Here is a 57,285-nt window from a genome sequence, read left to right as displayed (position 1 = left end):
AGTGGGTAATCTAATGGGAAATTTAATGGGTGGCTCCATGTTTATAGAGGGCCGTATCGCTCGTTTCGTTTATGTTTCTCTGTACAGACTTCATCTCATTGCAATTCATGGCTGGTTGAAAGCGACGGTGATTATGGCTGCACAAAAAATTGGCAAGGTCGTTAAGCCAAAACTGAAGTTGCACTGATCTTTTCTTTTAAAGTGCCCCATACAAAACCGAGTTCATAATGAACTCGGTTTTTTTTGCGCTAAATTTTTACCAAGGAATTAATATCAGCTTGACCTATGTGCTACACATAGGTTTTACACTAGCGTTATGATGAAAACTTAAAAGAAGCTAAAGGGGGTCCCTATGCGAGTGAGTGAGCTAGCTAAAATAGGCAAGGTTACGACTGAGACAGTTCGTCACTACACTAGGCTTGGGTTAATCCATGCTGAGCGTGATCCGAATAATGGATATCAGCTCTACGACAAAGTGGCATTGCAGCGATTGAATTTCATCCGTCAAGCCAGTGAATTAGGTTTTAGCTTAAAACAGATCGAAGAGATTTTTCAGCAATCCGATAGTGGCGATTCACCTTGCCCAATGGTTCGTGACCTTCTGGAAAAGAAGGTGCCTGAAACCAAATTAAAAATAGCTCAATTGCAAGCGCATTTAATCAAAATGGAAGAGGCTCTAGCTGCGTGGGAGCACATGCCAAACGGTGCGCCTGATGGCCATTCGATTTGTTGTTTGATTGAAGAATGGGAAAATACAAAGTGAAGCGCGTCATGACGAGATTAGAAGGAAAGAGCATATGACAGATTCAGCATCAAAATCATCTGATCAAAAAGTCGAGCTAACGCTAAGAGTGACCGGTATGTCATGCCAAGGCTGTGTCTCAAAAGTTCGCAAATTCATTCAGGTGAAAAGTCCAGAAGCGCAAGTTGAGGGCATTCCTAAACAAGAACAGTTGTTGGTGACGTCTGATTTACCACTAGCTGAAATTGAGGAGAGTGTTACAAAGGCAGGTTTTGAGTTTCAAGGTTTGTTTAATGATGAGCATGCTCAAAAAAGTGAAGCAGAAGAAAAACAGGCCCTGGAAACTGGCAGCGAAAAAGAGCAGGCCACTTCAGATAAAACCACAGACACTCAAAGTTACCAGCTATCAATTGCTGGAATGACCTGTGCGGGCTGTGTTAATACGGTTCAAAAAGCGCTGAATAATGCAGAAGATGTAGTGTCTGCTGAAGTGAATTTTGCCAGTCACACCGCTCAAGTAATCAGCAAGGGGAAGGTAGAAGAACTCATTAAGGCTGTCGAAAAATCAGGTTACCAAGCAAGCCTTATTGTTGATGCAGAAAAAAGTCAGGAAGAGCGTCAAGCAAGAGAACAGCAGGAATACCAGCATAAGAAAAAATCGTCGATTCTTGGCTTGGGGTTGGGTGTTCCTTTAATGCTTTATGGCGTTTTAGGTGGGGATATGATGGTGAGCACGTTCACCGAAAAAGTCGTGTGGGGAATCATCGGCTTAATCACCTTGCTAATCATGATCAGTGCAGGACGGCATTATTTTCGCGGAGCGTGGAAGGCGTTTCGTAATCATCAAGCGAATATGGATCTACTTATCGCATTAGGTACGGGAAGCGCTTGGTTATATTCCATGCTAGTGATTTTAGCACCAAGCCAGTGGTTTCCAGATAATACACAGCATCTGTATTTTGAAGCGGCCGTTATGATTATCGGCCTAATTAACTTGGGGCAAGCGTTAGAGTTAAGTGCGCGTCGTAAAACCAGCAAGGCTTTGCATCGTTTATTAGATTTACGTCCCAAGATGGCAACCAAGGTTGAGGGGGATTCTGAGACTCGCGTGCCTGTAGCCGACATCAAAGTAAATGACATCTTGCGAGTTCGTGCAGGGGATAAGGTTCCGGTTGATGGTGAAGTAGTCGAAGGCTCCTCCACCGTAAATGAATCTATGCTAACGGGCGAGGCTGAGCCCATCGAAAAACACCAAGGCAGTGTATTGTCGGCTGGCACTGTAAATGGTCAGGGAAGTTTATTATTTAAAGCAACTCGAGTAGGGGCGGATACGCTTCTGGCTCAAATTATTACTATGGTTGGCAAGGCTCAGAATTCTAAGCCACCAATCAGCGTCTTGGCGGATAAAGTCTCCGCTGTATTTGTTCCTAGTGTGATCATTATCGCTATTGTTACCGCGCTAGCTTGGTTTAACTTTGGAAATGATGCGGCGCTGTCATATATGCTAGTGACGACGATTTCGGTTCTCATCATTGCTTGCCCTTGCGCTTTGGGGTTGGCAACACCCATTTCTACCATGATTGGTATTGGTAAAGCCGCAGAGTATGGTGGTCTGATTCGCAATGGTGAAGCTTTACAGCGAGCCAGTGAATTGTCTGTGATCGTTTTGGATAAAACTGGAACCATAACCGAAGGAAAGCCGAAAGTGGTTCATCAGCAGATAGCTGAGCGCGCTCAGGAAGAGTTTGTTGGTCAAATTGTCACGGCAATAGAATCACAAGCAAATCATCCTTTGGCTGACGCGCTATTGGCTCATTTTGATTCACACAAAAAGCATAGTATTAAATTGGAGCGTTTTGAGTCGCTCAGTGGTTTGGGCGCTAAAGTGGTATACGATGGTAAAACCTATTTATTAGGCAACCAACGTTTAATGAAAGAGCATGCTATTGACCTAAATATGGCACAAAGCGACGAGGGCGTTAAAAGCACGACTCGTGTCTATTTATCTGATACTACGCATGTATTGGCGATCTTCTTTATAGAGGATCCAATTAAGGCGGGAGTTAAATCTGTCATTGAACATTTTAAAGATCAAGGTTTAAAAGTTGTGATGCTCACCGGCGATAATCCAGAGACAGCAAAGGCTGTGGCTGATCATGTAGGCATCGATGACTACCACGCGCAGTTTATGCCGGATGATAAGTTAAATTGGATCCAAGCGCTGCAGTCTAAAGGCGAAGTGGTTGGCATGATTGGCGATGGAATTAACGATGCACCGGCATTGGCTCAAGCGGATGTGGGATTTGCTATGGGCGCGGGTACAGACGTCGCTATGGAGAGTGCTGACATCACTCTGATCCATAATGATTTACGCGGTGTGGCGGATGTTATTGATATTAGCTCGGCAACCTTGCGTAATATCAAGCAAAACCTATGGGGGGCATTCACCTATAACAGTTTGGGTATACCGGTAGCAGCTGGTGTGTTGTTTCCTTTTACGGGTTGGCTTTTGAGTCCTGTTATCGCTGGTGCGGCTATGTCTTTATCGTCTGTTACTGTTGTCATGAATGCTAACCGACTACGATTATTGAAAGTCTCCCAGTTAAAAGAAAAACGCCAGGAGGTGTCTAAATGAACGCGCTCATTAATATAATAGGGTTGTTGCTTATATTGTTCGTGATCTATTGGTTCTGGTGGCCAAGCCACACTAAACCGCATAAGCAGAAACTCCGAAAATAGAGGGCATTGATTTTGCCAAGCATTTGATAAATGTTTGGTGTAAAATACGGCTCCATTTAATAAGCCAATAGCTTCTGTTATTGGCTTATTTTTTTGATTTGGTTTGGTTATTTTTCATTTACAGTGGAGCGTCTATGCAGGCTTATCAATGGGGTATATTTGCCCTTGCCCTCGGTACATTTGGATTAGGGACAACAGAATTTATGCCGATGGGGTTACTGCCCGTAATCGCTGACGGTGTAAATGCCTCTATACCTGCGGCAGGCTTATTGATCAGTGCTTATGCGATCGGTGTGATGTTGGGTGCGCCCTTAATAACTTTGTATTTAACTCGCTACAGCCACAAAACCTCACTACTTGCTTTAATGGTCATTTTCATTGTTGGCAATATTTTATCTGCCGTCTCGGTAAATTATTCTACTTTCATGATTTCTCGTATTATCACGAGTTTTTCCCATGGGGCGTTTTTTGGTATTGGGGCATTGGTTGCGATGAATATGGCACCTGCTCATAAAAAAGGCTCAGCGGTCGCGGCTATCTTTTTGGGTTTAACCATTGCCAATATCGTTGGTGTCCCAATTGCGACATGGATTGGGCAGACAATAGATTGGCGACTGGCTTTTGCTCTGACGGCATTATTAGGCGTGATTGCGTTTGCGGGTATTTATCGTAACTTGCCTCGCATGCCAAAAGCTGACAAGCCGAATGTCAAAGCTGAATTGAAGGCAATTACTCAGCCTGCGGCACTAAGAGCATTCTCTACCACTGTGTTATGTGCAGGATCTATGTTTACCTTGTATACCTACATCACGCCAATCATGCAGACATTAGCTGACGCTTCAGATAATGCGATTGCTTTAATGTTGATGTTAGTCGGCATTGGCTTCACTTTAGGTAACTTCATCAGTGGCAAGTTAACAGATAAGTCTCCCGATATGGCGTTATTTGTCTTTCTTGGCTTACAGATTACTATTTTGCTTTTGTTCCGTTTTACATCGACCAGTCTTATAGGCGCATCGTTAACAACCTTGTTATGGGGCGTGGTGATTTTTGGTAGCGGTCCACCATTACAAATGCAAGTGATGAAAATTGCTGCACAGGCGCCAGGCTTAGCTTCTTCGATTAATATAGGGGCTTTTAATCTTGGGAATGCTCTTGGTGCTGCATTAGGTGGACTGGTTATTAGTATTGGTTTTGGCTTTGAATGGATTCCTGCAGCCGCCGCCATATTATCGTTTTCTGGTTTGTTGATGGTTTGTTTCAATCGATACAAAAAGTCTACTGCTAACAATTTTGATTAAAACAAAGAGGGGGGCTGAATGCGCCTCTTTTTTTGGTATAAAATGACCTGCAATGCAAAAATTTACTCTACGTAATGGATATACGATTTTGACCTTCTTAAATAGCAAGCTCCTCAAGTTAAACCGACTGATTTTATTCCTCGCTCTTACAGCCACCATCCTTACTTTTGTTAGCAGCTTTTATTCAAACTATGAAGTGCAAAAAGAACAGCTTATATCCCAAGCTATTGAGGTAAATAGGGCGTATGCAAATAAACTTTCAGATACGACTGAGGTGTTTTTAACATCCACTCTGCAACAGCTCGCTTACTCCGCAAATTCTATTAACGATAAAATGAGCGATCAGGCTACATTAACTGAAGAAGCAAATCGGTTGAAATATCAAACTGACAGTTTTAATTCGGTTGTAATTAGCGATGCTTCTGGCTTAGCAAAAGCCGCTTCACCTGAAACCCTGGATATAGTGGGAAAAAAGCTCACATCGTTAGGGGTTAGGGAAGCTCAAGAAGAGAAAGCAAATTTAATCAGTAGCCCTTATGTTTCAACGCTCAAAAACCTGATTGTTTTTATCTCTTCACCGATATTTAGTTCAGATGGTACTTATCGAGGGTTTTTAGGGGGCTCCATTTATTTGAAGAGTCCAAATATTTTGAGCGATATTCTGGGTGAACATCACTATAAGAATGGCTCGTATATTTATGTCATCGACGCAAATAAACAGATTTTATACCATCCTGATCAAGCGAGAATTGGTACTTTTTTTGATAATGATGAAGGTATTGACGATGTTCTAGCATCTAAAGAAGGTGGAATGATGCTTGAGAGCGTGAAGGGTGTTCCTATGCTCGCAGGCTATTCTGTTATTCCCAGTACTGGTTGGATTGTCATTACACAAAGTCCACTGGAATCGACTTTGCTCCCACTAACCGGAATTATGGAAAAAGTGGTCTTACGTACATTGCCATTGGCTTTTGGAGTATTCCTGTTTATTTGGTTGTTCGCACGGGCGATTTCTAGGCCATTGCAACAGTTGGCTGAGAAGGCTCGTTCACTTGATAGTCCAACTGTGAACGAGGATATTGAGAACATAAGATCGTGGTATGTTGAAAGTCTAGGGTTGAAACGTGCCATGCTAAGTGGTGTTAAGGTTATTCAGAGCCAAATTGGTGAATTAAAGAGAGACGCTGAAACAGACCCATTAACCGGCGTTAGTAACCGTCGTGCATTTCAAATTAAACTCAAACAACTTGAGTTGTTAGACATGCCATTCGCTATTTTGGCGCTAGACATTGATTACTTTAAACGCATTAACGATACCTTTGGGCATAGTGTTGGCGATGAAGTGTTGAAGCATCAGGCGAACATACTAAAGCATTTCACTCGAGATGGTGACATGGTGGCTCGTACAGGCGGTGAAGAATTTATATTGGTTCTTAAAGAAATCACGTTAGATGAAGCCTACAGTATTGCTGAACGATTACGCGTTGCCATTTCTGATGAAAAATTCGATGTTGTTGGTAATATAACGGTTTCGATTGGTGTAGCTGAATGGTTTGCAGACTGTGGAGCAAATGTATCAGAAACATTATCAGCTGCTGATCAAGCGTTGTATGAAGCCAAAGGGCAAGGTCGTAACCGCAGCATCGTTGCGGAAACATGCGCATGCATTTAAATTTAAGAAGTATGGATAAGATTTAGCGGCTTTGAGGTCGCTATTTCCAAATATACACTATTTCCGATAATAACATTTATCGGAAATAGTGAGTGTTATTCCAGTCCTCTTAAGTGCCTTATTTCTAAACTGTGCAAAAAAATTGCTCGTTAAATCATTTCGTCATTTTTCTGTAACGCAATTCTTTCATTATGAGTTTTTAACTTTTAAACAATCTACTTTTGTATAGGTGCTCTTAATGAACAAAAACAAACTGATTATCGCTGCTTTGCTTGCTGGATCTCTTAGCGCTTGCTCTTCAATGTCTTCTGACACATCTGCTTCAAAATACGATGTCGATGGATTCACTACAAAAGTTGAAGATGGACGCCTTTGGGTTTTTGAGGAAGGTTCTAAAGAATTAGAGTTCTTTAAAGAACATGGTGAGCCTGCAAAACAGTATACAAATATCGGTGCTGGTCCAGACGGTATGACGGTTAAATCTGCAAGCCAAGAAACTTTAGATAAGTATTTGTCTGCTACTAAAAAATAAGTAATAAAGACGACTCAGCTAATATGCTTACAGTTAACCCCATATAAACTCAGCAAGGTTTATATGGGGTTTCTTCATTCTGGGCTATCTATTTAGAGCTAGATGCCCTATTTAGAATTTAACCAACTCTGTAACTCAACCAGTGAACGAATTTGGTGAGTTGGTGTTATTTCCTTTGGATGCTCTTTGTTGTGATGGTTAAGCCAGCATGTATCAATGCCAAAGTTGTTTCCTCCTAAAATATCTGACTCCAAGGTATCGCCAACCATAAGTACGTGTTCTTTGTTTGGTGAGCCCATTTGCTCAAAAGCATGTTCGAATATTTTAGGGTGTGGTTTAGCAACACCAACGGACTCTGAAGTAACCACGGGTGCGAAATATGGTAAAAAACCTGTTCGCTCTAGTCGTACTGCTTGTAACTGGACAAAGCCATTGGTGATTATGCCCATCTTGATACTGTTTGCATGCAAATACGACACTAGTTCTACCGCGCCTGGTAATGTCTTACAGATTTCCGCCATAGCGTCTAGAAACTGTTTGTTAAGTTCTTTTGGGCTAATGGCCAGTCTATCGCTCCATAATTTAAAACGACGTGTTTGTAGTTGTTCTGCATTAATCTGATTATTTTGATAATCGACCCAAAGCTGTTTGTTTACAACCTGGTATTCATCGTATTCGGCTTTTTCAAAAGCCACGCCATGTTGTGCAAACATGTGTTTTAAGCCAGCGAAATTATCGAAATGAAATAGTGTTTCGTCAGCATCAAATAAGATCCATTTATACTTCATTGTATGTACTTAATCTAACAGTTTAAAAATAATGTTCAGAGTGCAACGCTGGGGCCAATGCAAGCACCAGAGCTTCTGTGTAGACGCTTTCTCTTGTCGCTGCGTGATTGGTAAACAAGCCTATGGCGCCGCCTTTTTGTCGAATGTTATCCGTATTAAACAGGTCGTCCATAACCAGTCCCAATTCTTCATTGGCTTGCAAGCGCTGATAAACTTTGTCTGGCAGAGGCAAATTTGCAGAACGGCCTGTCATTAGAAGACCTTCACTGTTTACAATGGCGACGTAAGCAAAGGTGGCTGCACCCTCCTCGAATTTATCAACACCGCCCTCCATTGCAACAAAGAAATTCATCACCTTGTCTTTACTATTTTCAAAGCAATAACGCGCGCGATTTTGTGCGCCAAGCCGAGTTTCCGCTTCTGACATGGGTTGCTCTGCAACACCAGAAGGTGCATGCATTTCTTCACAATGAATGATGTGGTTTGGGAAAGCTTGGGTAAAAGCCTGTCTGGCCGCGTTTACTTTGACCGGATTCGTGGAGCCAACGCGAATTCGAATGACAGTCGTTCCTAGTGTATTAGCCATTAATCGCCTCGTATTGAAATCATAAAAATAAAAAAGCCGCTATCTGCTAATAGCGGCTTGTTGTTTGGAATATCTGTAAGACTATGCTTGCCCTTTAATAATGGGCGTTGGGCAGACAACATCTGCATTTTGCGCTCTGTGTCTTAGCAAGTGATCCATAATAGTTAATGCGAGCATTGCTTCGGCAATTGGGGTTGCACGAATACCAACACAAGGGTCATGTCGACCTTTAGTAATGACGTCTATTGAATTTCCAGCACGGTCAATACTCTTGCCTGGAATCGTAATGCTTGACGTAGGTTTTAAGGCCATGTGCACAACAATGTCTTGGCCAGATGAAATGCCGCCCAAAACACCGCCGGCATGATTACTTAAAAAGCCTTCAGGTGTCATTTCATCACGGTGTTCGCTGCCTTTTTGTTCGACGACATCAAATCCGTCACCAATTTCTACGCCTTTTACTGCGTTGATGCTCATGATGGCTTTGGCAATGTCTGCATCTAAGCGATCAAATACTGGCTCGCCAAGGCCTGGCATTAGGTTTTTGGCAATAACGGTAATCTTTGCGCCAACAGAATCTCCTTCACGGCGTAATGCCGTCATGTATTCCTCAAGCTGAGGAATCGCATCAGGATCAGGGCTAAAAAAACTGTTGTCATAGACTTGGCTTAAGTCTTTCACTTCCAATTTGATTGGGCCCAGTTGAGACAAGAAACCTTGGATTTCAATACCGAATTGTTGTTTCAAGTATTTTTTCGCAATGGCCCCAGCCGCAACACGCATCGCTGTTTCTCGTGCTGATGAACGACCGCCACCACGATAATCGCGAAAGCCGTATTTTTGATCATACGTGTAATCGGCATGAGCTGGGCGGAAAGTATCTGCGATATTGCCGTAATCTTTTGAGCGCTGATCGGTATTTTCGATCATTAATCCGATTGGCGTGCCTGTCGTTTTACCCTCGAAAACGCCTGATAAAATCTTTACTTCATCGGCTTCACGACGTTGTGTTGTGTGTTTAGAGGTGCCTGGTTTGCGTAGATCTAAGTCACGTTGCAAATCAGCTTCACATATCTCGATTCCTGGTGGGCAGCCGTCAACAATGGCTCCCAGTGCAAGACCATGACTCTCACCAAAGGTGGTGACCTTAAAAAGTGTTCCAAATGTATTACCAGACATAGGTTAATTCTGCTCTTGTAATAGTTCGCTAAGTTGTTCTTTAGTTAGGATAAATACGCCATTACCACCCTGCTCTAGTTCAACCCACATAAAGGGAATGTCAGGGTATGCAGCTTGTAACGCTACTTCGGTGTTTCCTACTTCGTATACTAATATACCGTCATCTTGCAAATAATGCGCGACTTGGGCTAAAAAATCATGGGTAAAACTCAGTCCGTCATCGCCAGATGTTAAAGCTAATTCCGGCTCATTGTGAAATTCTGCTGGCGCATTTGCAAAGTCATCAGCATCTACATAAGGCGGATTGCAGATAATAAGATCGTAGCGTTTGCCGGCTAAGCCTTGAAACATATCAGAATGAATTGCTTGCACTCTGTCTTCTACTTGGTGGCGAAGAATATTTTCATTAGCGACTAATAAGGCGGCTTCACTAATATCCGAAATGTCGACTTCAGCATCTTCGAATACTAAGGCGGCAGCAATACCAAGACAGCCTGAGCCAGTGCACATGTCCAATATATTTAATGGGTAGTTTTTTAGCCAAGGTGAAAATTCACTTTCTAGTAGTGAGATGATCGGTGAGCGTGGGATTAACGTATCTTTAGTGACTTTGAATGGCAGCCCCATAAACCAAGCTTCGCCTAATAAATATGGCAAAGGCTCGCGTTTGCTGATGCGTGTCTGCACAAGTTTAAGAAGGTGCTTTTTTTCATTATAAGTTAGTGCACAATCTAACATATCGCGATCAAAATCTAGTGGAAGCTTTAGTGCGCCCATAACTAGATGAACCGCTTCGTCCCATGGGTTATCTGTGCCGTGACCGTAAAATAAATCAGCCTTTTGAAAGCGGCTGAATGTCCAACGAATGAAGTCTTTAATGGTGGATAAATCTCGAACGGCTGTTTGTTTTTTGCTCATCTTCTCTTCTTAATAATGAATGCGCGAATACGGCGTTTGCCGCATTATAACGGTTATTGTTTCGAGCCTCTATCTTTGCGTTGCATGGTTTTCATAGAGTTGGTGAGTTCGTCGAGTTTTTTCGCCATCATTTGCCACTGTTGGGCCTCGTCTTTTGCTTTGGCGTTTTTAGACTCCTGCTGCGCTTCTATTAGTTTCTGATTCTCTTGTGATAACTGAGAAAGTCGATTGTCTTGTTTGGCTAAATCCACTTCTTTCTGTGCCAGGTTTATTCTCAACTCGGTATTGTCTTTCTGTGCCTGTTTGATCTGACTGTTTAATACCGCATTTTGAGCCATCACCTCTTGGTATCTTTGCTCATTAAGTGCAGATTTTTGCTTTAGTGTTTCGGCTTCGCTGCTTAATTTTTGGTGTTCTGATGTTAATGCGTCGTATGCATCTTGTAATTCGACTAATGCTGATGACAAAGACAGATAACCACTTTGCGTTGCTTCTTGCTTACGTATTTGATGCTGCTCAATTTCGGACGATTTTTCATCGAGAAGTTGCCCAATATTTTGAGTTACTTCTCTTGAGAAGCGTTTGAAAACAGGAAGCAATACGTCATTAAGTTCACTTAATTCATTTTGCTGATGCTCTTTGTAGGTTTCTTCCCATTCGGTGATAGCGTTCAAAAAAGTGGTGTTTGAGCATCGTCGCCCGTCCTTTTGTAGAAAGTAATCGGCCAGACGCGGGATATTCGGGAAGCTGTTTTTTTCAAGTAGGTCCCAACAGGCTTGGTGGATTTCTTCTCTTGCTATGTTTGCTTTGCGAGCCATTGTTGCCATCCTGATAAAATAAGTTATATAAATATTTTATCTTATTTATCAAAAGAATAAAATGAATCACTCCAATTCCATTGGTTATCAACATAAAGAAGAAAGTCACTTAATGTTAGACAATAAAAAAGCTCCCGAAGGAGCTTTGTTGTTTAGGATAATGATTTACTGGATGTTGGTAGTGCTTATGACTCTGGTTGCCAATTCAACACCAAATTCTTTGGCCAGTTCTTTCCATGTATCCTGTTTTGGTTCAAAAATAACGGGCTCAGCGTCAGGAAAACGCGTGTTCAATACATCGGTTACACTTGCTAAGCCGTCGATTAAACCAATCTTGATGGCTTGTGAGCCCGTGAATACCATACCGGAGAAGACATCGTCTGTTATAACCAATCTATCACCACGACCGTCTTTTACTGCGTTGATAAATTGTTGATGCGTTTCATCTAATACCGCCTGCCACTTGGTTTTGGCTTCTTCCGTCATGGGCGAAAATGGGTCAAGAAAGGCTTTGTTGCGACCCGCTGTAAAAGTACGTCGCTCAACGCCAATTTTCTCCAGTAAATTGCTCGCATCAAAGCCAGATGAAATAACGCCAATTGAGCCAACTAAACTGGCTTTGTCTGCATAAATCTCATTCGCCGCAGAAGCAATGTAGTAGCCTCCAGAAGCAGCCATATCCTCTACAACCACTAGAATTGGAATGTTTGGATAGTTTTTTTCCTTTAAACGAATGGCATCGTAGATAATGCCAGAATGAACAGGGCTACCACCAGGGCTGTTCATTTCAATGATGACGCCTTTTAATCTAGAGTTGCTGTATGCAGCATCAAGCAAGGAAACAAACTCTGAAGACTCTATTTCGTTGTCAGTTCCAATGACACCGCGCATAGGTATCATGGCGACAATGTCCTCTTCTAATGTGACGTCTTGCAGGTTCGATTTAACAACCCAGCTCGCCATCACGGCTATAAAAATAGCGAGTGTGGTAAAACGAAAGAAGATTTTCCAGCGTCTAGCGCGACGCTTTTCAATCAGATTGTCATTGAGTGTTTTTTCGAGTAATGACCATATTTCTTTATTTGGGTCTGTGTCTGAACTTTCTGTTTTCTCTTTATTTTGCTCCGGCGATCCATCGGCTTTTTTAAGTGACTGCTCGCGATCTTCGTCTTCTGTCCAACTCATTTTTATAGCCCTAAAATATTTGATAGTTGATTGAAATTATTAATTATAGCGTGCGGTTGGCAAGCTTTTAGTCGTTCTTCTTCATGTGCGCCGTAAGTCACCCCAACACTTTTCATACCGGCGTTGGTAGCCATGGTTAAATCATATTCTGTGTCGCCAATCATAATGGCGTGCTCTGGGAAAATGTCCAGCTCGGTTAATATTTGGTTGAGCATAAGTGGATCGGGTTTTGATATTGCTTCATCGGCACAACGGGAAGTAATGAAGTAGTTGTTCGTGTTCGTTAGAGACATGGCTCGATTAAGTCCGCGGCGGCTTTTACCGGTTGCCACTGCCATTTTGATACCGGCAGTATGGAGTTTATCAAGCATATTCATGACACCAGGGTAAGCTAAAGGCGGAACCTGATCTGATGCGACATAAAGTGTTTTGTAGTGTTCAATAATGTCATTTTGCATTTTTTGTGAACACTCAGGCCAGACTGTGCTGACTGCTTTATCGAGTGATAACCCTATAATGTTTTTGATAGTGTCTTTTGTTTTGACTGGTGCTCCTATATGGAGCCCAGCTTCCAGCATGCTGTGACAAATTTTATCGATAGAGTCGAATAAGGTACCGTCCCAATCAAAAATAACCAACTTAACCATAGATACCTCTTAAGAATAAATCGCTGAAAGTGTACCATAACCAAAATTGACAAAATAAGGATTGGTAATGACTACTGGTTATACATTAGAGCAACTTTCTATCGATCAAAGCATTGAATACCGCAAGCTGGTTACAGAGGCAGATGTCCATGCATTTGCAGAAGTGACGGGCGATACAAACCCTGTTCATTTAGATGCGGATTATGCTGCAACAACATCTTTTGGCAAGCCTATTGCTCACGGCATGTTAACGGCGGGATTCATCTCTGCTGCTATTGGCACGCAATTGCCAGGGCCTGGCTGCATTTACTTAGAGCAAACTTTGAAATTTCGCGCACCTGTTTTCATTGGCCAAGAAGTCGTGACAAAAATTACAGTGACTGACATTAACGAGCGCCGTCGACGTGCAACGTTAAAAACGGTATGTGAGTGTGATGGAAAAGTTGTTGTGACCGGTGAAGCAACGATTATGCTGCCAGCGTAAATGCAATCGTGTCATCAAAAAGAGTCTTTACCTATACTTTAGGCTTTTGCATTACGAAAAAAACAAACCCCAGTAAAACTGGGGTTTGTGATTATCCTTCTTTCGACAGTTTCTTGCTTGCTAACAAAGCTGCAGGGTGAAGGCGTTCCCCCCCATCATTAACCACATAATCGTTTAAAATGACTTTCATCCGACGTGGCCAAAATTTCTTAACATGCCCAGCAATCATATCAGCAACGACGGAGTCATCACCGAGGCTGATATTGTTAATCGCAATCTGATTGATCATATCAATTAAGTGTTCTTGCTCTGTTTGGTGCATATCTTACTCTCGCTACCGCTGTCCTATTACAATGACTAATAGCGGCTGACCTTTTAGTAGGCTCAGCCGCATCAGTTTATTTATCACTCTTCACTAGTTGCTGCCACGGAGGCTTCAGCTAAAAACTTATGCTGACGCTGGTGATTCGCCACAAAGTCTTTTTGCCACTCTGAAGGTTGAGAGACTTTCTCAACTTGCACTGCAGTCACTTTATACTCAGGACAGTTCGTTGCCCAATCTGAGTTGTTAGTGGTGATTACGTTTGCACCGCTTCCTGGGTGATGGAAGGTTGTATACACCACTCCTGGCTGCATGCGCACACTGATTCGCGCTCGTAAGACCGTGTGCCCTGCTCGGCTCGTGATGCCAAGCCAGTCGCCATCACTGATGCCTCGTTCTTCCGCGTCATGAGGGTGAAGTTCCAATATATCTTCATCATGCCATGCTTGGTTGTCTGTACGTCGTGTTTGTGCCCCCACGTTGTATTGACTCAGAATTCGTCCAGTGGTTAACAACAACGGGAACTTGCGGTTTGCCCGTTCTGTCGTTGGTACGAATTCAGTGATAGCAAAATGTCCTTTGCCTTCTGGCATCGGGAAACTTTCCATATGCATTATTGGCGAGCCATCCGGGAACTGATCATTACAAGGCCATTGTAAACTGCCGTGTTTATCGAGTTTCTCGTAACTTACACCGGCAAAGCTCGGAGCCAAGGAGGCAATCTCATCCATAATTTCGGACGGGTGGTTATAGCTCATTGGATAACCCAAAGCATTTGCAAGATCGACGGTCACTTCCCAATCTTCTTTTCCTGCAACGGCGGGCATTACTTTGCGTACACGGTTAATTCGACGTTCTGCGTTTGTAAAGGTGCCGTTTTTCTCAAGGAAAGAAGAACCAGGCAACAATACATGGGCAAATTTCGCTGTTTCATTCAAAAAGATATCTTGAACAATGAGGCAATCCAATGCTTTTAAAGCGGCCTCAACGTGTTGGGTATTCGGATCGGATTGTGCAATGTCCTCACCCTGAACGTATAAGGCGCGAAATTGTCCCGCGATGGCGGCATCAAACATATTAGGAATTCGCAATCCTGGTTCATCATCTAAACTCACGCCCCAAGCCGCCTCAAAGCGTCCTCGTGCGATCGGGTCAGAAACGTGTTGATAGCCTGGTAGTTCATGCGGGAATGAGCCCATATCGCAAGAGCCTTGAACATTATTTTGGCCTCGTAGTGGATTAACCCCTACGCCATCACGACCAATGTTACCTGTTGCTAATGCAAGATTGGCGATCCCCATTACCATGGTTGAACCTTGGCTGTGCTCGGTGACGCCTAAGCCATAATAAATTGCCGCATTTGGCGCTTTAGCGAAGTTGCGAGCGGCTTCACGTACGGCTTTAGCAGACACACCAGTGATTTCTTCAACTTCCTCCGGCGAATTACGTTTTTCAGATATAAAAGCACGCCATTTATTATAAGCGTCGGTTTCACAGCGCTTGGCGATGAAATCGGTATCTTCTAACCCTTCGGTGATAACAACATGTGCCAGCGCGTTAACCATAGCAACGTTAGAGCCTGGACGAAGAGGCAAATGCAGTGCATTACCAAGGTGTGGCGTTTTCAACAAATCAATTTCACGTGGGTCGGCAACGATCAAGCTTGCGCCTTCACGCAAACGGCGACGCATCATAGAACCGAACACCGGGTGAGCATCCGTTGGGTTTGCGCCAATAACCAAAACACAGTCCGACTTCATAATCGAATCAAATGTTTGTGTGCCAGCGGATTCGCCTAACGTCTGTTTTAAGCCATAACCTGTTGGGCTATGACAAACACGGGCACAGGTATCCGTATTATTGTTGCCAAAGGCTGCACGAATCAGTTTCTGTACAAGGTATGTTTCTTCGTTGGTACAACGCGAAGATGTAATACCGCCTATGCTTTCACGGCCATGCTCTGATTGAATGCTTTTTAAGCGATTTGCTGCAAAAGAAATCGCTTCTTCCCAACCGACCTCTTTCCAAGGTTGGTCGATAGAATCACGAATCATTGGCGTTTTAATGCGATCGTTATGAGTTGCATAGCCAAAGGCAAAGCGCCCCTTAACGCAAGAGTGACCGTGGTTTGCATCACCACCTTTATCAGGCACCATGCGTACAAGTTGATCACCTTTCATTTCTGCACGGAAAGAACAACCCACACCACAATAAGCACAAGTCGTTACCACACTGTGTTCAGGCTGCCCTAATTCGATAATTGAATTTTCAGATAATGTTGCGGTTGGGCATGCTTGCACGCAGGCGCCACAAGAGACACATTCAGAATCCAAGAAAGATTCATCCTGTCCTGCAGCGACTTTTGAGTCGAAACCCCGACCATCAATCGTCAATGCAAAGGTCCCCTGAACTTCTTCACAGGCACGCACACAGCGAGAACAAACAATGCATTTACTGGCATCAAAGGTAAAATAAGGGTTTGACGTATCTTTAGGCGCGTCTAGGTGGTTTTCACCATCAAAACCGTAGCGTACTTCTCTTAGGCCGACAGCGCCTGCCATATCCTGAAGTTCACAATCCCCATTTGCAGGGCATGTTAAGCAATCTAGTGGGTGATCAGAAATATACAGTTCCATGATATTACGGCGAAGCTTGGCTAATTTTTCATTTTGCGTCCAAACCTTCATACCTTGCTCTGCTGGCGTAGTGCAAGAGGCTGGAGTGCCGCGGCGCCCTTCAATTTGGACAGCACAAAGTCGGCATGAGCCATAGGCTTCTAAGTTATCAGTCGCACAAAGCTTAGGAATATTAATATCCATTAAAGCGGCAGCACGCATAACAGACGTACCTTCTGGAACGCAGGTTTCAACACCGTCAATTTCCAGCGTTACCAGCTTTTCACTAAGCGAGGCAGGTGTTCCGTAATCTTTACGTGGATCAAAATATTGCAACATGTCTAGACCTCCTCTGTATTCGTGGTTGAAGCTGCGTTTTTCACAAAATCTTCTTTAAAATGTGTCATCGCACTTTGCACTGGGAATGGTGTCATGCCGCCCATTGCACAGAGCGAGCCGTCAACCATGGTTTCACACAGATCCGTTAATAGCGCAATGTTGCTGTCCACATTCTCACCTGAACGAATACGATCAATAACCTCAACACCGCGAGTAGAACCTATACGGCAAGGTGTACATTTACCGCAAGACTCAGCCACACAGAATTCCATTGAAAATCGTGCTTGTTCACTCATATCGACGGTGTCATCAAACATCACTACACCGCCATGACCAAGTACGGCGCCTTCTTTTGCAAAGGCTTCGTAATCAAGCTGTGTATCCCATTGAGACTCTGGTAGATAGGCGCCTAACGGGCCGCCTACTTGAACCGCCTTTAAGGGGCGACCATTCCGTGTGCCACCGCCAAAATCAAACATTAGTTCGCTGAGCTTTGGTCCAAAGGCTAATTCAACTAATCCGCCTCGTTTAACATTACCTGCTAACTGGAATGGCAAGGTGCCACGAGAGCGCCCCATGCCGCAATCAGCATAGGCTTTCGCCCCCTGATCTAAGATAAAAGGCACGGCTGCAAGTGACAGCACGTTATTGACGACGGTTGGTTGTCCAAACAAACCGACAATCGCGGGTAATGGAGGCTTGGCACGAACTAAGCCGCGCTTACCTTCAAGACTTTCAAGCAATGAGGTTTCCTCACCACAAATGTAAGCCCCTGCACCTAAACGAACTTCTAAATCAAAATGTTTGTCGCTGCCTTGGATGTCGCTACCAAGCAAGTTGTTGGCATAAGCCAGAGCAATAGCTTGATTGAGTGTCTTGTAGGCCAGAGGGTATTCTGAGCGGAGATAAATATAGCCCTGGGTGGCGCCAACTGCTAAACCAGCAATAATCATCCCTTCTATCAACATAAAGGGATCACATTCCATTACCAATCGATCGGCGAAGGTGCCGGAGTCGCCTTCATCTGCGTTACAGACAATGTATTTTTGCTCAGCAGGTGCATTTAATACGGTTTGCCATTTGATGCCAGTTGGAAATGCTGCACCACCTCGACCACGCAAGCCTGATTCTTTCACTTGATCGACCAGTGCTTGCGAATCCATTTTGAGGGCTTTTTTTAGACCTTTGAAGCCATCTAAGTTTTGATAATCGCTCAAAGACAAAGGGTCTATCTCTCCGATACGAGCAAAGGTTAGGCGCTGTTGTTTTTTGAGGTACTCGATATCATCTACCAAACCGAGTGCTAAAGGATGCTCAACGTCGCCTTGCCAAAATTTGGCTGCAAAAAGAGATTCTAAGTCGGCTTCTTTGACAGGGCCAAAACCAAAGCGACCCTGTGCAGTATCAACTTCTATTAAGGGTTCTAACCAATATAATGCGCGAGTACCATTGCGTTTGATATCCAGTTCAACGCCCTGTTCGCTTGCCATGATATTGATCAGTTTAGCAAGACGGTCTGCACCGAGTGCTTTCGCTGTCGTATCTGAAGGTATGTAAATACGTTGAACCATTATTGAACCTCCAAACGTTCAGTTTTTAAGCTGCTAATTAATTCATCGAAGCGTTGATTATCCATGTCGGCATAAACTTCATCGCCTACTCGAACAGAGGGGCCACAGCTGCAATTCCCTAAGCAGTAAACAGGCTCTAGGGTTATGTTGTAGTCGCTGGTCGTTTGATGGTATTCCACTCCCAAGGCGCTCTTAGCGTGAGCTTCTAAACGACGAGATCCTAAAGCCTGACAAGCCTCTGCGCGACAGACTTCAACGACATGACGGCCAGGTTGTTTGGTTCGGAAGTGATGATAAAAACTGATGACGCCATGAACTTCGGCACGACTTAACTTTAAAGACGACGCAATGAGTGCTATGGCCTCTTCTGGGATGTAAGAAAAGCGGTCTTGTATAGCATGTAAAAGTGGCAGTAAGGCGCCTGGCTTGGCCTTAAACTCATCAATGATGGATTGACCGACGGTAGGTTCCCAAGTCACGAATCTCGGTGTAGTCATTATTATAAATCCTCCTACAACCGCCTTAGTCGCTAAAAACTCATACAGGCGGGAGTGTTATTTTTATTGTAGTACCTATTGATGCAAAGCACACATTCGCCCTGAACCAAAAAATAATACCTCATGATATTTAGGTGATATTGTCGCTTACTCACCATCATAAAATGTCGAGATTCAGACATTTCATCCCTGGTCGCATACGGCGTTCAATGTCGCAGGATCGCACATCCCCTCATATTCAACTTATCTCATTACGACATTTTATATCTTGAGATACGCACTCCCTGCTTCATTAAGGTAAGCGGGATTGAATCAATTATTCAATTGAAAAAATAAGACAATGCATTGGCATCTGATCTGAACTCGATAAAACGTCGTTATGACAACAGCTGTTGACGCTGGCATGCAATAGCGTAACAAGCAGCTGGTTTTTAATTGTGCTCACTTCGTACTCGTTTACTCAGTAGGAAACAAGGGCAGTATCTTCCAGACATATTGGATGAATATTCAGGCTAACGTTAATAAATATAAAATGGCATTAATATGAAAATTGGAATCCCAAAAGAAATAGAAGATGGCGAACTAAGAGTTGCCATGACCCCTTCTATTGCTTCCAAAGTGAAGCAGTTAGGGTTTGATATCGTAATGGAAAGCGGAGCTGGTACTGCAGCTTCCTACTCAGACGAAGCTTACAAAGCTGTTGGTGTTGAAATAACACACGACACTAAGAAGCTATGGCACGAAGCCAATTTACTAATAAAAGTTCGCCCTCCTGTTGAGCACCCAGAACTTGGATTTTATGGTGTCGAGTTGTTAGGGCAGAATCAAACCCTGATCAGTCTGATTCATCCTGCGCAAAATATGAATAAGCTTCAGCAGCTTTCTGAGCGAGGAACGAATGTTGTAGCGCTTGATGCCGTGCCACGTATTTCGAGAGCGCAGAAAATGGATGTCCTAAGCTCGATGGCTAACATTGCAGGTTATCGTGCAGTTGTGGAAGCGGCCCAACATTTTGGTCGATTTTTTACAGGGCAAATTACGGCTGCGGGTAAAGTTCCACCTGCAAAAGTGCTAGTAATCGGTGCTGGTGTTGCGGGTTTGGCCGCAATTGGTGCAGCCAAAAGTATGGGCGCTATTGTGCGTGCCTTTGATACTCGTCCAGAGGTAAAAGAGCAAGTCGAAAGTATGAACGCCGAATTTCTACTTTTAGATTTTAAGGACGAAGATGGCAGTGGCGAAGGTGGTTACGCTAAAACGATGAGTGCGGAATTTATCGCTGCTGAAATGGCGCTATTTGCAGAACAAGCAAAAGACGTAGACATCATTATTACGACAGCATTAATTCCAGGCAAAACCGCCCCAGAGCTTATAACCGAAGACATGGTTCGCTCAATGAAGCCCGGCAGCGTTATTGTTGACTTGGCGGCAGAGACAGGTGGTAACTGTCGTTTAACACAAGCCAATGAAGTGATTGATGTACATGGTGTGTCTATTATCGGCTATACCAACCTGCCAAGCCGTATGGCGGCTCAGTCCAGTCAGTTATTTGCCACTAACATTTATCACCTTCTTACTGAGTTATGCCCGAATAAAGACGGTCAGATCGATCTTAATATGGAAGACGAAGTGATTCGTGGAGCAACGGTTGTGAAAGACGGCAGTATTACTTGGCCACCACCGGCACCTAGACTGTCAGCAGCACCAAAATCAGATGTGAGCGAACAACTGAAACCAGAAAAAGTGGATGTAAAAGCCAAAGAGAAAAAGCCGAGTGCTTTTGGTTTTCTCTTACCGGTGCTTATTACGGGTGCATTGCTGCTTGGTTTGGGCTCTATCGCACCAGCAGAATTTATGGCTCACATGACGGTGTTTGTATTGTCATGTTTTGTTGGCTACATGGTGGTTTGGGGCGTCAGTCATTCTTTACACACACCTCTTATGAGTGTCACAAATGCGATCAGTAGCATTATTGTCATTGGTGCTATTACCCAAGTATCGAGTGACAGTCCAATCGTATCGATTTTAGCCGCCATGGCGATTTTTATCACCAGTATCAATATTGTGGGCGGTTTTGCCGTGACGCATCGTATGCTGAAAATGTTCCGCAAATAGGAGATAAACAATGAACTTCGGAATGATGACCGCCTCATATATAGGGGCAAGCGCGTTGTTTATCATGGCCTTAGCTGGACTAAGCCACCAAGAAAGCGCAAGACGCGGCAATATTTATGGCATGCTCGGAATGGCGCTTGCTGTTGTGATCACGATCGCTGGAGCGGTAACCGATAATTATGAATTGCTGCTACTCGGCATAGTGCCCGGCAGTTTAATTGGGTGGTTGCTTGCCAAGCGGGTTGAAATGACACAAATGCCAGAGCTGGTGGCTATTCTTCACAGCTTAGTTGGTTTGGCTGCTGTTTTTGTTGGCTTTGCAAATGCATTAGGCCATGGGCAGTATGATTCTTTGGTTGCTCAACGCATACATGATGTAGAGACAGCGATAGGCGTATTTATTGGTGCGGTAACATTTACAGGGTCTTTAGTTGCTTATCTAAAATTGAGTGGCAAGGTTTCTGGCAAGCCGCTTAGATTACCTGCTCGTCATTTACTCAATCTTTTGATTTGTATTGCTGTTGTGTATTTGGTTGTGCAGTTTGCTCAAGTTGGTGCAGCAGAAGGCATGAACTACCTCACGATAATTACCTTATTGGCTTTTGTTTTTGGGGCGCATTTGGTCATTGCTATTGGTGGTGCTGATATGCCTGTCGTGGTTTCTATGCTAAACAGCTATTCCGGTTGGGCAGCTGCGGCTATGGGCTTTATGCTGGGTAACGACTTACTAATAGTGATCGGAGCGCTAGTCGGCAGTAGTGGTGCGATCCTAAGCTACATCATGTGTCGTGCTATGAATCGTAAGTTCCTGAATGTCATTCTTGGTGGTATTGGTGGAAATAAGGCCAATAAATCAAGTGTAGCCACAGACGCTGAGCCACAGGGTACGATTATTGAGATCCAAGCTGAAGAAGCAGCGCAAGCGTTGGCAGATGCTAAAGAGGTAATGATTCTACCTGGTTATGGTATGGCTGTAGCTCAAGCGCAGCATATAGTTTATGAAATTACCAAGAAGCTTCGTGATAAAGGTGTGAATGTTCGTTTTGGTATTCACCCAGTAGCTGGTCGTATGCCTGGGCACATGAACGTTTTGTTGGCAGAAGCTAAGGTTCCATACGATATTGTCTACGAGATGGACGAAATCAATGATGATTTTAAAAACATTGATGTGTCTATCGTAATCGGGGCAAATGATATTGTTAATCCCGCGGCCAATGAGGAGCCTGACAGCCCAATTGCCGGTATGCCAGTGCTAGAGCCTTGGCATGGTAAGCAGACCATTGTACTTAAACGAGGGATGAGCCGAGGTTATGCTGGTGTTGAGAATCCCCTATTCTTTAAAGACAATACACGTATGTTATTTGGTGACGCAAAAGAGAGTGTAGAGGCGTTACTAAAGCACCTGTCATAAGGTGTTAGTAGCATGAAGTGGAAAACGCCAGCATCGCGCTGGCGTTTTTTATGCCTAAGATCATTGCTTGTTCAATAGGATCACAATGTATTGATAATGCATAAGATCGTGTAAATACACGGCATTTTGAAATTAAGGCTGGGATTTAAATTAAAGCAGGCCTATATTGTTAAGATAATTCAAAAGCTAGGTATTACAATGAAAACTCAATTACTTATGATCATTGCAGTGATTGTATCGTCTCTTCTGACGATCTCTCAGCGCGCCAATGCTCAAGAAGTAAACCAGTTTCGTTGGTTAGAACCGACTATCGAACAGGTTAGTCATGAGGTTGTAACACCTGACAAAGATACGGGATCAGATAAAGATTGCTTATTTTTAAGCGACTCTTATGTTAACGCCCTAGGCATTCCATCCAATTTATACATTTACGATACCTTTGTTTCCACTACCAAGGTTACTCGTAATGTTAATCCACGAGCTCCGCCATTTTCATTGATATAACTCACCCTATTTCTATTTAATTGTCTTTTATTGGGGATTTATCATGAAAACACTAACTTATGTGTCTACAAAAAGCGTCAGTGAGCTTATTTGGCCTAAAACTATTGAAAACATAAATATCTATTCACCTGCAATTACCGTGTTCACGGACTTTCAAAAAGCGGGGCCTAGAGTCATTGAAGCCAATACTCGTGCTGATGAGTTGGTTCAATTGATGAGAAAAGAACACGTGCGCATGAAAATAGTGGTTGATGCTGATAATCATTTTGTCGGTATTGTTAGCTTAGAAGATTTGTCTGAAGATATTTTTATCAAACAAGTTGCCAATGGTTTTAAGCGTTCTGAGCTAATGGTTGCAGATTTAATGAGATCAAAAGATGTGCTCCTTGCTTTGTCTTATACTTCATTGCAGCACTCTGATATAGAGTCTCTTTTGTTTAGTCAGCGCAATAATAAGCTACAGCATTTACTGGTAATTGATGAAGAAACCAAAGCCATTCGTGGCGTTATATCATCAAATGATGTGGCTCGTCAGTTAAGACTGGATATTGATGTTGGCTTTTCTAGTTTTGCACAGATTTATGAAAGTGCGATTCTTGGTCATAAAGAGCACACAAGAAAGCTAAAAGTGGCATAACTTTATCGACCTCACCGACTGAACAAATAAAGCCCAGATCATAATGACCTGGGCTTTATTATTTGAGTTAGCTTTCCTTTTTTTCAATCCAGTAATAGTAAATATCGCCTTCTTGCTCCTGCTTCATTAGCTTGTGACCAAGAAATTGGCAAAATTTCGGGATGTCTCTTGTTGTTGATGGGTCTGTCGCAATGACCTTGAGAACATGTTTGGCCGTCAATTTACGCATCTCAGCGTGTAGCATCATAACGGGTTCTGGGCAAAGTAAATCAGTTGCATCAAGCAAGGCTTGGTGTTCCATAATATTCCCCTCTAATTACGTATTAAGTTTGAGCCAGGTTTTTACATGCATGGCTAATTCTAAAATGGTGTCGTCTATATTTTTGTTGAGCTTCTTGAGGGTTTTGAAGTCATGGTCAGCTCCTTCAATCCATAGAATCTCTATATTATCTGGTAATGTCTGCTGACTCACCCAATCAAAAGAGCCCAGTTGATCTCTTGTTCCTTGAATGATGAGGCATGGCTTTTTTAACTCTTCAAGAAAAGACAGCCTATGCTTTTCAGGCTTGCCGGGGGGATAGAAAGGGAAGCCAAAACAAATAACTGCCTTTACGTTTGGTAGGTGAGTTATTTGCGTTGCTACCCGTCCGCCCATCGATTTGCCAGCAACCACACATGCGTCTTCGTTTTCAACCAGCTGCTCAAACTCTGGGACAAGCGATTGAAAGCGCGGAGGCGGTCTTTTTTTACCTGTACGCTCTTGTTCTGCCATATAAGAAAAAGTGACCGGATGTACGACTTGTTTCGTTTGGTCTGAAAGCGCGCAGCGCAGACCCGTTAAGAAACTATTTTCATGGCCAGCTCCAGCCCCGTGAGCGATGTATATTGGAAGTGATTTCATGATCATTGCGCTTAAAATGACTATTAGATCAGATTCATCTATGTGTTAGAACCAAATTCATTATTTTCTATACATTGAAGCAATCATTTGAGCACTGAGAATGGTATCTATTGATCTGTGTCAGAATAAGCTCTTGTTTGAAAGAGTAGAATTCCTATTAGAAATTTTAATAGGAACGAATGATGATCTGGGACTCCGCACTTATTAGCAAGTATGATTTATCAGGGCCTCGCTATACCTCTTATCCTACTGCCCCGCAATTTAACGCTTCAATCAGCAAAATTGCACTGATTGATAAGATGTTGACGCCATCGGATGCCGATCTTAGCTTGTATTTTCACATCCCATTTTGCGCACACCTCTGTTATTACTGCGCGTGCAACAAGATTGTGACAAAGCAATATGATAAAGGCGTGGAATATGTTGAACTACTAGGTGAGGAAATGCGGTTACGTAGCCTTATGCTTGATCATTCACGAAAGGTTACACAGCTTCATTTTGGTGGTGGCACTCCAACGTTTTTAACGGAAGACCTAATTAAAGTGTTGTTTGATAATATCAATCAGTATTTTAATTTGGTTAATGACGGATCACAGGACTACAGTATTGAGATAGATCCTAGAGAAATTAGCTACTCGAAAATCAAATTGCTGACTGAAATGGGCATCAATCGGATTAGTGTTGGTGTTCAAGATTTTGATCATAAAGTTCAGCAAGCGATACATAGAATACAACCCTATAGTATGGTTGAAAGCCTTGTAAATGACGCAAGGGCATTAGGCATTAAGTCGATTAATTTTGATTTAATTTATGGTCTGCCCTATCAGTCAATTGACGGTTTTAAAAACACTCTTGAGCAAGTAATTGCGCTGGCTCCAGAGCGAATTTCTTTATTCAACTACGCGCATTTGCCTGATCGCTTCCCTGCTCAGAGACGCATAACCGATGACGTTTTGCCTTTATCAAGCATGAAGCTTGATTTGTTGAAAATGAGTATAGAGTATTTGTTAGAGGCTGGTTACGAGTACATTGGTATGGATCACTTTGCGAAATCGAGTGATGAATTAGCCATTGCCCAAAAGCAAGAAACGTTGCGCCGTAACTTTCAAGGCTATACAACGCATGCAGGCACGGATTTAATTGCATTCGGTGTTTCTGCCATTAGCGATTTAAATGGCGTGTACATTCAAAATTATACTGACTTGACCGATTATCGGAGTAGTATTGAAAAGGGTCAATTAGCTATTGCTAAAGGGTATATTAGCGATCGCGATGATAGAATACGTCATTATGTCATCATGACCCTCATATCACAGTTTCAACTCAATATGACGTTAGTTGAGCAAAGGTTTAAAATCGACTTTAAAGAGTACTTTGCTGAAGAAATGGATAGCTTAACTCCTATGTTACAAGATGGCATGTTGGAGTTTGATCCTAGTGGAATGCAGACCACTATTAAGATCACAGATCGTGGAAGATTGCTTATTCGGTGTATTTGTATGGTTTTCGATAAGCATTTAAACAACACGGTAAAATACTCAAAAGTTATATGAATTAATATCAGGGAGATTGAAATGTCATTAACACACACACATTCAAGGTTTAATAGTACGCTTACTTCGCAGTGTCAAAATTGCAGTCTGAGCGCACTTTGTCTTCCCATCGCACTTGCAGATGAAGATATTAATCGACTAGATCAGATAATTGAGCGCAAAAAACCACTCAAAAAGGGAGATTTTTTGTTTCGCCAAGGTGAGTCTTTTGATTCCGTTTATGCAGTACGTTCAGGCACATTAAAAACATTCAATATTACTTCTGTTGGCGAGGAGCAAATTACAGGCTTCTATTGTCCTAGCGAGCTAGTGGGGTTAAGTGGTATTGATTCTGGCACCTACCCCGTTTCTGCAAAGGCGCTTGAAACGACGACTGTTTGTGAAATTCCGTTTAGCCACCTTGAAGAGTTGTCTTCACAAATTCCCTCTTTAAAGCACCAGATTTTTAAAGTGATGAGCCGTAAGATTTCTGATGATCAGCAGATGATGGTGCTTCTGGGGAAAAAGAATGCGGATGAAAAAGTAGCCTCTTTTTTACTTAACCTCTCTAATCGTTTTAAAAAACGTGGTTATTCTGCTAGCTCTTTCCGTTTGTCTATGTCGCGTGGCGAAATCGGAAATTATTTAGGGTTAGCAGTGGAAACCGTTAGTCGTGTGATCACCCGTTTTCAAAAAAATGAGCTCATTCATGTCGACGGCAAAGAAATTGAAATTGTTGATTTCCCAGAAATGCAAAAACTCGTTGGGGTTGCCAGTGATTGTGGTAAAATCAGTCAAATTTGATTGATATATTGAGGCAATACCATAATGCTCTACGATGATTTTTACGTTAAGTCACTAATACAAACAGTAGAAGACTGGCCAAAGCAAGGCATCAGTTTTCGGGATATTACTCCCATTTTTAGTGACCCAAAAGGGATGCGAATGGTTGTAGATGCTTATGTGCATCGCTATATTTCTACTGATATTACTCATATCGCTTGTATTGATGCTCGTGGCTTTCTTATCGCAGCGGTTCTTGCCTATGAGCTACAAAAGCCATTAATTCTGGTTCGTAAGAAAGGCAAACTGCCTGGTAAGACTATTTCACAAAAATATGCCCTAGAATACGGTGAAGCGGAGTTAGAGATACAAGAAGGCGCGGTTAAAGCCGGTGATGAAGTCTTGTTGTTTGATGACTTAATCGCGACAGGTGGGACGCTATTAGCTGCAATAGAATTATTATCTGCACAAGGTGCAAATATTAAAGAAGTGGCGGCAATAATTGATTTGCCAGATCTTGGTGGAAGTCAAAAGCTACGTGACAGCAACATACCTGTGTTTAGTCTTTGTGCTTATGACGGTGATTGATATCTGTCGTTTAGACTGCTGTTATTAATACTAAAAAAGGTGGCATATGCCACCTTTTTTACTTTCTATAAGAGCTTTAACTCTATTAGAAATCAACCATTGCACCTATAGCAAAACCTTTGTTCGCCTCTATACGGCTATCGTTATCATATACTGCTACTGTATTTCCATAACTAATGTATGCACGAGCATTGCGCATAGTCATGTACTCTGCACGAAGTTCATAAGTGTACATATGATCTAAGTTAGTGAAGGATAAAACTTCTGGCGCATAGTAAAGCGAGCCATAAATACTGATTCGGTTTGCTTCCGGAAGTGTGTAGCGGTACCAACCACCTAAAGCAAGCGCCATAGATACATCACTATCATCTTTTAGATCTGCATCGATTCCGTATACACGAGCGCCAATACCGACCTGTAATGGGCCGCTGGTGTCAGCGTCTTGAACATTAACGCCAAGGTGCGTAGTCGTAAAATTCTCATCTTTATCATAAGCAATACCAGCGTCTACGCCGAATGTGCCCATATCAAAGTTAACATCCCCTTTTACCGTCTCGTTAGTTAAACTGACGCCAGCGGTAGAGGCAGCATTTACTGCTGAAGTGCCTAAAATGGCTGCGGTTACTAATAGTGTTTTGTACGTAGCATTCATTTTTAAGGTCCTATAACGAAATAATATTTACTCGGTTTAAAGCGTCTGGTGCTTGCTTTAACCCTTTGAAGTCGAATAATTCTGTATCTGCTAGATGTGATGGAACAATATTTTGCATAGCAGAAAACATAGTTTCAGTTCTACCTGGGAATTCTTGTTCCCATTTTTGAAGCATGTCTTTCACAACTTGTCTTTGCAGGTTCTCTTGTGAACCGCATAAATTGCAAGGAATAATCGGGTACTCTTTCATGACCGCAAAAGCTTCAATGTCTTTTTCTTTGCAATAAGCTAAGGGACGAATAACAACGTGCTTACCATCATCACTTAACAATTTAGGTGGCATTGATTTTAGCTTGCCGCCAAAGAACATATTCAAGAACAAGGTTTCAAGAATATCATCTCTATGGTGGCCTAGTGCTATTTTAGTGGCGCCAATTTCTTCAGCAAACCCATACAAAGAACCACGGCGTAAGCGTGAACATAGACCGCAGGTAGTTTTCCCTTCAGGCACAATCTCTTTTACTATGCTGTAGGTGTCACGCTCTAAAATGTGGTAATCAACACCTAACTCTTCTAAGTAAGCAGGTAAAATATGCTCTGGGAAGCCAGGTTGTTTTTGGTCTAGATTAACAGCCACAATACTAAAGTTTATCGGGGCATTAGCTTGCAGATTGCGAAGAATCTCCAGCATTGTGTAAGAATCTTTACCGCCAGATAAACATACCATTACCTTATCGCCATCTTCAATCATATTGAAGTCAGCAATGGCTTGGCCCGTTTGTCTACGTAGACGTTTTTGGAGCTTATTCAGCTCTAATTTTTCTTTAGGTCGATTAGATAAATCCATCATAAACACGCTATAAATAAAACGACGCCATAATACTATAAGCACAAAGGCATCGCATCAAAAATGAAGATCTCAGAGGAAAAGTGCACGATAAATCACTTTTTAAAGGAAATTTATGACGCACTAAGTGATTTTACCTACAAATTGTAAGTTTGACTTACAACCCTTACAAATGTATTCAACCCCTTTTTGTGCCCTAGTGTGACGTTGTTTGCTGAATTGATGCTTCTGGCACGCGCAGTGATATGTGTAGGGTTGTTTTTGTGGTGGTGTTTCAAAGGTATGTGTCCTACTTGGATTGATACCATATACCTTTCTCATAACGGCTTGCCATTCTTTGCCATGAGGTCTAACAGAATGACCATAAATCTGAAAAACAATAAGGTGAGCCACTTCATGAGGAACCACAGTATTAATGAATTCGGTTGGATCTTGTTGGTACATGAAAAGGTTAAAGCGCAATTCGTTTTTTTGCAGGTGAGCTGTGCCCGCCGCTCGACCTCGTTGCTTTAGATTGCAGGTTGAGCGTTTAAATTTATTGCCAAAAAATTGATCAGCTTTATCAAAGCATTCATTTGCTTTCTGGATGATATGACTTAAGGCGTCTGCTTTGTGTTCTTGAGTTGTCAGCTCGAGTTGCAACGTCATTAAGGACTTACCTCCAATGAATCCATCTCATGTACTATTTTTAATAGTGTATCTGCAAAATCTACGACATGATCTTTTGGTAAACCTGTTAGCCGGCTAAGAGATGCAATAGATTTTGGCTTATGGCGACAAATTAATCTTAGCTGATTTTCACTAAGAGTATTTTTACCATGGCTATATTTCCAAGCTAATACCTTATGCCAACTCACACTGCCTATCTCAAGATCGTCTTCATGAAGTGTTGGGTAGTATTGCTCATTTGGAATAATAATTTGTGTATTGCCTTTTAACACGGACCGAGATTTTTCATTTATGTGAACTGTGAAAGCAGATATTGTGCCAAGTGTTATGTAATCGAAAGCAATAAGATGTCGAATGATCGCTTTCCATTGAACTTCAGTAAGCTCTTTGCCTTTTGCAAATAACGGAGATGTCTCTGCATTAGCTGCCAGTACAGATTTGGTTTTTTTGCCAAGTAATATCTGGATGAGCAAAGAAAACGGTTGGACACCTTTCGTATGATAAATTAAAGAAAGCAGTTTTTGGCTTGCTATCGTCACATTTTGTTCTGATCTATTGGATAGACATCGGTCGCAGTTGTCGCATGCTGGTAAGCGTTCATCAAAATGTGCCAATAAGTTTTGTCTTCTACAGCCCCTACTTTCCAAAACCCGAAAGAATTTGCCCATATTTTCAAGTTCTTTATCTGCTGAAAAGGGTTGCATGGCAGCCAATTGTTGAGCTTGGGTCATATCCTGTAGGCCATACAAAAGTAATGCTTTGGCTGGTTTGCCATCTCTTCCCGCGCGGCCTATTTCCTGAAAATATGACTCAGTATTATTGGGTAAGTCGATGTGAACAACAAATCGAACATGTGCAATATCAATCCCCATACCATAGGCCGTCGTCGCAACCATGATGGTGCCTGGTTGGTGGGTAAAGGTGTGGTGATTAGCTCGTTTATCTTCTTCCGTCATTGCGGCGTGATAACATAAGCTTGGTAGCCCTAATTGACTGAGCCAATCCGCAATCTCTTCAGTCTTCTTTCTTGACCGACAATAGATGATGCCAGTCTGACCGGGTACTTCATGATGTAAAAAATACAAAACCTGTTGTTTGGCTTTGCGTTTTTGAGCGATGTGGATCTTTATATTGGATCGATCAAAACTGCTAAGAAGAACCTGACAATCTTTCAACTTAAGTGATGTCTGAATGGTGTTTATTGTGTCTTTGTCGACGGTTCCGGTTAAAGCGATGATAGGAACGTCTGGAAAGGAGTCCTTAAGTTGTCCTAATTGGCTGTACTCAGGTCTAAAGAAGCTCCCCCATTGAGAAATGCAATGGGCTTCATCAATGGCAAATAAAGAAATGTCGAAGCTGTGTAAAAAACCGATAACCGAAGGCTGTACCAACTTTTCAGGCGATAAGTAAAGTAAGTCGATATGTTCATGCCGTAGTGCCCAGATTAAATCATCCTGCTCTCCTGGGTTTAGTGTTGAATTTAGAAATTTAGCGCGAATGCCCTTTTTAGTTAACTCATCTACTTGTTGAGACATTAAAGACAACAACGGACTAACAATGACGGCAACGCCTTGTCTGATTAATCCAGCTGATTGGTAAACTAAGGATTTGCCGCCACCTGTTGGTGCGGCTAGTAAAACATCCTGCCCTGCGCACAGGGCATCGATCGCCTTTTCTTGCAATGGGCGATATTCGGAATAACCTAATCGAGAAAGTGTGAGTGACTTTAAATTCATTTAGGAATTATCCCTTAAGACGCTACTTTCTGCATCGATTTTTCGCTCTCTTTTCGCTAGAATCATACACTTAATTTGTATTGGGGAAACATATACATGGCACATCAACCTCTTGATGATCTTGAACTAGAGACATTAGAAAATTTTTTGGAATCGGATCAAGTTCATGAGGAATGTCAGAACTTTGTGATGGCTCATGGCTTTTTGACGGCATTAGCTATTTGTCCTACACCAACAACGGAAGATCAGTGGTTACCGGTGATCTTCGAAGAGACACCACAGTTCGAAAATGCAAAGCAAGAAAAACAAATTACTCAGTACTTAACTCGCCTTTTTGTTGATATTCAAAAAGAGCTAGAGTCTGAAGATGGCTTTATGGTTCCTTGTGAATTAGAAATGGGCCAATCTCCTGAAGAGTTAAGTGAGCTGCAAGAATGGGCTACTGGTTTTATGGAAGGCGTATTCATGACAGAAAGCCAATGGTTTGAGTCTGAAAAGGAAGAAGTAGTAGCGGAGCTTTTACTGCCAATCATGGTCGCGTCTGACCTGTTTGATGATGAAGAAGTTGTTCAAATTCGTCAAAGTGAAAAACTGACTGATTCTTGCATTGCACAAATACCAGAAGTAGTAACTGACTTATTTTTAGTGCTACGTACGGAACCAGAGAAGCGCCCTTTTCCCAAAGCACAGCCAAAACAAGGCAATAAAAACAAAAAGAAAGGTGGAAAGAGATAGTACTGAAAGTACCTGCTTGTCGCTTAATTCAAGCAGGTTCTTCTAAGAGCAAGAAGTGTAATATCATCTAATTGAATAGATTCACCCTGATATTCTGCTAATTTTTTTTCCGCTGCCCTTTGCGCTGTTATTAAGCTCTTCTCTGCATAAGAAGAATTAATAATGGCCTCTACTCTATCGTTCCCTAGCATTTCTTCAGAGATATTTTTCAACTCTAAGACGCCATCAGACATAATCACCAGAGTATCGCTTTCGTCTAGTTGATCGCTTTGTAGGCCCGCGTCAAATTCTCGTGCAGGTAAAATACCAAGAGGCATGTGGTTCGACCTCAGCTGGTCGAGTTTGCCACCAGAACGACGAATAAAGGCATTAGGCATGCCGCCACCCCAATATAGGATTTTTCCATTAGGATACAGCAACACCAAATAGCCAGCACAAAACATGTAATCAGGTAAGACACTGATTAAAATTCGATTGATTCTTTCGGCCAACTTACCGATATCAAGCAAATCATCGACCGCATCAAAAAAAGCCTGCATGACAGGTAAGGCCCCTATTGATGCGGGTAAACCGTGTCCGGTGAAATCGCCAACAAATGCTAGACGAGCTCCATCAGAACGGGTTTTTACCAGGGCTAAATCGCCATTAAAGCTCGCTGCAGACAATCGAGTAATAGCAACATATTCGGAGTTTCGTTCGCTGCGTGTCTGAATGTGGTTAAGAACATGGTGCGCCATTTCATGTTCTCGTTCTATCATGGTTTGATAATAGGTGAGCGCTTTATTTTTACGGTACATTTCTTTGATCAATTCGACGTGGCGCATATGTGTCTTTAATCGAATATTGAACAAGATTTCACTGAATGGCTTAGGAATGAAATCATCAGCGCCGCATCTGAAACAATTTCCCATAACGGCGTCTGATGTCTGTGACGCTAGAAATATAATCGGTACGAAGCGATTGCCAGCCATGGCTTTCATTTTTTTAACGAGATCAATACCACTGCCACCTTTAATAATAACGTCTAAGATGACAATATCCGGAGCGTAGTCGTAAAACGCATGTATTGCTTCGTCAAAGCACTCTACACTCTTGACCTGAGCGCCGACGCTTTCTGCACATAAAGAAATAATTTCGCGATAAACGGGTTCACTGTCTACGCATAATAATTTCATCTATTTAGCCTATTGAATGTCAAAGCGTTTATCGAAGCGAGAAATCATAAGTATATTCTTAATGAAGTCATTGGCTCCTTCTAATCGAATGTCGCTTTCTAGCTCGATTGCATTCCTCATACTTAGTAACATTCCAAGTGCTGCACTGTCTAAATATTCGACCATACTCATATCGACAACATAGCTTTTATACGTCTTTGGTAATGAAGAATAGGCTTCACGAAACTCATTAAATAAAGAAAAATCAAAGCTACCAATAATATGAATGGTGACAAGATTTTCTTCTTCGTTAACAGTAACTGAAATACTCATTGGCTAATCGAGCGGATCAAGCGATCTACTCGCCTCCGTGGCATTTTGGCGAAGATGGAGCAAGCGCATTGCGCTCATTCCATTCTTTGGTTGAGTATAGATGCATGGCTAAGGCGTGAATTTTCGTCATTTCTTCTTTTAGCGTAGCGTAAATAAGCTGGTGTCGTTGAACCAGCCTTTTACCTTCAAAATCATCACTCACTAAAACAAGTTTAAAATGCGATTCACTGCCTTCTGGCACATTGTGCATATGACTCTCGTTTTCAAGTGTCATATGCTGTACATCTAGGCTTTCGTTAATACGTTGATTTATCTGATTTTGTACAAGCATGTCATTCTCTATTATGCTGGAGTCGGTAGTGAGTCTACTTCGCCATTTAGTAGGGTTTGACCCTTTTCTTTCGGATAAGCAACATCGATGGATACTGCACCGCCTTCTCGCCAAACACTAATAATAGTATCCATATTCGCTGCCATAACAGCACGTTTATCATCTGGCGCTGCGGCAATAACTTGTAAGCCAATGTCCTTCATAAAGCCCATACAAGTTGACGTTTTAACCATATCAATTTTGTTGAAAGCTTCATCGAACATGGCCAGAGAGAAGCCGCCAACGATTTCCCCATCCATGGTTTCGTGTAAACGATACGTAGTCGATAAAGCAGCAGCGATGGCCAAGTAAAATGGAATCTGGTGCTCACCACCAGAGCCCGTTTGAATGCGCTGGCTCAACGTTGTTTTTTTGTTGCCGTCGGCATCCAAGATATCAACCTCAAAGTTATAAAACTTACGGTAGTCTGCAAGATCTTGTTGCTTCTCGTCATCTGATATCAATTCCTGAATCGACGCTATAGCTCGAGCGTGATCTGGATCGTCATTCAAGTGAGGGTCAAATAATCCACCGACATTTGCTTGATCTTGGGCACTAAAACGCTCAACCAAATCCAAGATGTCTTTCATATCGCCATTTGGATAGTAGCGGAATTGATAGATCTCTTGGTTAAATGGACGGCGTTTTAAGCTGTGGTTAAGCTCACGAATAATGTGTGCGACTTGATCAAGCGAGTCTTTCAGTTTAGAGACATAATCTGATCGGAATGTTTCCTCAGCTTCTCGACGAGCCAATTCCGCACGTTTAGCGTATTTGGCTAATTCAGTCTCACTAAGGACATCGATTTGATAAGAAACGTAATGCTCAAACTCTTCAAATTTCGATTCTAGGTAATCCAGTTGAACGTCATTATCAAGGTTAGCATGATGGTATTTACCATAATGGTCAGCCACTTCTTTTCGGACTTTCTGATCGAAAGTACGAGCTTTTTCGTTGGCCTTTTCAGCCCGACTGATGGCTTCTCTATAAATGGCTGCGCCATTTACCATGCTACTCTCCAATAAAGCATAACGCTCACTGGCGAATTCAGCATCGTATTTTGGATTAGACGTCAGGCGATTACGCTCTTCATCTAGAGCCGATAGCGCTGAGCTTAACTGACTTTTTTGGGTATTTAATGCACCAAATTGTTCTGCAATCTGTTGGCGCTCACGATCCAGTTTTTTCTGATCCAGCTCAACATTGGCAATACGAGATTTCAGCTCTTCAATACGTTCTTGTAGTTCGGTATCGTCATGCTTTTGCAATTGCATAATTTCGGCTTCAACTGACTCAAGTTCTTGAGTCAATCGAGTCACAGAATGGCTCGCATTGCTTATGGTATCAGCATCAAATTGATTGTTAGCCATGATACGACCAAGCAAGGAATCCGCTTGCTCAAGGCGCTGATCGGCCTTAAGGAAATTCATTAGTTCGCCGCTAAGGTTAGCTAATTGTTTTTCACGAGATTCACGCATGCCTTCGGTATTGATACCAACCATCATGTGTGGGACAAAACGAATGGTAGAGATAGTACCGGCAAGTTTTAACATGCCATCGGCTGTCATCGCGCTGTCTTCACGCAATAATTCACGCTCTGTATCAACAGGTTTTATTCCACCCAAGCGACGGTTTAAATAAGCTTGAGCGTGATCATTGTTACAACGTATAAAGCGTAATGCTGAATTATTGTCGCCGCGATTTAACCACAATCGAGTTTGGGTGGTGTCAATAACACGACACCCCATTAATTGTCGTCGATGAGCACGGAAAATACGAATCGCCTCTTCTGCCTCTTCAGGCTCAACGATCAACGCTTCACGTTGTGCACCTAGGTAACCTTCAATAGCGTCTTGCCACTTTCTGTCAGTGACTTCCGCTAAATGGCTCAGTGGTGTGGCTGTGATATTTGCGTCCTTTAATAACGCAATAAGTCGTTTTGTATTTTGAGAAAGCGGGCTAACCCCGCCTTTTAAAGAAGAGACATCTGATTCAAGCTGCTTACACTCATCTTTTAAGTTCAAAATGGTGCGGTTAAGCTCAGAACGTTGAGCAAACACTTGAGATTTTTCTTTATCTAAAGACTCATTAAGTGCAACCAGTTTCTGAGTCAAAGGTTTGAGATTACCTTCGATGCGTCCATCTTCTGAAATTAACCCATTAAATGCTGAAAACTCACTTACCAACGTCAGGGTTTCTTTTGATAGAAGGTCTTCAAAAGAATTCAGTGCCGATAACAATACTGTCAGCTGTCGTACTTGTAAGATGGCTTTTTGATCTTGCTGGCCTTGCAGTGTTAATAGCTTCTTATTTTGCTCTAGTTGTTGCAGTTTTAGACCAACGTCAGAGTGTTCATACTGTTGTTCGAAACGAAGCAACTGTCCCTGCAGTTGTTTTAATAGGCTGGCTTGGGTAGTTAATTCTTCTTCGATTTCCTCTTCACGCTCTTTTTGAAGCTCATATTGATCTTGTATATCGTCTTGCTTACTGCCCAACTCATCAAAACGTGCTTCTGTTGCGATCCATTGATAGTTAATCGCAGTTTGCTCTTGCTGATGCTTCTTCTCGCAATCTTGTTGAATCAGTCTTAAATCATCAATACGTTTAGAAACTTCAAGTGTTTTGGCTTCTAGCTGACGGTATTCATTGAGTGATTTCTGATAAGCCCCAACTTGTAAAGGCGCTTCTGCCAAGACGAAGTCTTGTACAAAGCGTGTAGGTGAAGCAATGGGAACAAACTTAAGCGCGTTTTTGAAGTTTTTAAGGAAGCTATCCTGTGTAACTAAATGATCTGGGCTCGGACTAAGTTCTTCTAAATAGCGGTTGATATATTGGGTAGCAGAAGCGCTGCCTGATTTAATGTATGGATCTAGGCAAACTTTTTTCAGGTTCTCACGCACTTCAATCCAGGGTTTAGCTTTATAGCTTTTACCTTCCATTGCATCGATGAAATCAGATTTGCGCGCGCCAAAATTAGACAGCACAAAGCGACCAAGAACATCCTCTTCCGGTGATGCTAATGACGCACTCAATGTAATCCCAACAGTGGACTCTTTGCCTGTGATGCTATCTTCAAAAACCAAAGCAAGGTAACTGGTTGCGTCTTGTCTTGGTTGGGTGCCGAAGGCTTTGGCATTGGCTTGCCCTGAGTCGATCATCCCCAAAATATAAGAACGAATGCTTCGACCACTCGCCTTGCCATCATTGGCACTGGCGTTGTAATTCAAGTGTCGCTTGCTTGCACCCGTCAAAACGGTTTGGATAGCATCAAGCAAAGAGGATTTACCAGAACCAGTTGGTCCAATGATGGCAGTATTGCCACGAATAGTTATCTCTTCTGCACCCAGCAGGTACCAATTGACTAATACGATGCGATTTAACTTTTTCATATCTTGGCCCTAGTCTTGAGTCGTTTCTTGTGTTGTTTCTGTTTCGGCATCTGATTCCACGATGTCGTCTTCATCTGGATCCGTACCATTAAATGACTCTAATTGTCTTAGGTACGCTTCTGTCACAATCAATCTCACCACAGGGGTTATATTGATCATTTGGTTCTTACTGTCTTCTTCGTAGGATTTACCTCGGATGACAATGCCATGACGACTGAATAAAGCCAGTATGTCTTTGAATCGTGTTTCGTTAGGAATTTCGCGCTTAACGAGCTGAACAAATCTGTCAAGAATGGTGTGTGTGTTTGTGGCGACAAAGCCATTATCGACTTCAAAGTTCTCAATTTTCTCTTCGTAAATTTGGCGAAGCACCAATAGGAATAAGGTTTCATCTGTTTTCAAACGAACAAAGGCTTCTTTTTGGATTGGCAAAACGCCGGCAAGACGCTCATTCTCGTTGATGTAAAGCTTCATTCCCAGCGCATCGAATAAGTTATCAAAGTAGTCTTGATAGGACTCAAGCAACAAGTAATGTTTTCGTTGGCCATGTTTGTAGGCGCTAGCAAATTGATTCGCAATCACAAAGTTTGCCGTTTGTTGGAATTCTTGAGCGTCTTTGCCTGACTCTTCAACGACTTTTTTTAATTCTCTAAGCATTACGCTTTGCTCCTACGCACTACAGTAAATTCACGACATTCAACGAAATTATGCACATCCACATACTGGTCAGTAAACTGTACTTCAAATGACTCTTCTATTTTCTTAGCGCTTACGCCAAGAGATCCGACATAACGCAAATGATCGAAGCAAACAAAATCTTCAACAGATTCAATAGTGAAATCTAAAATATGTTTGCTATCACCAGCCGCTATTTGTTTATCCAAATAGTTTTGCATCTTAGGAATGGTAACCTGTCGAGCTTCGTGGAAACGACGCTGCTGATCACGCAATCTTATTGCATCCGCTGACACTTCCGATGGTGTCATTACGCGAGGTGGTGGCGGCTCTCTGCGTTTTGTTGGTTGTGCGGCTGACGCCATACCGACAAAACGTGCACCAATAACATTTTTTAATGTTGGCAATTTGTCGAATTTTGCGACATCGGCAATAACGCCTGCGACTTTATTCGCCATGCCCGGACGTGAACTGTCCATGTAGCGGGCGGTATCAGCGGCTCTTTTTTCAAGACGGTATCGATATTCATCAATGCGTTCTAGGCGTTGTTCTATATTGCTAAAGGTTTGGATAATGTCGCGGCAATCTTTCTCGACCATGGCTTGTGCTTCAGCCATGGTAATGAGTTGTTGATCTACATAACACTGGGCAACCTGCCCCATGGTTTCAGGGTTGTTCAAAAACTCTTGTGTTAACTCGAGTATTTGTCGTCTAAAACGGAATGGGTTATTGCTCGTTTTGATGGTTTTATAGTCAGCAATCAAGATGCCTTCTACAAACAAGTCAAAGAAACCAGCAACAATCGCTTTAGGGTCTCGGCTAGCAAAGAGCTCTCTTTGCAAACTGCGTATCCCAAGTAAGATCTGATTCAGGTGAGCCGAGAAATCTCGAGATGCTTCAGCTGATTGACGTAAAGTTACCCCACGCTCTTTAGGGTGTTTTGCGACGGACTCCAAATTACTGAGTATGCTCAGTACAGTCGCACCATAATTGCGTTTGCCATGTCGGCTAATCTCGACGAGAGAACGCAGTAACATGGAGATTTGAGGTGTCATCAGGACGCTGACTCTATACAGTTCCTGCTCTTCCACTAACCATCCAGTATTCACCAGACGATGGTAAATTCTTAAGGCGTAATCATGGATGGTCTTAGGTGAGTCAAAGGACTCTTTTTGATCATCATGCCAAGCCAGCGTGTCTAACTTGTGCAAAGTGTCTTCTATCGACTCAATAATAGTGGATTTATCTTTTATTGGGTCTTCAGCATGATCATAAAAAATATCTGCAAGATCGTTCAGTACCGCTTCAATTAATGCTCTGTTGGAGCCGCTCAAAGCCTGAAATATTTCATCAGGTAAATGTCTAAATAGCATTCATTCGGCTCCCTGACTTATCGAAAACTAATACCATGTTTAAACCTTACCTAAATGATTGGCTACGACAGTTTGCATAGCTTGCTTTACTAGCTCATCCTCTCCAATTGGAGGTAATAGTTCTATCTGCAGGGCATCGCTCTGCAAAGCGGCGATTTGTGCAGGGACATCATGTCTTAAATGTCGGCCAACCGCTAAGAAAAGTGGCAATACAGCAACTGTTCTAACCTCTTCTCCCAATGTGGCAATAACTTCTTCTAAGGAGGGAGTGGTAAGCTCCATATAGGCTAAACTCGCGTTATTTTTCCCGTAAGTTAATGATACTTGCTGGTAAAGCGACTCGAAGGGCTGTTTCCAAAGAGGATCAGGGCTTCCGTGTGCAAGAAGTATGATGTGATCGTATTCTTTGCGTAGCATTTTGATACCTAATGTTTCTCGATTCCCCATTTTAGCCATCCTATATCAGAAAAAGAAGGTGCAGAACAAAAAACCTTACCATCTTCTGCATATATTTTGTGAAATACAATCTATTCTGAAGTATCAGGAAGTTATTGATCCTATTTCTTTTTTTGTACGTATGTTTATTGCTCACTTATAACGAGAACAGGCTTTATGAGAATTTTGCTATCTGGTGCGACAGGGTTTATTGGTCGCTCACTGCTTGTCACCTTATCACAAGAAGACCATCAGATTTACGCGCTTGTGAGGAACAAAAGCCAAACGCTAGACTCACGCGTTGAACAGGTCTATGTAAACGATTTAAAAAACATAGATGTGGCATTTGATGTGTTTATTAATTTGGCGGGTGAAGGTATTGCCAATAAACCTTGGAGCAAAAAACGTAAACAGGAACTTTTTGACAGCCGAGTCACTTTGACGAATAGCATTAAAAACGCCTTGCAATATCCGCCTAAAACTCTGATTTCTATGTCCGCAGTGGGGTTTTATGGAAAGGCAACATATGCCACTTTTTATGAAGACACGACGCCTGAGTCCGGTTTTGCCCATGATCTATGTGCGGCATGGGAAGATGCGGCCAATGGCTTTTCAAGCCAACAAACTCGTGTCGTGATTTACCGTTTAGGTGTTGTTTTAGGCAAGGGAGGCGCATTAGAAAAAATGCGTTTGCCATTCAAGTTAGGGCTAGGTGGTCCTATTGCTGGCGGCAACCAATGGTTTCCTTGGGTCCATATAGACGATGTGGTACGAGCTATTTGTCACGCAATGCAAGATGAGACTTTTGACGGCGCTTATAACATGGTGGCTCCACAATATATTGAGCAAAAAAACTTTGCTAGGAGTTATGCTCGTTCGTTAAAGCGCCCTGTCCTTTTGCCTACGCCTAAATGGTTGTTGGCGATGATGTTAGGTGAAATGTCGTCTTTGCTCACAGAAGGAGCAAAGATTGTTCCGCAAAGGCTTGAGGAAAGAGGGTTTGAGTTTAAATTTGACAATGTGGACGATGCATTAACGAATATCGCCCAAAGCTATTCATGATGAATGCGGTTAGCGCTTTTTCTTTAGGACTGGTAAGCCCTTATCATCATTCAGGGTGTTAGTGCATTTTGGGTAAGTAATGCAGCCCCAAAAGTATCCATTTTTGCTCTTTTTACGCACTAAGTAATGGCCACAGGCACGACAAGGATATTTTTTTGTACTGGATGGCGTTCCATTGTCATCCTCTACTGTCACCTTGCAATCTGGGTAATTAGAGCATCCCCAAAAAGCGTTGTCTTTGAAGACTTTTCTTCGCAATGGGGATTGGCAGGCTGGGCAAAGGTAACGCTTTGCCCTAACAGGCTTTCCTTGTTCATTATTGGCGGTGTAATCACAGCTAGGATAGGATTCACAGCCCCAAAACTCGCCATTAGCGCCTTTTTTTAAAACTAATAAGCTTTCACATTTGGGACAACGATAGCGTACTTTTGCCGATGTAATATGGGCATCATCCTGCTCTAGGAACTCTTGTTCCCAGTTATTGGATGTGGTTTTGTTACGATCGTCTTCCTTCACTGCTTTACTCTTTGTTCTTGTAACAGGTTGCGCTGTCTTCTTGGCATTCTTTGCCGTCTGCTAATGACCTAATTTTAGCCGCACCTGCGCGTGCAGCATCGGCCGTTGCGTTGCCAACTTCTTTGGTTTTTTCCCAAACAGTAGCTCCTGTTTCTCTGGCTCCTTCAGAAGTCTTTCTTCCAAGCTCTGATGCTCTCTCACCAATTTCAGAAGCTTTTTCTGCGGTTTTATCTATGACTTCAGAGGTAGTGGATTTGGTTTTATCCCATAATATTTTAGTTTCAGCTTTCGCCTTATCGAACGTAGATTCATCCGCTTGTACGGACGTGGATATTAGAAAAAACGTTACGATCAGTAATTTGAAATACTTCATGATACCACCTTATCGTTTTTGGTTATGGAGTTGTGATCTTTTAAGCCTAACCAACTCATTAACTGTGAAATATTCGTTAAGCTGATGAGTTGCGGATACTGCAATAACGTCTCATCGGAGACTTCTTCGTGCTCCCAAGTACTGTGATACGGAACATGAATGGCGCGGGCGCCAAGATCCAATACAGGTAAAATATCCGATTTTAATGAATTCCCAATCATCAGAAAATTATCTGCTGAAATCTGGTGGCGTTTGAGTATTTGTTCGTACGCCTCTGAGTTTTTATCACTGACAATTTCTATGGCATCAAAGTAGTCAGCAATACCCGATCGAGCTAATTTGCTCTCCTGATCGAGCAAGTCGCCCTTTGTAATGACGAATAAATTGAACTGCCCCTTTAACTCAGACAGCACCTTCTTTATGCCTGGTAATAATTCCACTGGGGACGCCAGCATACGTTTCGCCAGTTCTATGATTTGATGAATTTCTGTGCCCGTAATGCGCCCTTCAGTTAACTCAATGGCCGTTTCAATCATAGATAAGGTGAAGCCCTTAATGCCATAACCAAAGTGCTCTAAATTTTTAATCTGTACAGCGGCCAAATGCGAGCGTACATAAGCTTCATCATGGTATGGCAAAAGTAGGCTTATAAAATCACTTTGAGCGTTTATGAAAATGTCTTCGTTTCGCCATAAAGTATCGTCTGCATCAAAGGCAATTGTTTGTATCTGGTGATTATTTATCGACATTTTACGACCATTGCTGTGTGTTTTTTTCTATTAAATTGACATATAACGCCACGTGATCAGGTGTGTCATTCAATGCTGGAATGTAATCAAATGCCAAGCCGCCATTGTCTTTGAATTCGTCTCCAAGCTCTAGAGTAACCTCTTCAAGTGTTTCGATGCAGTCGATAGAAAAGGCTGGACTAATGACATTGATTTTCTTAATGCCCATTGAAGGAAGTGCCTTTAATGTTGCGTCGGCATAAGGTTTCAACCATTCCTCACGACCAAATCTGGACTGATAGACATGTGTCCATTCGTGATCCCCTAGTTCTAATTCTTCAGCAACCAGTTGGCTGGTTTTTTCGCAGCGGCGAGCATAAGGGTCACCATTGGTCACGTAGCGCTTTGGTATGCCATGGTAAGATAAAACCAAATGTCGTCTTTCGCCTTGTTTGTCCCATTGATCACGTATGGAGTTCGCGAGCGCTTTAATGTACATAGGGTGATCAGCATAATCATGCAAAAGCTGAAGAGATGGCCAGTGTGGGCATTTTTTCAGTGATAACATGACTCTATCGTAGGCCGCAGCGGTTGTCGTCGACGAAAATTGCGGGTACATAGGGATGACAATAATGTTATTAACGCCCTGTTCTCTTAAGGCTTTTGCAGCGGACTCAACGCTTGGATTGCCATAGGTCATTGCCAGCTCAACAGGAACTGTGTGCCCTGCCTTGTCAGATAAGGCTTTTTTAACATTGTTTTTTAAACGATTGCTCAATACCAATAAAGGCGACCCTTCATCCATCCAAACTTGTTGGTAGACTTTTGCCACTTTAGGCGAGCGAAAAGGTAAGATGACGAGGTTGAGTAGCGGCTGCCAAATTAAAGGATTGAGGTCGACTACTCGCGAGTCTGATAGAAACTCTCTAAGGTAGCGGCGAACATCGGATGACTCAGACCCATCTGGGGTTCCCAGATTCATCATCAAAACACCGTAATTACTATAGTTATGCATGTGATACCTTTTGATTTTGATCTCAGGTTTATTATAAACCCATTAAATTGGGGCAATAATGGAAATACCAAGTTTTACTGCACGCGATTCTTTACTTTCACCATGTTGTCATTGCTTGATGTTGTTGGGTCAACCAACCCATAAGCGAATTAATGAACAAGCGAGAAAGACAATAAAGCCAATAGAAAGCACTTTTTTATCAAGGTCATTTCCGCGACCACGGCAGAGTAAGTAGAAGATAAAATGGGTCATTCCTAGTATTAACATAGAGGGAATATGAATGGCTCCGGCAAAACCTGATAGCTCAATGCTCTTAAATGCTTTTGCAGGAAAAATAAAACCCATCAGTGCGGCAATGGACGCAAAAACAGCAAAACCACTGATCGTCCCCGCGCTCAACTTCTTATTCGTCGTGTTCACCTTCTCTAAAACGTACGCGAGCACATTGCCACAATGTCCAGAGATGACGGATGAGGTGCCAATAATTAAACCTATTGGTAATGCGGCGCTTTTGGTCATAGGAATGGTTTTTATTTTTGTCAGTGATGAGCGAAACGTCATGCCGATAATTGTGATAACCACCAGCATACTAAAGCAGATTCTGAATACATCGAAGCTGATTATCGAGAGCAGTTGAGCGCCAATAACGCCGCCTAATGCTATTCCAGGTGAAAAGCGAATTAGGTTGTCTGAATCCACGTCACCTTGCTTCATTGCGTTTATCCAAGCAAAAAGATGTGTCGGTATAAACGCAGCTATACAAGTCGCTACTGCTGGTAAGATGAACTCATTTAATGAATACCCAAAGATAGGCAAAAAGAAATAGAGTGCTGGAATAGCAATAAGAGTGGGAGCGATAGAAATTAAGGCGGCAAGAGAACCAGATGTCGCTCCGATAAAGAGCAACAGTAAAATCATTTCTATGGTTGGCATAAGATAAAACACCCTTCCTAGCCATGGTGAAAACCAACAAAAAAGCAGACATGAGTCCGCTTCATTGTTGGATCAATTTAATTTACTAAGATTGATAGTTAAACCGTCAATTTAGTAATTATTCCTGAGTAACGACGCTTCGAATTCTGTCTTGAATCAAGGTTGCCAATTTATCTGGTTGGAACTTAGACAGAAAATCATCACAGCCAACTTTTTGTACCATAGCTTTGTTGAAGCTACCGCTTAACGAAGTATGAAGAACAATGTGAAGGTCCTTAAGGCGAGGATCTTCTCGAACTTCACGAGTTAGACGATAACCATCCATTTCTGGCATTTCGGCGTCGGTGATCATCATGAGCAATTTCTCTGGAACATTTTCCCCTTCATCTGCCCATTTTTTCAGTTTTTCAAGTCCGCGCTTTCCATCGGTCGCTTCATGAACCTTGATCCCCATGAAATCCAATGTCGAACGACACTGAGCCAAACCCACAGAAGAATCGTCCACAACCAATACTTCTAAACCTTTGGCCAAAGTTAGCAAATCTTTATCAATAACATGGTCGCTAACGGTGCTGTCATAAGGAGAGATCTCAGCCAACACTTTTTCAACGTCAATAATTTCTACTATTCGATCGTTCACTCTAGTGATCGCGGTTAAATAGTGTTGTCGTCCTGTGCCATCTGGTGGTGGTAAAATTTCATTCCAGTTCATGTTGATGATGCGGTCTACTTCACCCACCATGAAACCTTGAACGGTATTGTTGTATTCCGTGACAATCAAATTACAGGGTTGAGTTCGATCGATAGGTTTCATACCGATCGATTCTGACAAATCGATTACTGGAACGGTTCTACCACGAAAATGCGTAACGCCCGCTACAGAAGGATGTCGATGCGGCATTAAGTTCAGTTTTGGAAGCATAACGACTTCCTGAACCTTAAAAACGTTTATTGCAAACATTTGCATTCCGCCAAGGCGAAACATGAGCAGTTCCAAGCGGTTTTCACCTACTAACTTGGTTCTTTGGTCTACAGCGTCTAGCATGCTTGCCATATTTTACTCCAAACATTTTAATTTTTAGGCGTTAATCAATTTAACCATGATATTGTATTCAGCTGATGGTTACAGTATTTTTTTTGCGATAACTCTTCTTTCAAGGATGTGCAATGAGTAATAACGACATACTTTTCTGCCGTAAAGCAGTTGTAAATCAAGCTTCGGCTACTGTTGCGTATTATATACTGCACCCCAAAACCTCTACAGATACTCACGATTCATTGTTTTTAAGTTCCTTGTTTGTCGATGTTAATATTACCGAAATAACGCAACAAAAAACCATCTATATAAAGACTAGTTTAGACGAACTTCAGGTTTTACCATTACAAAATAACATTCATGCAGTGTTTTTTTTAGAAGCGACTGAATTAACGCAGGCCAATCTTGAGATTCTGTCAGATTTACGTTTACAAGGCCATGTATTGGGTATCTCCAACCCCTCTCCCTCAGACTTTTCAGTAGAGTTCTTTAATATATTCACGCATGTACATTTCTCATTAAGCCGAATGCCGATTGATGAGGTGATAGCCCGTCTAGATGCACCGCTTTTGGAGCTTAAAACAGTTTGGATCAATAGAGTAGAAACAGCAGAACAGTATTCTGTTTTACAGGACAGGTTCCCAATGGGCCAGTTTAGCGGAGACTTCATACACAAAATGACGTCCGTTAAAGGCAAACGAATATTGGCTTATCAGGCTATTTTGATAGACCTATTGGTAGAGTTGAAAAAGCCTGAGATTTCACTGAAAAGGCTAGCAGAATGTATTGAGCGTGATCCAACGCTTACTTACCGAATTATTAAACTGACTCACTCTGTTATGTATCGTAGCCACTTTAATGTCTCAAATGCTCAACGAGCTATTGAAATTATTGGCATAAGAGACTTAATCAAATGGGTTAGTCTTGTCATGCTGGGAAGTGTCAGCGGAAAGCCAGCTTGTCTATTTACCATGGCACTTTCTAGGGCCTGTTTTTGCAGTAACGTCTCTGCGCTGTTATTTCCCAAATTAGATGGGGCTTTTTTAGTAGGGCTTTTTTCCTATTTGCCTAGCTTCTTAGATGAAGAGTTAGGGGTATTACTTAAAGATCTCCCTCTAGAAGATAATATTAAGATCGCATTGCTGGATTTAAAAGGCAACCTAGGTAGTGTATTGAAAATCGTCAAAGCCTATGAGGCTGGTCAGTGGTCAAAAATCCCATTTGAGCACTTGGCTAATCAAGAAATAACACAGGAGACTCTTAGGGAGTTATATGTGAAGAGCTTAAAAGATGCGAGAGAAATGGGGGCATTTTGATTGATATTGGAGTAAATATTAACCATTCATACTTTATGGATGACCTAGAGAAAACCATTGCAGATATGCAGCAAGCCAGTGTGAAAGGTATGATTTGCATAGCTTCGGATTTGGAAGAAAGTCAGCTTGTTCAAACATTGAGCGCTAAACATTCTGTGATATGGAATACGTTAGGCTGCCACCCCCATCAGGCGAAAACTTGGAATACCCAAAGTCAATCGGAGCTTTCTTGTCTCATCAACAAGGCAAAACCAGTTGCGATTGGTGAAGCCGGTCTGGATTTCAACCGTAATTACTCGACGCCTGAACAACAGCGCTATGCGTTTGGTGAGCAAATTGAGTTGGCGAGTGAATTTAACCTGCCTCTCTACCTTCATGAGCGAGATGCTCATCACGAAATGGTTGAAATACTGTCAAAGTCACCTAGCTTGGCTCAGAAATCTGTTATCCATTGCTTTACAGGCAGTCGTGAAGAATTAGATCGCTATTTAGCGCTGGGCTTGTCCATTGGCATTACTGGCTGGGTGTGCGATGAACGTCGAGGTGCAGATTTACAAGCCTCCATTCCACATATTCCTTTAGATAGGTTGCTTTTAGAAACAGACGCTCCTTATTTGTTGCCTCGCAACATTCGTCCACGGCCAAAAAGGAATCATCCCAAATTTTTGCCTTGGGTAGCGGAGGAAGTTGCAAGACTAAAAGATATTTCGGTTGAAGAATTAGTCGGAATAACCCTAGCCAATACGGAGCGGTTTTTTGGTATTCGCGTATAGTTTTATAGAGGCTCTAGCGCCTCTTTACAGTAACGAAATTTGTTGTGACAGTAGACTCGCCATGTTGGTTTTAAAAAATGGCAGTATACTGTCGGCTATCGGTTCAATCTGCTTTTCTATATAGTGTTCGTAATCCAAGTCAACCAGATCATCACTGCTTTCATAAGGCACGACACCTGTACGCTGGTAAAGGTAATAAACACGTTTCCTTCCTTTGTTGTATTCTAAAGGAAGTCCCTGCTCTGCTCTTTTCTGATCAATTATGGCGGCCGCTCTTACATGAGGAGGCTTGTTTTTTGTGTAAGACGATAAGGGCCGACTTAGTTGTTTACTGTAAACCAGCTGCTCGTCATAAATCCCTGCCCTTAATTTGTGAATGGTTTCTTGGATATAACTAATTGGGTTTTCGTCATTAAATACTTTTTCAAATAAAGTTCGTTGGAATTGGCGAGCCAAGGGTGTCCAATCTGTTCTGGCGGCTTCCAATCCTTTGAACACCAATTCTCCCTTTGATTTACCGGCATAGCGTTTTTTGCTGCCTTCTTCTTGTCCTCGTATGGTTGGCATAAAAAACCGTTCATAGACACGCTCAAACTCTAATTCCAGGTGGGAGTCTAACTGAGCGTATTCTTTGCACCAGTTAGCTAAACAGGCATTGATTTCATCACGTAAATATTCGCCCTGTTTCTGAGGGTTCTCTAGTTCGTCGTTCAGTATGACAAAGAGTGAATCCGTATCGCCATATATTACCTTCGCGCCACGCTCTTCCATCCAAGCCTGAGTTCGGCCTAATAATTCATGACCGCGCATGGTTATCGAGCTTGCGAGTTCGGCATGATAAAAACGACAGACGTTTGACCCCAGCACGCCATAAAACGAGTTCATAATTATCTTGATTGCGTAACTTAAGATGCTATTACCCACTCGCTTAGCGTCTTCTCGCGCTTGAGCGAGCTCACCTACCAAAGAAGGTAAAATGGCTTGTTGTCGATCGAAACGGGCGCCTAAAAACCCTGGAACCAATTGCGTGGTATGCGCGTTATCTTGGCTGGAGAAACTGGTTGAGTGTTGGGCGCTGATACGAGCCAATGGGTCAACGTGAAATGTGCGAATAATGCTGGGATACAAACTTTTAAAGTCGAACACTAAAACATTTTTATAAAGCCCAGGAATAGATGACATTACGAAGCCGCCAGGACTCGCAACAAAGTCATCATCTCGCCATGCAGGAGCCACCCACCCAGCAGAATGCAATCTGGGTAAATATAAATTTTCGAACGCTGCCACAGAACCGCCTGTTTGTTCAAACGGAATGCCTGTTAAATCCACTCGAGTTTGTTGCAGCTCGATGAGTTTCAATTTCTCGAATATACGCATAACAAGATCGCAATCTTGTAAGTTATAAGCAACAAAGGCTTGAAGATCTTCTTTATGAAGGCGCTCTATTTCTTGCCAGCGTTCGCTACCCTGTAACAGTTTACCATCGTCGAGTATTTCCTTACTGACATTGTTCAGGCTGTAAGATTCGAAATGATATCCGCCGACTTTCAGAAGCGTAATGCCATCTAAGGCAACTCGACCAGGAATACTGGCAAAGTATTTACCTTGATTGTCGGAAGAGCGAATATTCCAACTTTCACCGTTTACCCCAAACGTGGGGCGAATACCAAGTATCTGACAGCGTTGATCGATAAACTGTAAATCAAAGCCGATGAGATTCCAGCCAATAAAAATATCAGGGGAATGCTTTTTCACGTAACGAATAAACGCCAGCAATAAGCTTTTTTCATCATTAAATCGATAAATGTGTGAAGACACTGATTCTTGGCTAGTTACCACAAAGGCAACACGCAAATCTCGTGATGTAATGCCAATAGATAATAAAGTATTGGATGACACAGAGGTTTCGATGTCGAGTGACCAAACATTCCAATCGGGTTGCCAATCCCCTGCTATCACTCGCGCTTGGTGAAATGTTTGATGACTGGCGTCAGGAATGCCGATAAAACGTACCGATCCACGTATGTTGCGTTCCATTAAATAGCGGTTATGGGCTTTGATGTCTTCTTCAAAAACAGCAAAGCCATTGCTTTTTACCCATTTAATCATTTGTTGGTGAAGCAACAGACTGTTGCTTTGAACCAAGGTAACAGGCTCATTATTAAATGACTTTAAGGCGGATGCCGAGCAGTGAATACCAGTAACATCGGTGGGAAGCTTGTCAATCGGCGCATCCGTAAAAAATACACTAAGCTGTCTATCCGGAAGAACCTTAACGGTACCTTCCGGTGTTTTTATAAAAAGGCTCATTTCAATGTGGCCGTCAATATCACGGGTATGACGACTCACAATATAGCCAGTTTTTTCTACAAACATTTATACAGCCTAATGTATTTCCAAGATGGCCTACATTATAACCCACGCAGCAGTAGCATGGGTGGCACTTTTAGAACGGTTCTGCTGGCAAACACACCAATGGTTGTTATCACTAAAACACCAATAGCTGGTCCTAATAGCCAAAGCAATGGGTGGAAGCTTGCTTCTGTATTGAACACAAATACCTGCAAACCAAACAAACAGGTTTCAGCCCCTATAGCGGCAATCAAACCTGCGAAAAATCCCAGTGCACCAAATTCAACCAAAAGAGCTTGTCTTACTAATGCGGCTCTGGCCCCTAGAACCCTCAGTAGCGCGCCTTCTTCGAGGCGTTCTTGCAATGTCGAGCGGACACTGGCCAACAGCACTAAGACCCCAGCACTCAAGATACAAAAGAGTACCAACTGAATGGCTTTGGATAACTGGCCTATGATGGCTTGAATTTGTCTCAAAATATCGCCCACATTTAAGATAGACACTGTTGGATACTGAGCCATAGCACGATAAAAAGATTGCGCTTCACGATCACTGATGAACATGCTGCTGACAAAGTTTGCTGGATAATCCTCTAGCGCACTCTTGGGGAGAATCAAATAAAAGTTAGGCTGCATTGATCCCCAATCAACGGTTCGAATCGAGGTGATGGGTAAGGTCACAAGGTTGCCGCCAATGTTAATCGTTAACTCATCCCCTAGGGATAAATTGGCTTCTTTCGCCGCCTCTTGCTCTACAGAGAGACCGGGTGCTGAAAAATCGCCTTCGACCAATTCGTTTCCTTCTCCAAGCGTATCTGACCAAGTTAGGTTAAGCTCGCGCTCGTAAAGCTCAGGCTCATTTCTTTCCTCAGGGTAAAGAGATTGCACAGATTCATTGTTAACCTCAGTTACACGGCCTCGGACCATTGGATACCAAGCCGATGCTTTCACGCCTAACTTAGAGGTTTGGGCGTTAATAGGATCAATCTGATTTGCTTGCACGTTGAACAAATAGTGGTTTGGTGCATCTTCCGGCAGTTGTTGCTGCCAATCGGCAATCAAGTTTGATCTGACACCGGTCAGAATCAAGGTAAGCATGATGATAAGAGTGAACACCAAGAGTTGAAATAGGTTAGGAACCAGTCTTCGATATAAAGAGGCAAGACCAATTTGCCAGCCGCTCGTGGCACCTGAGGTTAATGAACGCCCTAGTTTGAACGCTAGCCAACCAATGGCGCCGACAAGAAGTGCGATCCCCAAAATAGCCACAGTCATGATGCTCGGCAGTAGAAAACCATTGGTGTACAAACACATCAGACCGAACATGCCGACAAAGCCAATGGCATAGATAGCAAAAGAGTTAAATTCAATTTTTGCATTTGGCTGTAACACCGACAAAGGCGATATCTTGATAAGGTGTGACATAAGCGGTAGGCAAAAAGCCACCATTGAAATGAATCCAGTGGCGACTCCCAGCCACAAACGACCAATGGAAGGCTCTGGTAGTGCTGTCGACATTAAGCCAGACAACAGCGAAGCAATGATTTCTTGTATACCCCAGCCAATGCCTAAACCAATGGCAGCGCCGGCGACAAATAGCAGAAATAGCTGCAGAAAAAACAACCTTCCTAACTGCTTCGGCGTGGCTCCAAGTGTTTTTAAAATGGCCACTTGCATCAAATGACGTTTAACAAAACGAGACGAAGCCAATGCCATGGCAACCCCTGACATGACAACCGCTAATGTACCAGCAAGCAATAAAAAAGACTCTGCTCGGCCAATGGTGTCGCCGATACGTTCGCCACGTTGTGTGGGTGTTCGCCAGCGTTGGCTTTCATTTAGTTGTGGCGTAATCCAGTCTTCATACTCATCGAGAGACGCCCTATCTCCAGCCAATAACAAAGAGTATCGCACTCGACTACCCGGAATGATGACGTTAGTAGCTGCAAGGTCAGCCATGTTCATCACGGCTCTAGGTGAAATAGCGAAAGCCGATGCACTAGAACCAGGATCTCGTACTAGAAATTGGGTAACTGTTAGGGGTTGGTCACCCACTTCAACCTGATCACCAAGCTTAACGTTTAGCAAACTTGCTAAGCGTGATGATATCCATACTTCGCCTTGCTTTGGTGTTTCAACAGAACGACGCCCAGTACCGAATAATTTATCATCGATTAGATAGGCGCCTCTAAGCGGATAGCTATCGGTAACGGCGCTTAATTGTGAAAGCTGAAGCGAGTTATCCGCAAACATCATAGTGGTAAATGACGTTCTTTGTGCGGTCTGAAGAGAGAGTTCTTTCGCTTTTTGCTCCCATTCTGGCGATATAACATCGTCTGAGCGAATTAAGCGGTCAGCCGCTAGTAGATTAGCGGACTCTTTTTCAAAAGAGAGTTGTAAACGATCGACAAACAAACCTATCGAAGTCACTGTGCTTACTGATATTACCAAAGCCAACAACAGCGTCAGCAAGTCGCCACTGCGGATATCTCTGAACATTAGACGAAAGGCAAAACTCATAAGGCTTTTTCCGTTAGTTGACCTGCAGACATGACCAATTGACGATCGCACATTTTGGCTAACTCATTATCGTGCGTCACCATGACCAATGTTGTCCCTTGGGATTGATTAAGATCGAAAAGCAATTTGATAATAAGCTTGCCGTTTTCTTCATCAAGATTCCCTGTTGGCTCGTCAGCAAATAAGACCTTAGGGTTTGAAGCAAAAGCGCGTGCAATGGCAACTCGTTGCTGCTCGCCTCCAGATAATTGATTAGGATAATGCGTTAAACGGTGTGATAAGCCGACTTTCTCCAGCAGAACTTCTGCTTTTTTGCGCGCCTCTTTATCGCCTTTCAGCTCGGCCGGTAACATGACGTTTTCAATAGCCTGTAAGCTTGGTAATAAATGGAAAGACTGGAACACAAAGCCAACGTATTGACCACGAGCCAGCGCCCTTTCTTCTTCGGATTGATTAGAGAACTCTTGATCATATAGAAAGATATCGCCGGAGGTGTTGACGTCTAAACCGGCCAATAAACCGAGCAACGTTGACTTACCTGAGCCAGATGAACCAACTATGGCCACAGACTCACTTTCTTTGATTTCCATATTAATTCCTTTCAATATGGTTAAATCTCCTGTATTCGACGTCACGGTATGAGTTAAATTAGATACTTTAATCGCGGTGTTTCTATCCATAGTGATTCACTCTAAAAAGGTTTGATATGTTAAAAAAACAAATAAGACAGTGGTTTGCAATATTGACTCTCTTGTTCGTTAGTTCGTTCGCTTCGGCATCCACTTTACTGGTTATGGGGGATAGCCTTAGTGCGGCATATAACTTACGACAACAAGATGGCTGGGTTAGTTTACTAAAAAATCAACTTTCACAATCTCATCCTGAAATAGACATTATTAATGCCAGTGTTAGTGGTGAAACAACCCAAGGCGGTCTTTCACGCTTTAACGATCTGCTAACCACGCACAAACCAAGCTTGGTAATATTAGAGCTTGGCGCTAATGATGCTTTACGTGGTTACCCTTTAGATCAGACCACATTAAATCTAGAAAAAATGGTTGAGCAAGCTCAAGAAACTGGAGCGGTTGTGTTACTGATTGGTAACCAAATTCCGCAAAACTATGGCAAACGTTATACTGAAATGTTCTTTAATTTATACAAGAACATCGCCACCAAATACGACCTCGCCTATGTGCCCTTTATGCTTGAAGGGGTCGCTCTGAACAAGGATCTAATGCAAAACGATGGCCTACATCCCAATAAAGCGGGTCAACCTGTAGTGTTACAAAATATATTGCCATATTTAGAACCACTATTAGACAGTGTTAAATAGATATAAATAAGGAAAGCGTAATGAAAGCGGATTTTTTGGAACCAGTGATGAAGCAATGCAAACCTTAGCCGATATGGCGATGGATAAAATTACCTCTTTTATAGATAAAGATTAATGACTCTAGATATTTTGTTTCAAGACGAACACCTTGTCGTTGTTAATAAGCCCGCAGGCTTACTTGTTCATCGTACAAACTTAGCTAAAGACGAAGAAGATGCCGTTGTTCAAAGGCTTCGAGACCAGACGGGGCAATGGGTGTTTCCTATTCATCGCCTTGATCGAGGCACTTCGGGTGTATTGGTTATGGCGTTTAGCCCAGAAATAGCAAGACGCCTTTCTAGCCAGTTTGTAGAAGCGACCACGCAAAAAACTTACCATTGTTTAGTTCGAGGCTTTTGTGATTCGGAAGGTGTTATCGACTACCCTCTGGCAAAATTAAACGAACAGAAAGGTCGATCTCGATTTAAAATTGAAGGCACTGAAAAAGAAGCCGAAACACAGTTTACGCGTCTTCAACAATATCAAGTGCCAGTCCCCGTCAGTCGTTATGACAACATGCGTCTCAGCTGGGTTGAAGTATCGCCAAAACAAGGCCGTAAGCATCAAATTCGTCGGCACTTTAAGCATCATTTAAACCCACTTGTTGGGGATTCTTGTTATGGCTGTCGTCACATCAACAAAGTAGTGAAAGATCTATGGCCGGAGGACTTTCGCTTGATGCTCCATGCTTCGAGTCTGGAGTTTACACACCCTATTAGTCTTGAACGTTTGGTTATTAATGCACCTTTGAGCCCTGCTATCACTAATGTTCTAGATAAATTGTCGAACTACCGCTACCAGGCGTGATGTACAAAGGTATGATGTCTTCTGTGGTTGACCAGCGATATACATGGCTATCGTGTATATCGCCTGCTAAATTTATCGAATTTTGTTGAATCTCTTGCAGCTCAAAAGCGCATGCTGTCAGTACTCTTATGGAGGCTGCATTATGATCGGCCACTTGAGCGTACACTTCATTGATGCCATCGCTTGCCCATACTAGTAGTAGGTTTTTAAGCACATATTTGGCAATTCCCTGGTTGGTAAAGTTTTTGGCGATGCGATAAGACACCTCTAGGCAGCCCTGGTCTAGGAGCTGACCACTGAAGCGCCCAATAAGAACATCATTGGGTAAGCAGACTAGGTATTGAAATTTTTTAACGTCACTTCTGAGTAAACGTTTGAAGTAAATCTGAGTTTGCTGCCGCAATGCTTCCTGAGGAATGAATTTTGAAAACCAATCTCGGTTGCGAAATTCGAATAATAAAATGCTTCTAAGGTCATTTTCGGTAGCTTGTCGTATCTTAAGTATTTTTTTCATAGCCAGCACATATCATCAGACTCATACTGTTTATCTTAGTTTAGATATTGAATAAATGCTGAATATTACATTTTTCACTGATAGCGGAAAAAGGAAATGGTAAAATGTGTCTTATCAATGACCTCAGAGGGAATGAACGAACGTGAAAAAAAGAAATTTAGTGTATTCGACAGACCAAGGTCGTCTTTGTTCTGAGTGCGAGAACCCGGTCTCAGACTGTCAATGCAAGAATGAAATGACTGTGGGTGATGGTAACGTACGTATTGCCCTAGAAACGAAAGGTCGAAAAGGCAAAGGTGTTACAGTTATTACCGGTTTACCTTTAACAGAAGAAAAACTAAAGGCGCTTGGAAAAAAGCTTAAAGCACAATGCGGTACTGGTGGTGCAGTGAAAGATGGTCACATCGAAATACAAGGTGATAACCGTCAAAAAATCAAAGAGCTGCTTGAAAAAGAAGGATTTTCTTGTAAATTTAAGGGCGGCTAAGATAGCTATTCTTTGTTGTTAGATTTACTATGTTTCGTGTTTTCAAGGGTCTGGAAACACGAATATTATTTTTTAGTCGAAGCCAGAATGTTTATGAGTGATTTCAACGCTCTTTTATAATGCATTACCCCTAATGAAATGGGACGTCTTAGCGGTAGCAAATGGCAGTAGAGGTTCCGATGTTTCAACACACCACAAAGCAAGCCAATAAGCTAATGCGATCAGCCATTCCGCTTATGGTTAAGCTGGATATTCCTCCAACGCCTTTTAATTATGGTATTTGGTACGAATACGCTTCAAACAATAATCCTAAACTGAATCAATTAGTAGATCGCTCATTGCGCCGTTTTGGTAGTTTACCGGCATTTGTCTCGAAAGAGCTTTTTACTGAATTCCTATTACCTGAAGAATTCCAGCAGACAGATGCCCAAGGTGCACGTTTAAAAAACCTTACAAGCAGTTTAGAAACAAACACAACTGATATATCTAAAGATATTGGTCTCTTTCAGTCTCACTTGCAGAAGACGAAAGAGGCGATCGATGAGGTAACCACCCCATCACAAATTGAACAGCTTGCCTCCACTCTTGAACAAGGTGCCTTTCAAGTAAATCAAGCAATCGAGCGCTTTGGCCGATCTTTGGTTTCCGCTCAAGAGGAATTGGCGTCACTTCGTGCCGAGTTGTCTGATGTTAAAAGGAATACAGAACTCGATGCAATGACCTTATTGGCAAATGAAAAAGGCTTTGAACGAAAGCTCTTCTCATTAGTTCCTTATGCTGAAGATGATTTAACTCTGCTTCTGATTGATATTGATAACCTTGCAAAGGTTAACGAAGAATATGGGAAAAAAGCAGGAACATCGTTAATCAGGTATATATCCAAAGTGTTGCTTGGTATGTTACCAGAAAGCGGTTTTTTAGCGCGCATAGAAGGTGGAAGGTTCGCTATGCTGCTCAGCGAAACGGAGCTGAGTGTAGCAGCTCAACTTGCTGAATCCATACGCCATGAAGTTTCTATTCAAAAGATACGTTATAAAAATACTAAGGTTTTACTGAGACAGGTTACCGTTTCAATTGGTGTTGCAACGCTATTTGGTGATGAAAGCCCTAAAGAGCTGGTGGAGCGCTCTCAGCACTATCTGCTATACGCAAAGCGGTCAGGCAAAAACGCCATCGCACATCACGAATAATTTTAAGAAACAAGGTATTACAATGAAGGATCATATCGAGCATGGATACCGCACTCATTTCGAAGTGCGTGATTACGAATGTGATATGCAGGGTATTGTTAACAATTCGGTCTATCAAAACTACCTAGAACACGCTCGACATCAATATATTAAAACACGTGGCTTGGATTTCGCTGAAATAACCAAGCGAGGCATTCACCTCGTGCTTATAAAAGCGGAGTTAGAATATAAACGCTCGCTGCAAAGCGGTGATGCTTTTTATATCGAAACAAGCGTTGAGCGCATTTCCAAGCTCAAGCTCGCCTTTATCCAAACCGTTCACAGAACTGAAGATCATCAGCTAATGCTTTCAGCCAGAATGACGGTTACCTCGACAACAAAAGAAGGTCGTCCTGTGGTTTTCGAGCAAGCTGAGCTTTTACTTTCACAGTAGCGCATTATGTTTGGATGTCTATAAAAGCATCCAATAAGATCGCGTGTAAGGGGAAATATGCAGGTATTGGCTGGTCCGCTATTACGAA

The 57,285-nt window shown here is 42.5% G+C and carries 58 protein-coding genes (2 of these 58 running past the window's edge); 24 read left to right on the top strand and 34 right to left on the bottom strand.

All coding sequences use genetic code 11. The features are described 5' to 3' along the window. The 6 genes from C1X04_RS09725 to C1X04_RS09700 form a co-directional block, all read left to right on the top strand. Positions 1-187 carry the 3' portion of an NAD(P)/FAD-dependent oxidoreductase gene (locus C1X04_RS09725; protein ID WP_110572660.1) on the top strand. It extends 1,103 nt beyond the left edge of the window, so 187 of the gene's 1,290 nt are visible here — the last part of the coding sequence; its start codon lies off the left edge, out of view; the stop codon is at positions 185-187. Between the two features lie 165 nt (positions 188-352). After that, entirely contained in the window at positions 353-763 is a 411-nt protein-coding gene (locus C1X04_RS09720; protein ID WP_110572658.1) for a MerR family transcriptional regulator, read from the top strand. A gap of 34 nt (positions 764-797) precedes the next feature. Further along, entirely contained in the window at positions 798-3,377 is a 2,580-nt protein-coding gene (locus C1X04_RS09715) for a heavy metal translocating P-type ATPase (RefSeq protein ID WP_137169796.1), read from the top strand. A 238-nt stretch (positions 3,378-3,615) separates the two neighbouring features. After that, a complete protein-coding gene (locus C1X04_RS09710) occupies positions 3,616-4,782 on the top strand; it encodes an MFS transporter (RefSeq protein ID WP_137169795.1) in 1,167 nt (388 codons plus the stop codon). Between the two features lie 52 nt (positions 4,783-4,834). Continuing rightward, on the top strand, positions 4,835-6,454 hold the full coding sequence (locus tag C1X04_RS09705; RefSeq protein ID WP_137169794.1) for a sensor domain-containing diguanylate cyclase: 1,620 nt from the start codon (positions 4,835-4,837) through the stop codon (positions 6,452-6,454). A gap of 238 nt (positions 6,455-6,692) precedes the next feature. After that, positions 6,693-6,986 (top strand): hypothetical protein, encoded by a 294-nt coding sequence (locus tag C1X04_RS09700; protein ID WP_217494962.1) that lies wholly within the window; start codon positions 6,693-6,695, stop codon positions 6,984-6,986. 107 nt (positions 6,987-7,093) lie between these two features. Here the strand turns inward: C1X04_RS09700 and yjjG are convergent, their stop codons facing one another. The 7 genes from yjjG to C1X04_RS09665 all read right to left on the bottom strand — a co-directional run bounded on the left by yjjG (position 7,094) and on the right by C1X04_RS09665 (position 13,107). After that, positions 7,094-7,774, bottom strand: a complete 681-nt coding sequence (gene yjjG / locus C1X04_RS09695; protein WP_137169793.1) for a pyrimidine 5'-nucleotidase — start codon at positions 7,772-7,774, stop codon at positions 7,094-7,096. 22 nt (positions 7,775-7,796) lie between these two features. Beyond that, the gene (gene yjjX, locus C1X04_RS09690; RefSeq protein ID WP_137169792.1) at positions 7,797-8,360 is read right to left on the bottom strand and encodes an inosine/xanthosine triphosphatase; all 564 of its coding nucleotides are present in this window, start codon (positions 8,358-8,360) and stop codon (positions 7,797-7,799) included. Between the two features lie 81 nt (positions 8,361-8,441). Then, positions 8,442-9,539, bottom strand: a complete 1,098-nt coding sequence (aroC, locus tag C1X04_RS09685; protein ID WP_110572648.1) for a chorismate synthase — start codon at positions 9,537-9,539, stop codon at positions 8,442-8,444. 3 nt (positions 9,540-9,542) lie between these two features. Then, the gene (gene prmB, locus C1X04_RS09680) at positions 9,543-10,457 is read right to left on the bottom strand and encodes a 50S ribosomal protein L3 N(5)-glutamine methyltransferase (protein ID WP_137169791.1); all 915 of its coding nucleotides are present in this window, start codon (positions 10,455-10,457) and stop codon (positions 9,543-9,545) included. 53 nt (positions 10,458-10,510) lie between these two features. Continuing rightward, the gene (locus C1X04_RS09675) at positions 10,511-11,275 is read right to left on the bottom strand and encodes a hypothetical protein (RefSeq protein ID WP_137169790.1); all 765 of its coding nucleotides are present in this window, start codon (positions 11,273-11,275) and stop codon (positions 10,511-10,513) included. Positions 11,276-11,440: 165 nt separating this feature from the next. Next, entirely contained in the window at positions 11,441-12,460 is a 1,020-nt protein-coding gene (gene sppA / locus C1X04_RS09670; RefSeq protein WP_137169789.1) for a signal peptide peptidase SppA, read from the bottom strand. Between the two features lie 2 nt (positions 12,461-12,462). Beyond that, positions 12,463-13,107 (bottom strand): HAD-IA family hydrolase, encoded by a 645-nt coding sequence (locus tag C1X04_RS09665; RefSeq protein WP_110572641.1) that lies wholly within the window; start codon positions 13,105-13,107, stop codon positions 12,463-12,465. 67 nt (positions 13,108-13,174) lie between these two features. Between C1X04_RS09665 and C1X04_RS09660 the strand changes: the two genes are divergently transcribed. Beyond that, positions 13,175-13,591: a MaoC family dehydratase gene (locus C1X04_RS09660; RefSeq protein WP_137169788.1), complete on the top strand. Its 417-nt coding sequence runs from the start codon at positions 13,175-13,177 to the stop codon at positions 13,589-13,591. 91 nt (positions 13,592-13,682) lie between these two features. Here C1X04_RS09660 and C1X04_RS09655 read toward each other — a convergent pair whose 3' ends face one another. The 4 genes from C1X04_RS09655 to C1X04_RS09640 form a co-directional block, all read right to left on the bottom strand. Beyond that, positions 13,683-13,913: a formate dehydrogenase subunit delta gene (locus tag C1X04_RS09655; protein WP_110572637.1), complete on the bottom strand. Its 231-nt coding sequence runs from the start codon at positions 13,911-13,913 to the stop codon at positions 13,683-13,685. Between the two features lie 83 nt (positions 13,914-13,996). Then, the gene (fdhF, locus tag C1X04_RS09650; protein WP_137169787.1) at positions 13,997-16,867 is read right to left on the bottom strand and encodes a formate dehydrogenase subunit alpha; all 2,871 of its coding nucleotides are present in this window, start codon (positions 16,865-16,867) and stop codon (positions 13,997-13,999) included. Between the two features lie 2 nt (positions 16,868-16,869). Next, positions 16,870-18,438, bottom strand: coding sequence for an NADH-quinone oxidoreductase subunit NuoF (locus tag C1X04_RS09645; RefSeq protein ID WP_137169786.1), 1,569 nt, complete (start codon positions 18,436-18,438; stop codon positions 16,870-16,872). Then, positions 18,438-18,935: a formate dehydrogenase subunit gamma gene (locus C1X04_RS09640; protein ID WP_137169785.1), complete on the bottom strand. Its 498-nt coding sequence runs from the start codon at positions 18,933-18,935 to the stop codon at positions 18,438-18,440. Before C1X04_RS09640 ends, C1X04_RS09645 begins: the two co-directional genes overlap by 1 nt. 543 nt (positions 18,936-19,478) lie before the next feature. Here C1X04_RS09640 and C1X04_RS09635 point away from each other — a divergent pair. The 4 genes from C1X04_RS09635 to C1X04_RS09620 all read left to right on the top strand — a co-directional run bounded on the left by C1X04_RS09635 (position 19,479) and on the right by C1X04_RS09620 (position 23,599). Next, on the top strand, positions 19,479-21,047 hold the full coding sequence (locus C1X04_RS09635; RefSeq protein ID WP_137169784.1) for a Re/Si-specific NAD(P)(+) transhydrogenase subunit alpha: 1,569 nt from the start codon (positions 19,479-19,481) through the stop codon (positions 21,045-21,047). A gap of 10 nt (positions 21,048-21,057) precedes the next feature. Continuing rightward, positions 21,058-22,458 carry an NAD(P)(+) transhydrogenase (Re/Si-specific) subunit beta gene (locus C1X04_RS09630; RefSeq protein ID WP_137169783.1) on the top strand — a complete coding sequence of 467 codons (1,401 nt, stop codon included), beginning with the start codon at positions 21,058-21,060 and terminating at the stop codon, positions 22,456-22,458. 198 nt (positions 22,459-22,656) lie between these two features. Continuing rightward, positions 22,657-22,962, top strand: coding sequence for a hypothetical protein (locus tag C1X04_RS09625; protein WP_110572624.1), 306 nt, complete (start codon positions 22,657-22,659; stop codon positions 22,960-22,962). 43 nt (positions 22,963-23,005) lie between these two features. Then, positions 23,006-23,599, top strand: a complete 594-nt coding sequence (locus tag C1X04_RS09620; protein WP_137169782.1) for a CBS domain-containing protein — start codon at positions 23,006-23,008, stop codon at positions 23,597-23,599. A 67-nt stretch (positions 23,600-23,666) separates the two neighbouring features. Here the strand turns inward: C1X04_RS09620 and tusA are convergent, their stop codons facing one another. Both tusA and C1X04_RS09610 read right to left on the bottom strand, forming a co-directional pair. After that, positions 23,667-23,900 carry a sulfurtransferase TusA gene (gene tusA / locus C1X04_RS09615; RefSeq protein WP_110572620.1) on the bottom strand — a complete coding sequence of 78 codons (234 nt, stop codon included), beginning with the start codon at positions 23,898-23,900 and terminating at the stop codon, positions 23,667-23,669. A gap of 15 nt (positions 23,901-23,915) precedes the next feature. Continuing rightward, entirely contained in the window at positions 23,916-24,500 is a 585-nt protein-coding gene (locus C1X04_RS09610; protein ID WP_254682243.1) for an alpha/beta family hydrolase, read from the bottom strand. A gap of 179 nt (positions 24,501-24,679) precedes the next feature. On the opposite strand from C1X04_RS09610, the gene hemN reads away from it, so the two are divergent. Genes hemN through C1X04_RS09595 form a run of 3 tightly spaced genes read left to right on the top strand, consistent with a single transcriptional unit; the run spans position 24,680 to position 27,403 of the window. Further along, positions 24,680-26,053 carry an oxygen-independent coproporphyrinogen III oxidase gene (gene hemN, locus C1X04_RS09605; protein ID WP_368073948.1) on the top strand — a complete coding sequence of 458 codons (1,374 nt, stop codon included), beginning with the start codon at positions 24,680-24,682 and terminating at the stop codon, positions 26,051-26,053. Between the two features lie 21 nt (positions 26,054-26,074). After that, the gene (gene fnr / locus C1X04_RS09600) at positions 26,075-26,836 is read left to right on the top strand and encodes a fumarate/nitrate reduction transcriptional regulator Fnr (RefSeq protein WP_110572613.1); all 762 of its coding nucleotides are present in this window, start codon (positions 26,075-26,077) and stop codon (positions 26,834-26,836) included. Between the two features lie 24 nt (positions 26,837-26,860). Continuing rightward, positions 26,861-27,403 carry an adenine phosphoribosyltransferase gene (locus tag C1X04_RS09595; RefSeq protein ID WP_110572611.1) on the top strand — a complete coding sequence of 181 codons (543 nt, stop codon included), beginning with the start codon at positions 26,861-26,863 and terminating at the stop codon, positions 27,401-27,403. 85 nt (positions 27,404-27,488) lie between these two features. On the opposite strand, the gene C1X04_RS09590 is transcribed toward C1X04_RS09595, so the two are convergent. The 4 genes from C1X04_RS09590 to C1X04_RS09575 all read right to left on the bottom strand — a co-directional run bounded on the left by C1X04_RS09590 (position 27,489) and on the right by C1X04_RS09575 (position 31,307). Next, positions 27,489-28,055, bottom strand: a complete 567-nt coding sequence (locus C1X04_RS09590) for a YfaZ family outer membrane protein (RefSeq protein WP_110572609.1) — start codon at positions 28,053-28,055, stop codon at positions 27,489-27,491. A 10-nt stretch (positions 28,056-28,065) separates the two neighbouring features. Next, a complete protein-coding gene (gene ttcA / locus C1X04_RS09585; RefSeq protein ID WP_110572607.1) occupies positions 28,066-28,905 on the bottom strand; it encodes a tRNA 2-thiocytidine(32) synthetase TtcA in 840 nt (279 codons plus the stop codon). 120 nt (positions 28,906-29,025) lie between these two features. After that, positions 29,026-29,550 carry a SprT family zinc-dependent metalloprotease gene (locus tag C1X04_RS09580; RefSeq protein WP_137169780.1) on the bottom strand — a complete coding sequence of 175 codons (525 nt, stop codon included), beginning with the start codon at positions 29,548-29,550 and terminating at the stop codon, positions 29,026-29,028. Next, positions 29,550-31,307, bottom strand: a complete 1,758-nt coding sequence (locus C1X04_RS09575; protein WP_137169779.1) for an ATP-dependent DNA helicase RecQ — start codon at positions 31,305-31,307, stop codon at positions 29,550-29,552. Before C1X04_RS09575 ends, C1X04_RS09580 begins: the two co-directional genes overlap by 1 nt. Positions 31,308-31,403: 96 nt before the next feature. Between C1X04_RS09575 and C1X04_RS09570 the strand changes: the two genes are divergently transcribed. Further along, positions 31,404-32,042 (top strand): UPF0149 family protein, encoded by a 639-nt coding sequence (locus C1X04_RS09570; RefSeq protein ID WP_137169778.1) that lies wholly within the window; start codon positions 31,404-31,406, stop codon positions 32,040-32,042. 23 nt (positions 32,043-32,065) lie between these two features. On the opposite strand, the gene C1X04_RS09565 is transcribed toward C1X04_RS09570, so the two are convergent. Genes C1X04_RS09565 through C1X04_RS09535 form a run of 7 tightly spaced genes read right to left on the bottom strand, consistent with a single transcriptional unit; the run spans position 32,066 to position 39,783 of the window. Further along, the gene (locus C1X04_RS09565; RefSeq protein WP_137169777.1) at positions 32,066-33,217 is read right to left on the bottom strand and encodes a fused response regulator/phosphatase; all 1,152 of its coding nucleotides are present in this window, start codon (positions 33,215-33,217) and stop codon (positions 32,066-32,068) included. Between the two features lie 9 nt (positions 33,218-33,226). Continuing rightward, complete coding sequence (locus C1X04_RS09560; RefSeq protein WP_110572597.1) at positions 33,227-33,529, bottom strand: STAS domain-containing protein; 303 nt, start codon at positions 33,527-33,529, stop codon at positions 33,227-33,229. A 25-nt stretch (positions 33,530-33,554) separates the two neighbouring features. Beyond that, positions 33,555-33,860 (bottom strand): BolA family transcriptional regulator, encoded by a 306-nt coding sequence (locus C1X04_RS09555; protein ID WP_137169776.1) that lies wholly within the window; start codon positions 33,858-33,860, stop codon positions 33,555-33,557. Between the two features lie 11 nt (positions 33,861-33,871). Continuing rightward, positions 33,872-37,288, bottom strand: a complete 3,417-nt coding sequence (locus C1X04_RS09550) for an SbcC/MukB-like Walker B domain-containing protein (protein WP_137169775.1) — start codon at positions 37,286-37,288, stop codon at positions 33,872-33,874. 9 nt (positions 37,289-37,297) lie between these two features. Then, on the bottom strand, positions 37,298-37,945 hold the full coding sequence (locus C1X04_RS09545; protein WP_110572591.1) for a DUF4194 domain-containing protein: 648 nt from the start codon (positions 37,943-37,945) through the stop codon (positions 37,298-37,300). Further along, positions 37,945-39,336 (bottom strand): Wadjet anti-phage system protein JetA family protein, encoded by a 1,392-nt coding sequence (locus C1X04_RS09540; RefSeq protein ID WP_110572590.1) that lies wholly within the window; start codon positions 39,334-39,336, stop codon positions 37,945-37,947. The genes C1X04_RS09545 and C1X04_RS09540 overlap by 1 nt, the downstream gene beginning before the upstream one ends. Before the next feature lie 39 nt (positions 39,337-39,375). Continuing rightward, on the bottom strand, positions 39,376-39,783 hold the full coding sequence (locus tag C1X04_RS09535) for a sirohydrochlorin chelatase (RefSeq protein WP_110572588.1): 408 nt from the start codon (positions 39,781-39,783) through the stop codon (positions 39,376-39,378). Positions 39,784-39,948: 165 nt separating this feature from the next. On the opposite strand from C1X04_RS09535, the gene C1X04_RS09530 reads away from it, so the two are divergent. Beyond that, positions 39,949-40,833 (top strand): TIGR01777 family oxidoreductase, encoded by an 885-nt coding sequence (locus C1X04_RS09530; RefSeq protein ID WP_137169774.1) that lies wholly within the window; start codon positions 39,949-39,951, stop codon positions 40,831-40,833. Between the two features lie 9 nt (positions 40,834-40,842). On the opposite strand, the gene C1X04_RS09525 is transcribed toward C1X04_RS09530, so the two are convergent. The 6 genes from C1X04_RS09525 to C1X04_RS09500 form a co-directional block, all read right to left on the bottom strand. Then, positions 40,843-41,349, bottom strand: coding sequence for a type I DNA topoisomerase (locus C1X04_RS09525; RefSeq protein ID WP_110572584.1), 507 nt, complete (start codon positions 41,347-41,349; stop codon positions 40,843-40,845). Positions 41,350-41,353: 4 nt separating this feature from the next. Then, positions 41,354-41,722, bottom strand: coding sequence for a hypothetical protein (locus tag C1X04_RS09520; RefSeq protein ID WP_245926963.1), 369 nt, complete (start codon positions 41,720-41,722; stop codon positions 41,354-41,356). Then, positions 41,719-42,471 carry an HAD family hydrolase gene (locus C1X04_RS09515; protein ID WP_110572580.1) on the bottom strand — a complete coding sequence of 251 codons (753 nt, stop codon included), beginning with the start codon at positions 42,469-42,471 and terminating at the stop codon, positions 41,719-41,721. Before C1X04_RS09515 ends, C1X04_RS09520 begins: the two co-directional genes overlap by 4 nt. Before the next feature lies 1 nt (position 42,472). Next, a complete protein-coding gene (gene hemH, locus C1X04_RS09510; RefSeq protein ID WP_137169773.1) occupies positions 42,473-43,465 on the bottom strand; it encodes a ferrochelatase in 993 nt (330 codons plus the stop codon). Positions 43,466-43,594: 129 nt separating this feature from the next. Further along, positions 43,595-44,398, bottom strand: a complete 804-nt coding sequence (locus C1X04_RS09505; protein ID WP_137169772.1) for a sulfite exporter TauE/SafE family protein — start codon at positions 44,396-44,398, stop codon at positions 43,595-43,597. Positions 44,399-44,516: 118 nt separating this feature from the next. Continuing rightward, on the bottom strand, positions 44,517-45,452 hold the full coding sequence (locus C1X04_RS09500) for a chemotaxis protein CheV (protein ID WP_110572574.1): 936 nt from the start codon (positions 45,450-45,452) through the stop codon (positions 44,517-44,519). Positions 45,453-45,565: 113 nt separating this feature from the next. On the opposite strand from C1X04_RS09500, the gene C1X04_RS09495 reads away from it, so the two are divergent. Both C1X04_RS09495 and C1X04_RS09490 read left to right on the top strand, forming a co-directional pair. After that, complete coding sequence (locus C1X04_RS09495; protein WP_110572572.1) at positions 45,566-46,750, top strand: EAL and HDOD domain-containing protein; 1,185 nt, start codon at positions 45,566-45,568, stop codon at positions 46,748-46,750. Continuing rightward, the gene (locus C1X04_RS09490; protein WP_137169771.1) at positions 46,747-47,523 is read left to right on the top strand and encodes a TatD family hydrolase; all 777 of its coding nucleotides are present in this window, start codon (positions 46,747-46,749) and stop codon (positions 47,521-47,523) included. Before C1X04_RS09495 ends, C1X04_RS09490 begins: the two co-directional genes overlap by 4 nt. A gap of 24 nt (positions 47,524-47,547) precedes the next feature. Here the strand turns inward: C1X04_RS09490 and C1X04_RS09485 are convergent, their stop codons facing one another. Genes C1X04_RS09485 through C1X04_RS09475 form a run of 3 tightly spaced genes read right to left on the bottom strand, consistent with a single transcriptional unit; the run spans position 47,548 to position 53,074 of the window. Then, positions 47,548-49,899: a DNA polymerase II gene (locus C1X04_RS09485; protein WP_137169770.1), complete on the bottom strand. Its 2,352-nt coding sequence runs from the start codon at positions 49,897-49,899 to the stop codon at positions 47,548-47,550. A gap of 35 nt (positions 49,900-49,934) precedes the next feature. Further along, on the bottom strand, positions 49,935-52,394 hold the full coding sequence (locus tag C1X04_RS09480; protein WP_137169769.1) for an ABC transporter permease: 2,460 nt from the start codon (positions 52,392-52,394) through the stop codon (positions 49,935-49,937). Beyond that, on the bottom strand, positions 52,391-53,074 hold the full coding sequence (locus C1X04_RS09475) for an ABC transporter ATP-binding protein (RefSeq protein ID WP_137169768.1): 684 nt from the start codon (positions 53,072-53,074) through the stop codon (positions 52,391-52,393). Before C1X04_RS09475 ends, C1X04_RS09480 begins: the two co-directional genes overlap by 4 nt. A 26-nt stretch (positions 53,075-53,100) precedes the next feature. Here C1X04_RS09475 and C1X04_RS09470 point away from each other — a divergent pair, with 26 nt between their 5' ends. Together C1X04_RS09470 and C1X04_RS09465 are read left to right on the top strand one after the other, a co-directional pair. Next, a complete protein-coding gene (locus tag C1X04_RS09470; RefSeq protein WP_110572562.1) occupies positions 53,101-53,727 on the top strand; it encodes an arylesterase in 627 nt (208 codons plus the stop codon). Between the two features lie 114 nt (positions 53,728-53,841). Next, positions 53,842-54,573, top strand: a complete 732-nt coding sequence (locus C1X04_RS09465) for a pseudouridine synthase (protein WP_137169767.1) — start codon at positions 53,842-53,844, stop codon at positions 54,571-54,573. Here the strand turns inward: C1X04_RS09465 and C1X04_RS09460 are convergent. Beyond that, positions 54,530-55,087 carry a GNAT family N-acetyltransferase gene (locus tag C1X04_RS09460; protein ID WP_137169766.1) on the bottom strand — a complete coding sequence of 186 codons (558 nt, stop codon included), beginning with the start codon at positions 55,085-55,087 and terminating at the stop codon, positions 54,530-54,532. The genes C1X04_RS09465 and C1X04_RS09460 overlap by 44 nt on opposite strands. 142 nt (positions 55,088-55,229) lie before the next feature. Here C1X04_RS09460 and yciH point away from each other — a divergent pair, with 142 nt between their 5' ends. From yciH to C1X04_RS09440, 4 genes are all read left to right on the top strand, one after another. Next, positions 55,230-55,574, top strand: a complete 345-nt coding sequence (gene yciH / locus C1X04_RS09455) for a stress response translation initiation inhibitor YciH (RefSeq protein ID WP_137169765.1) — start codon at positions 55,230-55,232, stop codon at positions 55,572-55,574. 236 nt (positions 55,575-55,810) lie between these two features. Next, the gene (locus C1X04_RS09450) at positions 55,811-56,764 is read left to right on the top strand and encodes a GGDEF domain-containing protein (protein WP_254682242.1); all 954 of its coding nucleotides are present in this window, start codon (positions 55,811-55,813) and stop codon (positions 56,762-56,764) included. Positions 56,765-56,786: 22 nt separating this feature from the next. Continuing rightward, positions 56,787-57,197: a thioesterase family protein gene (locus C1X04_RS09445; RefSeq protein WP_110572552.1), complete on the top strand. Its 411-nt coding sequence runs from the start codon at positions 56,787-56,789 to the stop codon at positions 57,195-57,197. Positions 57,198-57,254: 57 nt separating this feature from the next. Continuing rightward, positions 57,255-57,285, top strand: partial view of an alkaline phosphatase D family protein gene (locus C1X04_RS09440; RefSeq protein ID WP_137169763.1) — the 5' end (the start) only. Its footprint extends 1,868 nt past the window's final position; the window shows 31 of its 1,899 coding nt (coding positions 1-31); its start codon is at positions 57,255-57,257; the stop codon falls past the right edge of the window.

It is taken from the genome of Marinomonas sp. FW-1, from assembly GCF_005222245.1.
In the GTDB taxonomy this organism is placed as follows: Bacteria; Pseudomonadota; Gammaproteobacteria; order Pseudomonadales; family Marinomonadaceae; genus Marinomonas; species Marinomonas alcarazii.
The sequence above is the reverse complement of the archived record's forward strand: the minus strand, read 5'-3'. Positions and strand labels throughout refer to the sequence as shown.

Bases quoted from the DNA above. Each gene is read 5' to 3' on its own strand.
- C1X04_RS09635 (WP_137169784.1), top strand. From the start codon at position 19,479: ATGAAAATTGGAATCCCAAAAGAAATAGAAGATGGCGAACTAAGAGTT.
- yjjG (WP_137169793.1), bottom strand. From the start codon at position 7,774: ATGAAGTATAAATGGATCTTATTTGATGCTGACGAAACACTATTTCAT.
- C1X04_RS09520 (WP_245926963.1), bottom strand. From the start codon at position 41,722: ATGAAGTATTTCAAATTACTGATCGTAACGTTTTTTCTAATATCCACG.
- C1X04_RS09515 (WP_110572580.1), bottom strand. From the start codon at position 42,471: ATGTCGATAAATAATCACCAGATACAAACAATTGCCTTTGATGCAGAC.
- ttcA (WP_110572607.1), bottom strand. From the start codon at position 28,905: ATGATGGATTTATCTAATCGACCTAAAGAAAAATTAGAGCTGAATAAG.
- C1X04_RS09620 (WP_137169782.1), top strand. From the start codon at position 23,006: ATGAAAACACTAACTTATGTGTCTACAAAAAGCGTCAGTGAGCTTATT.
- C1X04_RS09540 (WP_110572590.1), bottom strand. From the start codon at position 39,336: ATGCTATTTAGACATTTACCTGATGAAATATTTCAGGCTTTGAGCGGC.
- C1X04_RS09640 (WP_137169785.1), bottom strand. From the start codon at position 18,935: ATGACTACACCGAGATTCGTGACTTGGGAACCTACCGTCGGTCAATCC.
- C1X04_RS09480 (WP_137169769.1), bottom strand. From the start codon at position 52,394: ATGAGTTTTGCCTTTCGTCTAATGTTCAGAGATATCCGCAGTGGCGAC.
- C1X04_RS09595 (WP_110572611.1), top strand. From the start codon at position 26,861: ATGCTCTACGATGATTTTTACGTTAAGTCACTAATACAAACAGTAGAA.
- fnr (WP_110572613.1), top strand. From the start codon at position 26,075: ATGTCATTAACACACACACATTCAAGGTTTAATAGTACGCTTACTTCG.
- fdhF (WP_137169787.1), bottom strand. From the start codon at position 16,867: ATGTTGCAATATTTTGATCCACGTAAAGATTACGGAACACCTGCCTCG.
- yjjX (WP_137169792.1), bottom strand. From the start codon at position 8,360: ATGGCTAATACACTAGGAACGACTGTCATTCGAATTCGCGTTGGCTCC.
- C1X04_RS09660 (WP_137169788.1), top strand. From the start codon at position 13,175: ATGACTACTGGTTATACATTAGAGCAACTTTCTATCGATCAAAGCATT.
- C1X04_RS09700 (WP_217494962.1), top strand. From the start codon at position 6,693: ATGAACAAAAACAAACTGATTATCGCTGCTTTGCTTGCTGGATCTCTT.
- aroC (WP_110572648.1), bottom strand. From the start codon at position 9,539: ATGTCTGGTAATACATTTGGAACACTTTTTAAGGTCACCACCTTTGGT.
- C1X04_RS09625 (WP_110572624.1), top strand. From the start codon at position 22,657: ATGAAAACTCAATTACTTATGATCATTGCAGTGATTGTATCGTCTCTT.
- C1X04_RS09500 (WP_110572574.1), bottom strand. From the start codon at position 45,452: ATGGCAAGCATGCTAGACGCTGTAGACCAAAGAACCAAGTTAGTAGGT.
- C1X04_RS09710 (WP_137169795.1), top strand. From the start codon at position 3,616: ATGCAGGCTTATCAATGGGGTATATTTGCCCTTGCCCTCGGTACATTT.
- C1X04_RS09665 (WP_110572641.1), bottom strand. From the start codon at position 13,107: ATGGTTAAGTTGGTTATTTTTGATTGGGACGGTACCTTATTCGACTCT.
- hemH (WP_137169773.1), bottom strand. From the start codon at position 43,465: ATGCATAACTATAGTAATTACGGTGTTTTGATGATGAATCTGGGAACC.
- C1X04_RS09645 (WP_137169786.1), bottom strand. From the start codon at position 18,438: ATGGTTCAACGTATTTACATACCTTCAGATACGACAGCGAAAGCACTC.
- C1X04_RS09705 (WP_137169794.1), top strand. From the start codon at position 4,835: ATGCAAAAATTTACTCTACGTAATGGATATACGATTTTGACCTTCTTA.
- C1X04_RS09505 (WP_137169772.1), bottom strand. From the start codon at position 44,398: ATGCCAACCATAGAAATGATTTTACTGTTGCTCTTTATCGGAGCGACA.
- C1X04_RS09495 (WP_110572572.1), top strand. From the start codon at position 45,566: ATGAGTAATAACGACATACTTTTCTGCCGTAAAGCAGTTGTAAATCAA.
- hemN (WP_368073948.1), top strand. From the start codon at position 24,680: ATGATGATCTGGGACTCCGCACTTATTAGCAAGTATGATTTATCAGGG.
- C1X04_RS09485 (WP_137169770.1), bottom strand. From the start codon at position 49,899: ATGTTTGTAGAAAAAACTGGCTATATTGTGAGTCGTCATACCCGTGAT.
- C1X04_RS09470 (WP_110572562.1), top strand. From the start codon at position 53,101: ATGTTAAAAAAACAAATAAGACAGTGGTTTGCAATATTGACTCTCTTG.
- C1X04_RS09445 (WP_110572552.1), top strand. From the start codon at position 56,787: ATGAAGGATCATATCGAGCATGGATACCGCACTCATTTCGAAGTGCGT.
- C1X04_RS09565 (WP_137169777.1), bottom strand. From the start codon at position 33,217: ATGAAATTATTATGCGTAGACAGTGAACCCGTTTATCGCGAAATTATT.
- C1X04_RS09530 (WP_137169774.1), top strand. From the start codon at position 39,949: ATGAGAATTTTGCTATCTGGTGCGACAGGGTTTATTGGTCGCTCACTG.
- C1X04_RS09570 (WP_137169778.1), top strand. From the start codon at position 31,404: ATGGCACATCAACCTCTTGATGATCTTGAACTAGAGACATTAGAAAAT.
- C1X04_RS09575 (WP_137169779.1), bottom strand. From the start codon at position 31,307: ATGAATTTAAAGTCACTCACACTTTCTCGATTAGGTTATTCCGAATAT.
- C1X04_RS09715 (WP_137169796.1), top strand. From the start codon at position 798: ATGACAGATTCAGCATCAAAATCATCTGATCAAAAAGTCGAGCTAACG.
- sppA (WP_137169789.1), bottom strand. From the start codon at position 12,460: ATGAGTTGGACAGAAGACGAAGATCGCGAGCAGTCACTTAAAAAAGCC.
- C1X04_RS09550 (WP_137169775.1), bottom strand. From the start codon at position 37,288: ATGAAAAAGTTAAATCGCATCGTATTAGTCAATTGGTACCTGCTGGGT.
- C1X04_RS09475 (WP_137169768.1), bottom strand. From the start codon at position 53,074: ATGGATAGAAACACCGCGATTAAAGTATCTAATTTAACTCATACCGTG.
- C1X04_RS09545 (WP_110572591.1), bottom strand. From the start codon at position 37,945: ATGCTTAGAGAATTAAAAAAAGTCGTTGAAGAGTCAGGCAAAGACGCT.
- C1X04_RS09630 (WP_137169783.1), top strand. From the start codon at position 21,058: ATGAACTTCGGAATGATGACCGCCTCATATATAGGGGCAAGCGCGTTG.
- C1X04_RS09460 (WP_137169766.1), bottom strand. From the start codon at position 55,087: ATGAAAAAAATACTTAAGATACGACAAGCTACCGAAAATGACCTTAGA.
- prmB (WP_137169791.1), bottom strand. From the start codon at position 10,457: ATGAGCAAAAAACAAACAGCCGTTCGAGATTTATCCACCATTAAAGAC.
- C1X04_RS09590 (WP_110572609.1), bottom strand. From the start codon at position 28,055: ATGAATGCTACGTACAAAACACTATTAGTAACCGCAGCCATTTTAGGC.
- C1X04_RS09535 (WP_110572588.1), bottom strand. From the start codon at position 39,783: ATGGGGAATCGAGAAACATTAGGTATCAAAATGCTACGCAAAGAATAC.
- C1X04_RS09450 (WP_254682242.1), top strand. From the start codon at position 55,811: ATGGTTAAGCTGGATATTCCTCCAACGCCTTTTAATTATGGTATTTGG.
- C1X04_RS09675 (WP_137169790.1), bottom strand. From the start codon at position 11,275: ATGGCTCGCAAAGCAAACATAGCAAGAGAAGAAATCCACCAAGCCTGT.
- C1X04_RS09580 (WP_137169780.1), bottom strand. From the start codon at position 29,550: ATGACGTTGCAACTCGAGCTGACAACTCAAGAACACAAAGCAGACGCC.
- C1X04_RS09610 (WP_254682243.1), bottom strand. From the start codon at position 24,500: ATGAAATCACTTCCAATATACATCGCTCACGGGGCTGGAGCTGGCCAT.
- C1X04_RS09465 (WP_137169767.1), top strand. From the start codon at position 53,842: ATGACTCTAGATATTTTGTTTCAAGACGAACACCTTGTCGTTGTTAAT.
- C1X04_RS09555 (WP_137169776.1), bottom strand. From the start codon at position 33,860: ATGCTTGTACAAAATCAGATAAATCAACGTATTAACGAAAGCCTAGAT.
- tusA (WP_110572620.1), bottom strand. From the start codon at position 23,900: ATGGAACACCAAGCCTTGCTTGATGCAACTGATTTACTTTGCCCAGAA.
- C1X04_RS09655 (WP_110572637.1), bottom strand. From the start codon at position 13,913: ATGCACCAAACAGAGCAAGAACACTTAATTGATATGATCAATCAGATT.
- C1X04_RS09560 (WP_110572597.1), bottom strand. From the start codon at position 33,529: ATGAGTATTTCAGTTACTGTTAACGAAGAAGAAAATCTTGTCACCATT.
- C1X04_RS09720 (WP_110572658.1), top strand. From the start codon at position 353: ATGCGAGTGAGTGAGCTAGCTAAAATAGGCAAGGTTACGACTGAGACA.